Source organism: Haemophilus parainfluenzae ATCC 33392 (assembly GCF_031191205.1).
GTDB lineage: Bacteria > Pseudomonadota > Gammaproteobacteria > Enterobacterales > Pasteurellaceae > Haemophilus_D > Haemophilus_D parainfluenzae.
This window is the reverse complement of record NZ_CP133470.1, coordinates 1,995,001-2,052,671: the sequence shown is the minus strand read 5'-3', so window position 1 is coordinate 2,052,671 and position 57,671 is coordinate 1,995,001. Positions and strand designations below refer to the sequence as shown.

55 protein-coding genes (2 of these 55 only partly in view) are annotated in these 57,671 nt (G+C 40.0%); 32 read left to right on the top strand and 23 right to left on the bottom strand.

Features of this window, described 5'->3' with window-relative positions; genetic code table 11:
- Positions 1-890 carry the 3' portion of a LysO family transporter gene (locus RDV53_RS09890; protein ID WP_172461370.1) on the top strand. Its footprint begins 28 nt before the window's first position, so only the last 890 of its 918 coding nucleotides appear in the window; the start codon falls outside the window, past its left edge; its stop codon occupies positions 888-890.
- A 77-nt stretch (positions 891-967) separates the two neighbouring features.
- Here RDV53_RS09890 and hypF read toward each other — a convergent pair whose 3' ends face one another.
- Positions 968-3,235, bottom strand: a complete 2,268-nt coding sequence (hypF, locus tag RDV53_RS09885) for a carbamoyltransferase HypF (RefSeq protein WP_005696276.1) — start codon at positions 3,233-3,235, stop codon at positions 968-970.
- A 13-nt stretch (positions 3,236-3,248) separates the two neighbouring features.
- Entirely contained in the window at positions 3,249-3,524 is a 276-nt protein-coding gene (hybG, locus tag RDV53_RS09880) for a hydrogenase maturation factor HybG (protein ID WP_005696275.1), read from the bottom strand.
- Between the two features lie 346 nt (positions 3,525-3,870).
- On the opposite strand from hybG, the gene RDV53_RS09875 reads away from it, so the two are divergent.
- The 12 genes from RDV53_RS09875 (at position 3,871) to fdhF (ending at position 17,576) form a co-directional block, all read left to right on the top strand.
- Complete coding sequence (locus RDV53_RS09875) at positions 3,871-4,470, top strand: 4Fe-4S dicluster domain-containing protein (protein ID WP_014065505.1); 600 nt, start codon at positions 3,871-3,873, stop codon at positions 4,468-4,470.
- A gap of 37 nt (positions 4,471-4,507) precedes the next feature.
- The gene (gene hyfB / locus RDV53_RS09870) at positions 4,508-6,529 is read left to right on the top strand and encodes a hydrogenase 4 subunit B (RefSeq protein WP_005696273.1); all 2,022 of its coding nucleotides are present in this window, start codon (positions 4,508-4,510) and stop codon (positions 6,527-6,529) included.
- A gap of 10 nt (positions 6,530-6,539) precedes the next feature.
- Positions 6,540-7,502: a respiratory chain complex I subunit 1 family protein gene (locus tag RDV53_RS09865; RefSeq protein WP_005696272.1), complete on the top strand. Its 963-nt coding sequence runs from the start codon at positions 6,540-6,542 to the stop codon at positions 7,500-7,502.
- Positions 7,503-7,513: 11 nt separating this feature from the next.
- Positions 7,514-8,959: a hydrogenase 4 subunit D gene (locus RDV53_RS09860; RefSeq protein WP_005696271.1), complete on the top strand. Its 1,446-nt coding sequence runs from the start codon at positions 7,514-7,516 to the stop codon at positions 8,957-8,959.
- Between the two features lie 15 nt (positions 8,960-8,974).
- Entirely contained in the window at positions 8,975-9,613 is a 639-nt protein-coding gene (hyfE, locus tag RDV53_RS09855; protein WP_005696270.1) for a hydrogenase 4 membrane subunit, read from the top strand.
- A gap of 4 nt (positions 9,614-9,617) precedes the next feature.
- Positions 9,618-11,156 carry a hydrogenase 4 subunit F gene (locus tag RDV53_RS09850; RefSeq protein ID WP_005696269.1) on the top strand — a complete coding sequence of 513 codons (1,539 nt, stop codon included), beginning with the start codon at positions 9,618-9,620 and terminating at the stop codon, positions 11,154-11,156.
- A 19-nt stretch (positions 11,157-11,175) separates the two neighbouring features.
- Positions 11,176-12,906: a hydrogenase large subunit gene (locus RDV53_RS09845; protein WP_005696268.1), complete on the top strand. Its 1,731-nt coding sequence runs from the start codon at positions 11,176-11,178 to the stop codon at positions 12,904-12,906.
- A gap of 12 nt (positions 12,907-12,918) precedes the next feature.
- On the top strand, positions 12,919-13,566 hold the full coding sequence (locus tag RDV53_RS09840) for a formate hydrogenlyase complex iron-sulfur subunit (protein ID WP_005696267.1): 648 nt from the start codon (positions 12,919-12,921) through the stop codon (positions 13,564-13,566).
- Entirely contained in the window at positions 13,563-14,339 is a 777-nt protein-coding gene (locus RDV53_RS09835; RefSeq protein WP_005696266.1) for an NADH-quinone oxidoreductase subunit B family protein, read from the top strand. Before RDV53_RS09840 ends, RDV53_RS09835 begins: the two co-directional genes overlap by 4 nt.
- 44 nt (positions 14,340-14,383) lie before the next feature.
- A complete protein-coding gene (hycH, locus tag RDV53_RS09830) occupies positions 14,384-14,791 on the top strand; it encodes a formate hydrogenlyase maturation HycH family protein (protein WP_005696265.1) in 408 nt (135 codons plus the stop codon).
- Positions 14,781-15,239, top strand: a complete 459-nt coding sequence (gene hycI / locus RDV53_RS09825; RefSeq protein ID WP_005696264.1) for a hydrogenase maturation peptidase HycI — start codon at positions 14,781-14,783, stop codon at positions 15,237-15,239. Before hycH ends, hycI begins: the two co-directional genes overlap by 11 nt.
- Before the next feature lie 177 nt (positions 15,240-15,416).
- Entirely contained in the window at positions 15,417-17,576 is a 2,160-nt protein-coding gene (gene fdhF / locus RDV53_RS09820; protein WP_232620862.1) for a formate dehydrogenase subunit alpha, read from the top strand.
- 84 nt (positions 17,577-17,660) lie between these two features.
- Here fdhF and RDV53_RS09815 read toward each other — a convergent pair whose 3' ends face one another.
- The 5 genes from RDV53_RS09815 to RDV53_RS09795 are packed head-to-tail and all read right to left on the bottom strand — an operon-like array spanning position 17,661 to position 20,742.
- The gene (locus tag RDV53_RS09815; protein ID WP_005696260.1) at positions 17,661-18,302 is read right to left on the bottom strand and encodes an energy-coupling factor ABC transporter ATP-binding protein; all 642 of its coding nucleotides are present in this window, start codon (positions 18,300-18,302) and stop codon (positions 17,661-17,663) included.
- Entirely contained in the window at positions 18,302-18,946 is a 645-nt protein-coding gene (locus RDV53_RS09810; protein WP_005696259.1) for an energy-coupling factor transporter transmembrane component T family protein, read from the bottom strand. The genes RDV53_RS09815 and RDV53_RS09810 overlap by 1 nt, the downstream gene beginning before the upstream one ends.
- Positions 18,943-19,554 (bottom strand): cobalt transporter CbiM, encoded by a 612-nt coding sequence (gene cbiM / locus RDV53_RS09805; RefSeq protein WP_005696258.1) that lies wholly within the window; start codon positions 19,552-19,554, stop codon positions 18,943-18,945. The genes RDV53_RS09810 and cbiM overlap by 4 nt, the downstream gene beginning before the upstream one ends.
- Position 19,555: 1 nt before the next feature.
- A complete protein-coding gene (locus RDV53_RS09800) occupies positions 19,556-20,059 on the bottom strand; it encodes an HI_1622 family ECF transport-associated protein (RefSeq protein WP_005696257.1) in 504 nt (167 codons plus the stop codon).
- On the bottom strand, positions 20,059-20,742 hold the full coding sequence (locus tag RDV53_RS09795) for a DUF4198 domain-containing protein (protein ID WP_005696256.1): 684 nt from the start codon (positions 20,740-20,742) through the stop codon (positions 20,059-20,061). The genes RDV53_RS09800 and RDV53_RS09795 overlap by 1 nt, the downstream gene beginning before the upstream one ends.
- An 86-nt stretch (positions 20,743-20,828) precedes the next feature.
- On the opposite strand from RDV53_RS09795, the gene RDV53_RS09790 reads away from it, so the two are divergent.
- From RDV53_RS09790 to hypE, 5 genes are all read left to right on the top strand, one after another.
- Entirely contained in the window at positions 20,829-21,242 is a 414-nt protein-coding gene (locus RDV53_RS09790) for a MerR family transcriptional regulator (RefSeq protein WP_005696254.1), read from the top strand.
- Between the two features lie 136 nt (positions 21,243-21,378).
- Complete coding sequence (gene hypA / locus RDV53_RS09785) at positions 21,379-21,720, top strand: hydrogenase maturation nickel metallochaperone HypA (RefSeq protein WP_005696253.1); 342 nt, start codon at positions 21,379-21,381, stop codon at positions 21,718-21,720.
- Between the two features lie 186 nt (positions 21,721-21,906).
- Positions 21,907-22,713, top strand: a complete 807-nt coding sequence (hypB, locus tag RDV53_RS09780; protein ID WP_005696252.1) for a hydrogenase nickel incorporation protein HypB — start codon at positions 21,907-21,909, stop codon at positions 22,711-22,713.
- A gap of 9 nt (positions 22,714-22,722) precedes the next feature.
- A complete protein-coding gene (hypD, locus tag RDV53_RS09775) occupies positions 22,723-23,835 on the top strand; it encodes a hydrogenase formation protein HypD (RefSeq protein ID WP_005696251.1) in 1,113 nt (370 codons plus the stop codon).
- Positions 23,836-23,839: 4 nt separating this feature from the next.
- A complete protein-coding gene (gene hypE, locus RDV53_RS09770; RefSeq protein ID WP_005696250.1) occupies positions 23,840-24,853 on the top strand; it encodes a hydrogenase expression/formation protein HypE in 1,014 nt (337 codons plus the stop codon).
- Between the two features lie 68 nt (positions 24,854-24,921).
- Here the strand turns inward: hypE and RDV53_RS09765 are convergent, their stop codons facing one another.
- The 3 genes from RDV53_RS09765 to purR all read right to left on the bottom strand — a co-directional run bounded on the left by RDV53_RS09765 (position 24,922) and on the right by purR (position 29,181).
- Entirely contained in the window at positions 24,922-25,245 is a 324-nt protein-coding gene (locus RDV53_RS09765) for an HI1450 family dsDNA-mimic protein (RefSeq protein WP_005697650.1), read from the bottom strand.
- A 113-nt stretch (positions 25,246-25,358) separates the two neighbouring features.
- On the bottom strand, positions 25,359-27,998 hold the full coding sequence (ppc, locus tag RDV53_RS09760; RefSeq protein WP_005696248.1) for a phosphoenolpyruvate carboxylase: 2,640 nt from the start codon (positions 27,996-27,998) through the stop codon (positions 25,359-25,361).
- Between the two features lie 172 nt (positions 27,999-28,170).
- Positions 28,171-29,181 carry an HTH-type transcriptional repressor PurR gene (purR, locus tag RDV53_RS09755; RefSeq protein WP_005696247.1) on the bottom strand — a complete coding sequence of 337 codons (1,011 nt, stop codon included), beginning with the start codon at positions 29,179-29,181 and terminating at the stop codon, positions 28,171-28,173.
- 402 nt (positions 29,182-29,583) lie between these two features.
- Here purR and RDV53_RS09750 point away from each other — a divergent pair, with 402 nt between their 5' ends.
- The 11 genes from RDV53_RS09750 (at position 29,584) to RDV53_RS09700 (ending at position 40,023) form a co-directional block, all read left to right on the top strand.
- The gene (locus RDV53_RS09750) at positions 29,584-30,354 is read left to right on the top strand and encodes a glycosyltransferase family 25 protein (RefSeq protein ID WP_005696245.1); all 771 of its coding nucleotides are present in this window, start codon (positions 29,584-29,586) and stop codon (positions 30,352-30,354) included.
- 7 nt (positions 30,355-30,361) lie between these two features.
- The gene (locus RDV53_RS09745; protein WP_005696243.1) at positions 30,362-31,561 is read left to right on the top strand and encodes a hypothetical protein; all 1,200 of its coding nucleotides are present in this window, start codon (positions 30,362-30,364) and stop codon (positions 31,559-31,561) included.
- Positions 31,554-32,435 carry a glycosyltransferase family 2 protein gene (locus RDV53_RS09740; protein WP_005696242.1) on the top strand — a complete coding sequence of 294 codons (882 nt, stop codon included), beginning with the start codon at positions 31,554-31,556 and terminating at the stop codon, positions 32,433-32,435. Before RDV53_RS09745 ends, RDV53_RS09740 begins: the two co-directional genes overlap by 8 nt.
- A gap of 22 nt (positions 32,436-32,457) precedes the next feature.
- A complete protein-coding gene (locus RDV53_RS09735; protein ID WP_005696241.1) occupies positions 32,458-33,261 on the top strand; it encodes a glycosyltransferase family 2 protein in 804 nt (267 codons plus the stop codon).
- Between the two features lie 33 nt (positions 33,262-33,294).
- On the top strand, positions 33,295-34,410 hold the full coding sequence (locus RDV53_RS09730) for a lytic murein transglycosylase (protein ID WP_032822413.1): 1,116 nt from the start codon (positions 33,295-33,297) through the stop codon (positions 34,408-34,410).
- A gap of 79 nt (positions 34,411-34,489) precedes the next feature.
- Complete coding sequence (locus tag RDV53_RS09725; protein ID WP_032822415.1) at positions 34,490-35,629, top strand: cytochrome-c peroxidase; 1,140 nt, start codon at positions 34,490-34,492, stop codon at positions 35,627-35,629.
- Positions 35,630-35,728: 99 nt separating this feature from the next.
- Entirely contained in the window at positions 35,729-36,844 is a 1,116-nt protein-coding gene (locus tag RDV53_RS09720; RefSeq protein ID WP_005696238.1) for an ABC transporter substrate-binding protein, read from the top strand.
- A 15-nt stretch (positions 36,845-36,859) separates the two neighbouring features.
- Positions 36,860-37,909 carry a FecCD family ABC transporter permease gene (locus RDV53_RS09715; protein WP_005696237.1) on the top strand — a complete coding sequence of 350 codons (1,050 nt, stop codon included), beginning with the start codon at positions 36,860-36,862 and terminating at the stop codon, positions 37,907-37,909.
- A complete protein-coding gene (locus RDV53_RS09710) occupies positions 37,909-38,682 on the top strand; it encodes an ABC transporter ATP-binding protein (RefSeq protein ID WP_005696236.1) in 774 nt (257 codons plus the stop codon). Before RDV53_RS09715 ends, RDV53_RS09710 begins: the two co-directional genes overlap by 1 nt.
- Before the next feature lie 13 nt (positions 38,683-38,695).
- Entirely contained in the window at positions 38,696-39,130 is a 435-nt protein-coding gene (locus RDV53_RS09705) for a pseudoazurin (protein ID WP_032822418.1), read from the top strand.
- Between the two features lie 71 nt (positions 39,131-39,201).
- Complete coding sequence (locus tag RDV53_RS09700; protein ID WP_005696234.1) at positions 39,202-40,023, top strand: ATP-grasp domain-containing protein; 822 nt, start codon at positions 39,202-39,204, stop codon at positions 40,021-40,023.
- A gap of 54 nt (positions 40,024-40,077) precedes the next feature.
- On the opposite strand, the gene RDV53_RS09695 is transcribed toward RDV53_RS09700, so the two are convergent.
- From RDV53_RS09695 to erpA, 12 genes are all read right to left on the bottom strand, one after another.
- Positions 40,078-40,692 (bottom strand): PM1805 family lipoprotein, encoded by a 615-nt coding sequence (locus tag RDV53_RS09695; RefSeq protein WP_005696232.1) that lies wholly within the window; start codon positions 40,690-40,692, stop codon positions 40,078-40,080.
- A gap of 100 nt (positions 40,693-40,792) precedes the next feature.
- Entirely contained in the window at positions 40,793-41,116 is a 324-nt protein-coding gene (locus RDV53_RS09690; protein ID WP_005696230.1) for a c-type cytochrome, read from the bottom strand.
- A 5-nt stretch (positions 41,117-41,121) separates the two neighbouring features.
- A complete protein-coding gene (locus tag RDV53_RS09685) occupies positions 41,122-41,601 on the bottom strand; it encodes a TlpA family protein disulfide reductase (protein ID WP_005696229.1) in 480 nt (159 codons plus the stop codon).
- Complete coding sequence (locus tag RDV53_RS09680; protein ID WP_005696228.1) at positions 41,591-42,262, bottom strand: ABC transporter ATP-binding protein; 672 nt, start codon at positions 42,260-42,262, stop codon at positions 41,591-41,593. Before RDV53_RS09680 ends, RDV53_RS09685 begins: the two co-directional genes overlap by 11 nt.
- 1 nt (position 42,263) lies before the next feature.
- Positions 42,264-43,397, bottom strand: a complete 1,134-nt coding sequence (locus RDV53_RS09675) for an ABC transporter permease (RefSeq protein WP_005696227.1) — start codon at positions 43,395-43,397, stop codon at positions 42,264-42,266.
- The gene (locus tag RDV53_RS09670; RefSeq protein ID WP_005696226.1) at positions 43,384-44,724 is read right to left on the bottom strand and encodes an ABC transporter permease; all 1,341 of its coding nucleotides are present in this window, start codon (positions 44,722-44,724) and stop codon (positions 43,384-43,386) included. The genes RDV53_RS09675 and RDV53_RS09670 overlap by 14 nt, the downstream gene beginning before the upstream one ends.
- Positions 44,724-46,118, bottom strand: coding sequence for a Fe-S-containing protein (locus RDV53_RS09665; RefSeq protein ID WP_005696225.1), 1,395 nt, complete (start codon positions 46,116-46,118; stop codon positions 44,724-44,726). The genes RDV53_RS09670 and RDV53_RS09665 overlap by 1 nt, the downstream gene beginning before the upstream one ends.
- A gap of 115 nt (positions 46,119-46,233) precedes the next feature.
- The gene (locus RDV53_RS09660; RefSeq protein ID WP_005696223.1) at positions 46,234-46,755 is read right to left on the bottom strand and encodes an iron transporter; all 522 of its coding nucleotides are present in this window, start codon (positions 46,753-46,755) and stop codon (positions 46,234-46,236) included.
- Between the two features lie 28 nt (positions 46,756-46,783).
- Entirely contained in the window at positions 46,784-48,688 is a 1,905-nt protein-coding gene (locus tag RDV53_RS09655; RefSeq protein ID WP_005696222.1) for an FTR1 family protein, read from the bottom strand.
- Positions 48,689-48,905: 217 nt separating this feature from the next.
- Positions 48,906-51,305, bottom strand: a complete 2,400-nt coding sequence (gene mrcB, locus RDV53_RS09650; protein WP_005696221.1) for a penicillin-binding protein 1B — start codon at positions 51,303-51,305, stop codon at positions 48,906-48,908.
- A 24-nt stretch (positions 51,306-51,329) separates the two neighbouring features.
- Positions 51,330-51,683: a YacL family protein gene (locus RDV53_RS09645; RefSeq protein ID WP_032822421.1), complete on the bottom strand. Its 354-nt coding sequence runs from the start codon at positions 51,681-51,683 to the stop codon at positions 51,330-51,332.
- 1 nt (position 51,684) lies between these two features.
- Complete coding sequence (gene erpA / locus RDV53_RS09640) at positions 51,685-52,032, bottom strand: iron-sulfur cluster insertion protein ErpA (RefSeq protein WP_005696219.1); 348 nt, start codon at positions 52,030-52,032, stop codon at positions 51,685-51,687.
- A 125-nt stretch (positions 52,033-52,157) separates the two neighbouring features.
- On the opposite strand from erpA, the gene map reads away from it, so the two are divergent.
- Both map and glnD read left to right on the top strand, forming a co-directional pair.
- Positions 52,158-52,961, top strand: a complete 804-nt coding sequence (gene map, locus RDV53_RS09635; protein WP_005696218.1) for a type I methionyl aminopeptidase — start codon at positions 52,158-52,160, stop codon at positions 52,959-52,961.
- A gap of 61 nt (positions 52,962-53,022) precedes the next feature.
- Positions 53,023-55,608: a bifunctional uridylyltransferase/uridylyl-removing protein GlnD gene (glnD, locus tag RDV53_RS09630; RefSeq protein WP_005696216.1), complete on the top strand. Its 2,586-nt coding sequence runs from the start codon at positions 53,023-53,025 to the stop codon at positions 55,606-55,608.
- A 45-nt stretch (positions 55,609-55,653) separates the two neighbouring features.
- Here glnD and hemL read toward each other — a convergent pair whose 3' ends face one another.
- Positions 55,654-56,937: a glutamate-1-semialdehyde 2,1-aminomutase gene (gene hemL / locus RDV53_RS09625; RefSeq protein WP_032822423.1), complete on the bottom strand. Its 1,284-nt coding sequence runs from the start codon at positions 56,935-56,937 to the stop codon at positions 55,654-55,656.
- Between the two features lie 119 nt (positions 56,938-57,056).
- Here hemL and wecA point away from each other — a divergent pair, with 119 nt between their 5' ends.
- Positions 57,057-57,671: the 5' portion of a UDP-N-acetylglucosamine--undecaprenyl-phosphate N-acetylglucosaminephosphotransferase gene (wecA, locus tag RDV53_RS09620; RefSeq protein WP_005696214.1), read on the top strand. 450 nt of this gene lie beyond the right edge of the window; the window shows 615 of its 1,065 coding nt (coding positions 1-615); the start codon lies at positions 57,057-57,059; its stop codon lies off the right edge, out of view.

Below are 57,671 nucleotides of genomic sequence, written 5' to 3'. Positions count from 1 at the left end.
TTGTCTTAATACCAATGGTGTTAGGTTATTTATTAAAGGTCAATAATAAATCCTATATTGCAAAAATAAATCATATCGTGATGTTTTTGCTTTATATTATTCTTTTCTTAATGGGCTATTTACTTGGTCAGTTAGATGATTTAGAGCATAAACTGCCGATTATTGGCACAACTGCGGTGACACTGTCTGCGATCATTTTGGGATCTAATATGGTTGGTTTGATGCTTTATGACCGCTTTAACCCCGCTGAGCCACTTAAATCACAAGGTAAAATTGATTCTCGTTGGCACTCCTTAATTGACTCACTCAAACTTTCCGGCACGGTAGTGATCGGCACCCTTTGTGGTTTCTTATTCAAATCCTATCTCATGTTACCTACCGGAATTAATCTGTATGTATTGATCGTACTGATTTTCTTTGTGGGGATTCAGCTAAGAAATAACGGTATTTCCTTAAAAGAGGCCCTTTTCAATAAACGAGGTTTCCAAACAGGGATGGTGTTTACTTTTACTTCATTATTAGGTGGTATCATTGCTGCTTTCGTTTTGGCTATGCCAATTACACAAGGGCTGGCATTTGCCTCTGGAATGGGTTGGTATTCGTTATCTAGTGTAGTATTGACCAATGCATGGGGACCGGTGCAGGGCAGTATTGCCTTTTTTAATGACTTATCCCGTGAAATTGTCAGCTTATTTGTGATCCCATTATTTATGCGTCATTTCCGTTCGACTGCAATTGGGATTACGGGTGCGACAGCAATAGATTGTACCTTGCCAATTATTCAAAAAGCAGGAGGTATTGAAGTCACGCCAATTGCGATTTCATTCGGCTTTGTTACGAATATTCTGCCACCGTTACTATTGGTTTTCTTTTCCAGTATTCCGTTATAAAAAAGAAATACAAAAATAAAAGAGTTAATCGTCACTTTTCGATTAACTCTTTTTCTTATATTTAACATTAAGGATGATCAGTTTCTATGCATGGCAATAACCGCCTGACCTAAACTGAGTCCGCCATCACCCATCGGTAGTTTATGCGCACTCAGTACATGGAATTCGCTCAGATTTTCTTTTAATAAGCGACGTAGCAGTTGGTTATGCATCACGCCGCCAGACAGCACGATAGTACGGCATTGGTATTTTCGTGCTTGGTTCGCAGCAAGTTCAGCAAAACCTTGGGCGAGAGCATAATGAAAGGCAAAGGCTTTATCTGCGACAGGCGCCTGGTAATTCAACCAACTTTGCCAGAAATAAGCCAAATCCAGTTTATTACCGATAAGCGGCATTTTTACTGGAATATTGACCGCACTTTGTGCTTGTGTTGCCAAAGATGAGGTATTTGCCAGTGCTTCTAAATGACAGGCAGCTTCGCCCTCCCAAGAAACAATGGTTGGTGCAATACCGAGAGCATAAGCTACGGCATCAAATAAACGACCCGCAGATGATATAGGTGGGCAATTGAGTCCACGTTCAATGGCGTTGACTAATATTTGCCAATTCGGTTCGGTACAGGTTTTGGTGAGAATTTCTTGCCATTGTGGTACAAATTGATGCAGGTGAGCCAACCAGTTGCGCCAAGGTTGTTTAGCTGCAAGATCGCCTCCCGGCAGAGCCACAGCAGGCAGACCACCTAAATATTGATTATGTTGATAGTCAACGAGTAGACATTCGCCCCCCCAAAGCTGTCCATTTTCCCCCATGCCAATACCGTCTAGTGCAAGACCGATTACAGGTTCATTGCAATGATGTTCGGCCATCACGCTGACAATATGAGCATGATGATGGAGTACTTCGATGGGGGGGATTTGTTGCTGCTCAGCAAGTTGTTTTCCGATAGAAGATGAAAAATAGTCAGGGTGAGTATCCACCGCGATGATGTCTGGTTTAAATTGGTAAATCTGCTGAAATAATGCAAGGTTTTCACTTAATTGTGACCGCACTTGTTCATTTGCTGTATCGCCAATATGTTGACTCAGTATGGCTTTGTTGTGACGTAGTAAGCAGAAGGTATTTTTCAGATCAGAACCCAATGCTAATACATTTTTTGTGCTTTGTGTTTCAAGCGGTATTTCATCAGGTACATAGCCACGAGCACGGCGTAATGTTTCTAATCCATCGAAGGCAACGCGAACAAGGCTATCATCGGCACGTTGTAGAATATCGCGATTGTGACAAAGATAAAAATCCGCTAAATCAGCTAATTGTTCCACTGCATATTCATTTTTCAATACAGGAGGTTGCCCACTGGCATTCGCAGAGGTCATCACGAGCGGACGATTAATCGCGCGTAATAACAAATGTTGTAGTGGATTACTTGGAAGCATGACGCCGATTTCTTGCAAGTTAGGTGCGATGTTATCAGCAATATTGGGTACTTTATGTTTTGCTAGTAGTACAATCGGTGCTGCACTGCTGGTTAGCAATTCTGTTTCTTGAGAACTCAAATTCTGTAAAAACTGCAGATCTGGCACCATAATGGCTAATGGTTTTGTGGGACGATGTTTCCGTTGACGTAATAAATCAACCGTCTTTTGATTATTCGAATCACAGGCTAGATGGAAACCGCCTAAGCCTTTTACCGCGACGATGTAACCTTGTTGCAATAAAAGTGCGGTCTGTTTTAGCGCGGTTTCATGAGTAGCGAGTGTCTCTTCTCGATCCTGCAACCAGATATGGGGTCCACAGACTGAACAAGCATTGGGTTGAGCATGAAAACGACGATCAGCGGGATCTTTATATTCTTTTTCACATTGTGGACAAAGTGGAAAAACAGACATCGCCGTGTTTTTTCGATCGTAAGGAATTGCCTTAATGATAGTAAAACGTGGGCCGCAATGGGTACAATTGGTAAAAGGGTAGTGATAACGTCGATTGTTGGGATCGAATAAATCAGCTAAACAATGTGGACAGGTTGCTGCATCGGGAATAATTTGCGTGTCCATTTGATTGTTTTCGCTTTCCCGGATAGTAAAGCTTGTTACTGTGGCTGCGTCAGGCCAATCTATGGCGCGCTGAGTAATGTCAGTAATTTGCGCTAGAGGTGGGAGTTTATTTTGTAGGTCGGATAAAAATTGCTCAATTGCATTTGCTGGTGGAGAGACAAAACGAATTAACACGCCTTGTCCATCATTATTGACATCTCCATTTAATCCATATTGATTTGCCAGAAGCCAGACAAAAGGGCGAAACCCCACGCCCTGAACTTTTCCTTTTATGCGTAATTCGATCCCTTGCATAACGCAATCCTGTTTATTTTTGATTGAGACCAAGAAAATCGCCGACTTCGTGTTCTAGCTGGCTCATCGCAATTAAGGCTTCTTGAGTCTGTTTTGCTTCTTCTTCATCAATAATTGTCATGGCAAAACCAACGTGTACGAGCACCCATTTGCCAACCAGAGGTTTTGGGTCATCCTGACAAATTAATGAAATATTAACTTCTCTTTTTACTCCGCAGACATCGACTACAGCAAGCTGTAATGCGCTGTCAGCTACTTGAATGATCTGTCCCGGAATACCTAAACACATAATCTGTCCTTAGTTAGAATGTTTATGAGATGAATCGTTTATTGTGTTTCAATAAACGTACTGTGCGTGTGAAATTTTATCATGTAACCACCTAAATTTGTATAGCCATATCTTAAATAAGGCTACTGCATTTTTGTTTAAAATCTGTTCACATTTTTAACATAAAATTATTATGTTTCACTGTTATTTAACAGGTGTATCACAGTAATAGAAAAACAATGAAAATCTTTTGATCTTAATCACAAATTTTCGAATTAGTTCTTGAGCTTTACTTTTTTACAGGAGTATCCTTACTTCTAGAGTGGTTATTGTAAAAAACGTTATTTACATACAAGGAGGGGAGTGTATGAATCGTTTTGTAATCGGTGATCCGAAGGATTGCATTGGATGCAACACCTGTATGGCCGCTTGTAGCGAAGTGCATAAAGCTTTCGGATTACAATCTTTTCCACGCTTACAAGTCATGCGTAATGATGATGTAACCGTGCCAATTCTCTGTCGTCATTGTGATGATTCACCATGTGCTACCGTGTGCCCGGTGCACGCAATCACACACATTAATGACACCATTCAACTTAACGAAAGTCTCTGTATCGGTTGTAAACTTTGTGGTATTGCTTGCCCATTCGGTGCAATTACTCAACATGGTTCTGCACCGATTGACGCACCAACCTATTATGAAGGATTCTCCTTCACTGATGCGGTAAAACGAGATATTCGTACTGCACCAGATAATACGGATTTACACAATATGCTGGCATGGCAACCTGGCGTGAAAGCTATTGCGGTGAAATGCGATCTTTGCTATTTCCGTGAAGATGGTCCGGCTTGTGTACAAACCTGTCCGACCAAAACATTATTTATTATTAGTGATGAGAGTATCAAGCAGGCTAACGAAAGAAAACGTGAAATGGCAATGGTTTCTTCGCCTGCTATTCCAAGATAATTAGTGTGTTTTAACTTGTAATCAATGGAGTGATATTATGAGTTTACCTATCAATTTACTCATCACGACCCTGTTGATTTATGTCGTAGGTGCGTTTATTTCGCTCGCAGTGAGACGAAACGAACAACTTTCAATCAATATATCCGGCGTGACCGGTGTACTTGCTGGAGTGTTAGGTATTGTTGCCTGCATCCCCGTTCTGATCAGCAGCGACACAGTCGTTGATGTTTTTAAAACCCCATTTGAATTTGCCTCATTTTCCATCCGTATTGATGGATTGGCGGCGTTTATGGTGTGTGTAATTTCTTTATTAGTTATTGTGACCGCACTTTATTCTTTCTCTTATGTGAAAGAATACAAAGGTAAAGGCGCAGGTTCTATGGGTTTCTTTATGAATTTATTTATCGCTTCCATGGTTGCGTTAGTTACCAGCGATAATGCGTTCTACTTCCTTGTATTCTTTGAAATGATGTCATTGGCATCTTATTTCTTAGTCCTTACCGAACAAGATGATAATGCCGTAAATGCAGGCTTGCTTTATTTCTTTATTGCGCATGCCGGTTCGGTATTAATTATGATCGCCTTCTTCATTTTCTACTGCTATGCCGGTAGTTTTGAATTTAGCGCATTCCGTCAAACAACTTTGCCAGCACCGCTTGCCTTTACTGCCTTTATTTTGGCATTTTTAGGTTTTGGCGCAAAAGCAGGTATGATTCCATTACACAGCTGGTTACCGAAAGCTCACCCGGCTGCACCTTCTCATGCATCAGCGATGATGTCTGGTGTGATGGTTAAAATCGGTATCTTCGGGATCATTAAAGTGGGTGTTGATCTTCTCGGTTCTACCAATGTTTGGTATGGCGTTATCGTACTCGGTGTCGGTGCGGTATCTTCCGTACTCGGTGTACTTTATGCCTTGGCAGAACATGATATCAAAAAACTCTTGGCTTATCACACGGTAGAAAATATCGGCATCATTATGATGGGTGTGGGCGTTGGTATGATTGGTATCGCGACACATCATCCAGTATTAGCAACCGTGGGCTTACTTGGTGGGTTATACCACTTACTTAACCATGCTGTGTTCAAAGGCTTGTTATTCTTAGGTGCAGGTTCAGTAATGTATCGCTTGCATACTAAAGATATGGACTTAATGGGCGGCTTAGGCAAACTTATGCCTTACACTGCGTTTTGTTTCTTAATCGGTACCATGGCGATTTCTGCATTGCCACCGTTTAATGGTTTCGTCAGTGAATGGTTTACTTATCAATCTTTATTCACCTTAAGCCAAAGTGATGATTTCGTATTAAAACTTGCCGGCCCGATTGCCATCATTATGTTGGCATTAACGGGGGCGTTAGCAGCACTTTGTTTCGTGAAAGTGTACGGTATCAGCTTCGGTGGTGCACCGCGTAGCGAAAAAGCAGCCAATGCACGTGAAGTACCAAAACCAATGGTGATTGCCATGGCAGTGTTGGCGTTATGTTGTGTGTTGTTAGGTGTGGGTGCATCTGTTGTAACGCCAATAATTGCGAAAATTTCGACCGCACTTACTCATAGCGAACCGCTAATGTTGGCTCAAAATGGAGTAGTAGTCGCACAAGCTGAACCGCATACCGCACTTTCAACACCGATGGTGACTATCATGCTATTGGCATTCTTCTTCTTGCCATTTAGTTTTTACGCCTTCACCAAAAATCAACGTTTATCCGATCGTGCGAAAGGCAATCCATGGGCTTGTGGTTATGCTTATGAACAAGATATGGCGGCTTCTGCAGGTAGTTTTACTCGTCCATTACGTACGATTTTCAAACCGCTTTATACCTTGCGCGAAGTATTGGATCCCGCCCCTTTAGGTGATAAAGGTATCCAAGCGGTAATTAAAGGCGCAACAAAAACAGAACCTTTCTGGGAAGAAAAAGTGACGATGCCAATCGCTCGTTTGATTCCTTGGTTAGGAACAAAACTTCAATGGTTGCAACAAGGCGACTTCCGTGTGTACTGCGTGTACTTCGTGATTGCTTTGATGGCATTACTACTTTCCATTGGGTTGATGTAGGAGGTTGAAAATGATTACGTTACCTTCAGAAATTGCAACATCTGCCGGAATGTTTGTATTTGCCATTGTGCAAGCCTTGATTTTGCTTGTCCTTGCACCGTTATTTTCCGGTATTTCACGTATGATCCGTGCGCGTATTCAATCTCGTCGCGGTCCTGGCGTGTTACAAGATTATCGCGATATTGCGAAATTAATGAAACGTCAAAACATTTGGCCTGACAATGCGGGTTGGGTTTCTAAAGTGATGCCTTATGTGCTAATTAGTACCGTGATGGTAGTCGCCATGAGTTTGCCTTTATTTACTCGTGTTGCACCATTTGGCGCTGGCAGTGATTTAATCACCGTGATTTACTTATTCGCCTTGTTCCGTTTCTTCTTTTCAATTGCGGGTTTGGATTCAAACAGCACATTCTCAAGTTTAGGAGCAAGTCGTGAAGTCACATTAGGTGTCTTGGTAGAGCCAATTCTCATGTTGGCATTCCTTGTCATTGCGTTAATTGCCGGTTCAACCAATTTTGCAGTTATTGGTAATGCACTTTCCGAAAACACTTGGCAATATCCAATTGCGACAGTGATTGCTATCGCTGCAGCATTCTTCGCCGTATTTATTGAAATGGGTAAAATTCCATTTGATTTGGCAGAAGCAGAACAAGAATTACAAGAAGGTCCATTGACTGAATACTCTGGTCCGGCACTTGCCTTATTAAAAGCCGGCTTAAGCTTAAAATCAATGGTTGTAGCATCTATCTTTGTGAGCGTGTTGCTTCCGTTTGGTATCCCGACAGAGATGAGCTTAAGTGCGGTCATTTTAGGCGGCGTTTTATTCTTCGTGAAATTATTAGTGGTGTTCGTATTGGCTTGTGTTTTTGAAAACACACTTTCTCGTACCCGCTTTATGTTAACAGGACGTTTAACCGTGGTCGGCTTCGGCATTTCTGTGTTAGCGTTTGTATTTTACTTCACTGGGTTGTAAGGAGGACAAATATGGAACGTTTAGCTCTGATTACAATCATTTTACCTTTCGTAGGGGCGTTTATTGTCGGTTTGAACAAAAAACACTTTGCTCAAATTGCTACAGTATTTGCTGCGCTTGCTACGTTGGGAACCTTGTTAGTTGCAGGACAATGGTTTGCCGATGGCCATCAAAGTGTTACTTATGACATCGTTGCTTTTGATAAAACCGCGATCTTTGGTGTAACGCTTGATGCAGTCAGTACATTAATTGCTTTTGCTGTTGTAGCCTTAGGTTTCTTAATCTGCTTATATTCTTGCGGCTATTTAACCGATAAAAACCGTGAACATCCACATAATGGGTTACCACGTTTTTATGCATTCTTGCTCATTTTTATCGGTGCCATGGCAGGCTTGGTCTATTCCTCAACTTTAGCAGGACAATTATTGTTCTTCGAAATTACTGGGGGATGTTCTTGGGCATTAATCAGTTATTACCAAACACCAAAAGCTCAAGCAGCCGCAATGAAAGCCTTGATTATCACCCACATGGGGGCAATTGGGTTATATATTGCCGCAGCTTATTTATTCAGCCAATCAGGTACTTTCTCTATCACTGCGTTAGAACATTTAGACCCGAGTGCGAAAACCATCGTGTTATTCGGTGTGATGTTTGCTGCGTGGGGGAAATCAGCACAATTACCAATGCAAATTTGGTTGCCGAATGCGATGGAAGCTCCAACACCGGTGAGTGCGTATTTGCACGCTGCATCAATGGTAAAAGTTGGGGTGTATATCTTCGCTCGTTCAGTTATGTCTGCTGGTGAGATTCCACATATTGTGGGCGAAGTCGGCATCATCATGGCGATGATTACCTTAATTTATGGCTTCTTGATGTACTTGCCGCAAACTGACTTAAAACGTTTATTGGCGTATTCAACAATTACCCAACTTTCTTATATTTTCATTGGGATTTCTCTTGCTGCATTAGGCTCTAAATTGGCCTTTGTGGCAGCGATTAGCTACATCTTCAACCATGCTTTCGCGAAAAGCTTATTCTTCTTGGTCGCAGGTTCATTAAGTTATGCGACAGGAACTCGTTCTATGCCATTACTACAAGGTATTATGCGTACAATGCCAGTGGTAGGGGCAGGATTTGGCGTAGCCGCGTTAGCGATTGCCGGGGTGCCACCGTTTAACGGATTCTTCAGTAAATATCCATTATTTGCGGCCGGATTTGAATTAGGGCATGAATATGGCTGGATTACTTGGTTAATGGTGCTTGCTTTAGTTGAATCTACCGCGACATTCGTATGGTTGTTGTATAAATTCGGACAATGTGTCATCGGTAAACCATCAGAAGCGGTTGCCAATGCACAACCTATACCATTCTCTATGCGTTTCGTGTTAGTTGTATTAATGGTGATGTCCGTGGTGTCCAGTTTTATCGCCGCATATTGGTTAGGTTTGGCTGGTTAGGTTAAGGAGGAATCTATGTTAATGATAAATGGACTTGCGTGTTTACTCATTATTACCTCTCTTTGCGTAATTATGGTTCGAACCGCCAAAAAAGCTGCGTTATTTTACAGTTTGCAATCGTTGGTATTGGTATTGTTGTTTGTCTATCTTGCCAATGAAATGCAAGCCCATGAACTTTATATGTGGTCAATTAGCGCATTTATTACCAAAGTGCTTTTGGTACCAGCGATTTTAATCTATGCGATGAAAAAAGTTGATGAAAGTCAAACTCCGGCCGGAATAAATGTCGCTTGGTTGATCCCGATCACAGCAGTGATAGTTACATTGTGCTACTTTGTTGTTGTCCCAATCGATTTACCGTTGGTTGCACATCTTAAACCAGCATTATCAGTGTCATTAAGTCACTTCTTATTAGGTTTAGTGTGCATTGTTAGCCAACGCAATATCGTAAAACAAGTGTTCGGTTATTGTTTGATGGAAAACGGTTCTCATCTCACATTAGCCTTACTGGCAAACAAAGCACCTGAGTTAGTGGAAATCGGAATTGCCACAGATGCTATCTTTGCCGTCATCATAATGGTGGTATTGGTAAACAAAATTTACCGTACATTCCATTCATTAGATGCAAAACAACTTATGAGTTTGAAGGGGTAACGCTATGTATGAACAATGGATAATCGCGTTATTAATCGCACCTTTAGCAATATCACTTGCCAGTTTCGCTTGTGGCGTGACAAAAGCACGGACAATTTGTACCGCACTTCATGTTACAGGTTTGATTTTGATGTTAGCATTTGCCTTACAAATTATTAATGGCGTGCTAACTCAGGGGGAAATCAGTGCATTAAATAACTGGGTTTACATCGACAGTCTATCTGCTATTTTCTTAGGTCTTATCGCTATTGTCGGAACGTTAGCCGGTATTTATTCTATCGGTTACATTAGTACTGAATATCGCGAAGGGCATCTTGATTTGAAAACATACTGCAATTATTACGGCTTTTTGCATTTGTTTTTCTTCACCATGATCATTTCTGTGATCACCAATAATGTGATTTTGATGTGGGCAGCCATTGAAGCAACCACATTAAGTTCAGCATTCTTGGTCGGTACATACAAACAAAAAACCTCTCTTGAGGCTGCATGGAAATACATCATTATTTGTTCAGTTGGGGTGGCGTTTGGATTGTATGGCACAATTTTAACGTTCTCTAATGGAACAAATCTTTTAGCTGATCCAAGCCAAGCTATTTTCTGGACAGAAATCAATCAACAGGCAGCAGGTTTAAATCCAATGCTCATGTATCTTGCTTTTGCCTTTATTTTGGTCGGGTTTGGTACTAAATGTGGTTTATTTCCAATGCATACTTGGTTATCTGATGCACACAGTGAGGCTCCAAGTCCTGTGAGTGCGATTTTATCAGCGGTATTATTGAACTGTGCCATGTCGGTGGTATTGCGTTATTACATATTAGTTTCTAAAGCAGTTGGTTCTACATACCCTCAAACCTTGTTGTTAGTATTTGGTTTACTTTCTGTATTAGTCGCGGCGTTGTTTATTATCGTTCAATTCGACATCAAACGTTTATTGGCATACTCCAGTATTGAAAACATGGGTTTAATCAGCTTTGCTTTTGGTTTAGGTGGTCCAATAGGCGTATTTGCTGGGTTATTACATACCATTAACCATAGCTTAGCGAAAACCTTGCTGTTCTGTGCTTCTGGTAACATTTTATTGAAATACAAAACCCGTGATATGAACCAAGTACGTGGTTTATGGCGTGTGGCACCCATGACAGCGGTATTATTTGCCGGTGGTGCATTAGCACTAGGTGGTATTCCACCATTTAACGTATTCGTCAGTGAATTCAGTATTGCTGTTGCGGGTATTTACGCAGGTAAAACTTGGTTAATGGTATTCTGTTTAATTTTACTTACTATCGTGTTAGCTGGATTGTCTTTAATGGTATTAAAAACTGTATTAGGTAAACAACCTGATAATGTTGAAGTGGGGGATGTGAACAAAGTTTCACTCGTGGCGATGGCAATTTTATTGTTATTCATGTTTATTATGGGTATTCATATTGCCGAACCAATTTTGCAGTTATTAAAAAGTGCGGTCGGAATTGTACTCGGATCTGAACAAGTGTCCTTTGGTGAAATGTTAGTTTTACCTTGGCAAAGTTTAGCGCAATGATCGACAGGAGGATAAATATATGGAATTAACTAAAAATACATCAGTCGATCCAGCCAAAATGATTGGCAAAAATTACATTGAAGCAGTCAATGCAAAATTTCCAAATACCATTTTGGATGAGGAGTGGTCAACACAAAATCAGGTTACCCTTACTATTAAAACCAATATGTTACCTGATGTTGTTGAATACCTTTATTATCAACATGAAGGTTGGTTACCTTTGGTTTTTGGGAATGATGAGCGTTCAATTCATGGCAACTATGCAGTGTACTACGTGCTTTCCATGGAAGGGGAAGTGAAAACTTTTATCACTATTAAAGCCTTAGTTGATCCTGTGAGCTTAGAATTTCCGTCTGTGACACCAAAAGTCAAAGCGGCGGTTTGGGGCGAACGTGAATTATTTGACATGTATGGTTTGAAAGTGGTCGGTTTGCCTGACCAACGCCGCTTAGTGTTGCCAGATGATTGGCCGGATGATCTTTATCCGTTACGTAAAGACTCTATGGATTATCGTTTACGTCCTGATCCGACAACCGCGACAGAAACATACGAATTTATTAACGAAAAAGGCGAGGCTCGTATCGTTCCACTTGGCCCGTTACATATCACTTCGGATGAACCAGGACATTTCCGTTTGTTCGTAGATGGGGAAGATATCATTGATGCGGACTATCGTTTGTTCTATGTGCACCGTGGTATGGAAAAATTGGCGGAAACCCGTATGGATTACGACCAAGTTAACTTCCTTGCTGACCGTGTATGTGGGATTTGTGGTTTCACACATAGTGTAGCCTACGCCAACTCTGTAGAAAGTGCTTTAGGGATTAAAATTCCAAAACGAGCTGAATGGATCCGTGCGATTTTATTAGAAGTAGAACGTTTACACAGCCACTTATTAAACTTAGGTCTATCTAGCCACTTTACCGGCTTTGATACTGGCTTTATGCAATTCTTCCGCGTTCGTGAAAAATCCATGACCTTGGCAGAAGTGTTAACCGGTGCACGTAAAACCTATGGTATTAACCTTATCGGTGGTGTGCGTCGTGATATGTTGAAACATCAACGTGAGCAATGTATCAAACTTATCGGTGAAATGCGTGAAGAACTCAAAACCTTAACCGATATTTTATTGAATACACCGAATATGGAACAACGTACGGTGGGTGTCGGTGTCTTGGCAAAAGATATCGCTCGTGACTTCAGCCCGGTTGGTCCAATGATTCGTGGTTCTGGCTTTGCGCGTGATGTACGTAAAGTACATCCATTCTCTGGTTATGGCGATATACCTTTCAATCTCTTCACTGAAGCAAATGGTGACGTATTATCCCGTGTGAAAGTGCGTATTAATGAAGTGTTTGAATCCATGAATATTATTGATTACATGGTGGATAATTTGCCAAGTGGCGAAATCTTAAAAGAAGGTTTCAATTATACGCCTGGACGTTTTGCTTTAGGGATTACTGAGGCACCACGTGGCGAAGATATTCACTGGTCAATGCTAGGTGACAACCAAAAACTTTTCCGTTGGCGTTGTCGTGCTGCCACTTATGCTAACTGGCCAACCTTACGCTATATGTTGCGTGGCAATACAGTGTCTGATGCACCACTTATTATTGGTAGTCTTGACCCTTGCTATTCTTGTACCGACCGTGTAACCGTGGTGGATGTGCGTAAACGCAAAGCGAAAACCGTAGATTATAAAGAGATTGAACGCTACGGTATTGAACGTAAAAATTCACCATTGAAATAGGGGAGGCGGAATATGTTTAAATTACTAAAAACGGTATTTAAAGCAGGTGATGTCACCACCAAATATCCGTTCAAACCTTATGAAGTCGATGAGGATTTTAGAGGAAAACCGGAACTTAATTCTGATCAATGTATTGTCTGTGCGGCTTGTACTATTGCCTGTCCAGCTAATGCGTTGACCATGAGAACGGATCCAGTGACAGGCGACCGTACATGGTCATTATTTCTTGGTCGTTGTATTTTCTGTGGTCGTTGTGAAGAGGTTTGCCCAACTAAAGCCATTCGCTTATCACAAGATTTTGAACTATCAGTGACCAATAAACAGGATCTTTTCCAAGAAACAACCTTTGCAACAGTAACTTGTCAGGAATGTGGTAAACCTTTTATTTCTTATAAAGAATTGAATTACACCATCGATTTATTCAAACAAACTTTGGATAATCCAGAGTTAGTGAAACGAAAATTGGCGGAATTACATACCTGTCCGGTTTGCAAACGTCAACATAGTTTAGAAAAAACCGCAAATATGGAATCCAATATGCGGATGAAATTGATCGACTTTAAGGAGCCAGTTCGCTTGAATTTCAAAAAAGCAATCGAACAACGTGAAGAAAGTGCGGTTGATTTACCTAACGTTTTAGCAGGAGGCGAAAGACGATGAACACTCAAATTCCAATGCCGGTTAATGGTATATCAACACCGTTTAGTATTGATGAAAATATTGCCAAAATGAAACAAACGTTGCTGAAAGATATTCAACGTTCAGCTTACGTTTACCGTGTGGACTGTGGCGGTTGTAATGGGTGTGAAATCGAGATTTTCAGTACTATTACGCCAACATTTGATGCGGAACGTTTTGGTATTAAAGTGGTAGCGTCACCTCGCCATGCGGACATTCTCTTGTTCACTGGTGCGGTTACCCGTGCGATGCGTACGCCAGCCATGCGTGCTTATCAAGCCGCGCCAGATCCAAAAATTTGTATCGCTTACGGGGCTTGCGGTTGCGGCGGTGGTATTTTCCACGATCTCTATTGTGTATGGGGTGGTTCTGACCAAATCGTACCGGTTGATGTCTATATCCCTGGCTGTCCACCAACACCTGCCGCCACCATTTATGGTTTTGCTGTCGCGCTTGGTTTACTTGATCAAAAACTTAAAGGCAAACAAGAAAAAGCCGATCCTAACGCAGAAGCTAAATTACGTTTCCCAACTATTCCGTTGGATTTGCGTATTAGCCTTGAACGTGAAGCACGTCGTCTTGCCGGTTATCGTCAAGGCGGTAACATCGCTAACCAATTTATGGCAATGATGGCAGAAAATGACAAGGTGCCATTTGGTGTACGTTTAGGTGAATACCTAGAACGCGAAGCCGATCCGCGTTTAAGCGAAATCGTCAATCGTTTGCATGCGATTAGTATGCCGTTTTCGGGATAATTAATAATGGGGCAAGTGATTGCCCCTATAAAAATGGGAATGTTATGACAACGAAAGTCTTTTTCTATTTATTAAACGAACGTTTCGTCGAAAACGATGAACAAGTGCCAGAGCAAGCAAAACAGGTGATGTATTACTCTTTGGCGATTGGTCACCATGTTGGCGTAATTGATTGTTTTAAAAAATTACTGGTTTGTGACTACGATGCTTATCAACGTTTTGTAGATAGCTTTCCAGAAGGGGATGCTAAACGTAAATTTGCTGGCTTAATGCGATTTGGTGAAATTGTGATTGATTCCAGCCATGTCAATTTATTGGCGAAAGCAATGGATGAAAATAAAGCCAATTTCACCCCAGAACATCAAGAGTGGGTCGAAATTCTGATGGATACATTAGCATCGATTCAGCGTGAACCTGTGATGTATATTATGGTGAAACGTCGTGACGAATAATGTGATCTTAACCGTTGGCAACAGCATGATGGGGGATGACGGTGCAGGCCCTTATCTCTATCAGCTATTGAGTGAAAATCCATTGCCAAATTGGACCGCACTTGACGGCGGATCAGCACCGGAAAATGTTGCACATATTGTGCGAGACATGAAACCTGATTTGCTTTTAATTTTTGATGCGGCTGATATGGAATTAGCACCAGGCAAAATCCGAATCATTGAGAAAGAAAGCATTGCGGAAATGTTTTTCATGAGTACGCATAATATGCCGCTCAATTACCTCATCGAACAACTGGAACAGGATATTAAGCAAATTGTTTTTGTTGGGCTCCAACCCGATCTGGTTTCCTTTGGTTTTCCAATGACAGAAAGCGTAAAAGAGTCTGTGCAATTTATGTATGATTTTTTAAAAGAGGGAAGATCGCTTGAAGAGATTCCTGTTTTGTAGAAAAAGTGGGGGGATTTTCTAAACATAGTTTAAAAATATTACGAAAACCTGTTTTATATCAATAAATCCATGTTTTTTGTAAGACTATAAGCTGATTTTGGGTGTAATATATACCCAGAATTAATTATTCTAATTCTATCTCTAACCTCGTGTTGTATCTAAAATAAGGACGTTACTATGGCTATTAAAAAAGTAATTACCGTATGTCCGTATTGTGCCTCAGGTTGTAAAATCCATCTTTTGGTGGAAAACAACAAAATTGTGGGAGCTGAAGGTGCAAACGGCAAGACAAACGAAGGGGAGTTATGCCTAAAAGGATATTATGGCTGGGATTTTGTGCATGACACAAAAATCCTGACTCCTCGCCTAACTCAACCGATGATCCGCTACAAACGTGGCGAACCATTCACACCAGTGAGCTGGGAAGAAGCGATTTCTTACACAGCAAAACGTCTCAGTGAAATCAAAGAAAAGTACGGTAACGAATCAATTATGGTAACGGGCTCTTCCCGTGGACCAGGTAACGAAGTGAACTTCGTTATGCAAAAATTCGCCCGTGCGGTATTAGGAAATAACAACATTGACTGTTGTGCGCGCGTGTGACACGGCCCTTCTGTAACAGGTCTGCTCAAATCGGTCGGTAACGGCGCAATGTCCAACTCAATTGTTGAGATTGAAGATACTAAATGCGTATTCATTTTTGGCTATAATGCCTCCACTTCACACCCTATTGTGGCGCGTCGAATTAATCACGCCAAAGCAAAAGGGGCGAAAGTTATTGTTTGTGACCCTCGTAAAATCGAAACAGCCCGTATTGCGGATATTTATGCACCGCTTGCTAACGGGTCTAACGTCGCATTCTTGAATGCGATGATGAATGTGATTTTAGAAGAAGGATTACAAGATCAAAAATTTATTGATGAACACACCGAAAACTTCGATGCGTTCTATGAAACCGTGAAAGCTTATACACCGGAATCCACTCAACACATCACAGGTATTGAACCTGAGATGTTGCGTGAAATTGCCCGCACTTATGCGAAAGCGGAAACTGCTACTATCTTATGGGGTATGGGCGTTTGCCAATTCCGTCAAGGTGTAGAAACCGTACGTGCGTTAGCAAGCTTGGCAATGCTTACCGGTAACTTAGGTAAACCAAATGTTGGTGTAAACCCAGTGCGTGGTCAAAACAACGTACAGGGTGCGTGCGATATGGGTGCGTTATTCAACACATTACCGGGCTATCAAAGTTTTGCTGACCCGGAAATTAATGCAAAATTTGCGAAAGCTTGGGGCGTACCGTCTATTCCAAGCAAACCAGGTGTACCGTTGAGTGAAGTACCTGAAGCGATCATGGAAGATAAAATTAAAGCATTCTATATCATGGGTGAAGATACATTACAAACTGAGCCTGATATTAATGCTGTTAAAAAAGCCTTCGAGAAAGTTGAACTTCTTATCGTTCAAGATATTTTCATGACTCAAACAGCCGCAGAAGCAGATATTTTATTACCTGCGACTTCTTGTGCTGAACATGAAGGTGTATATAGTGCTGCTGACCGTGGTTTCCAACGTTTCTATAAAGCCGTTGAACCAACCGGCGACGTCAAGGATGACTGGGTAATCATTAGCGAACTTGCTACAGCAATGGGCTACCCAATGCACTATAACAATACCAAAGAAATTTGGGATGAACTTCGTTCGCTTTGTCCAATTTACAAAGGGGCAACTTACGAAAAAATGGAAGGCTTGGGTTATATCCAATGGCCATGTACTGACGAAGGTCCTGAAGATCAAGGTACGCAATATTTGTATAAAGGCCAAATCTTCGACCGTCCGAACGGCAAAGCTGAATTCTTTGCTTGCGACTGGGAACCACCGATGGAAGATCTTTCAGAAGAATTTCCATTGGTACTTTCTACCGTACGTGAAGTTGGTCACTATTCCTGCCGTTCTATGACTGGTAACTGCCGTGCACTTGCGGCACTTGCGGATGAACCAGGATTCGTACAAATGAACGATCAAGACGCCAAAGAATTAGGCATTAAAAACAACGACTTGGTTTGGATTGCATCATCACGCGGTAAAGTGATTTCTCGCGCGGATGTGAGCACTCGTACCAACAAAGGCGCTTGTTATATGACCTATCAATGGTGGATCGGTAAATGTAACGAATTAACCGCTGAACATTTGAATCCAGGTTCTAGAACGCCGGAATACAAATATAGCGCGGTTCGTATTGATAAAATCGAAGACCAAGCCTGGGCTGAACGCTATGTGGTAACTGAATACGCGAAATTAAAAAATCGCTTAAAAGAAACCGCACTTGTGGCTTGATTAGCGTCATAAATGAATGACGGGCGAACTTAAATGGTTCGCCCGTTTTTTATTGAATTATTTCCTTACGCATTATGAACGCATTCAGCCATCGTTATCTGTAGCTAAAGATAAGCAGGAATCGGCGAGTGTTTCACTAAAGCGTAAATCATGTGAGGCAATAAGCATTGGTAACTGTAGTTCACGTAAAAGTGCGGTCAGTTTTGCGATATTTTTTACATCCAGTCCATTGGTTGGCTCATCCAATAATAATACTTTTGGCTGCATCGCTAGCACGCCAGCCAGTGCAGTAAAATTCTGTTCACCACCAGATAAGGTATTCACAGAGCGATCTTTTAATCCAACAATATTTAGACGCTCCAACTGTTGTAATGCAATTTGATAGGCTTCATCTCTGTTCAATCCTTGATTGAGAGGACCAAAGGCCACATCATCAAGTACAGTTGGGCCGAAAAGTTGATCGCCAGCATATTGGAAACAGATGCCTACCTTTCCACGTAGTGGTACAAAATCTTTTTCTTGTCTACATACATTACCGAACCAGCGAATTTCTCCTTGTTGGTAAGGTATAAAACCTAATAAGCAATGTAGTAATGTCGATTTCCCACAACCAATATCACCTTGTAAAAAAAGGCGATGGCCTTCAGGGAGTTCAAAAGAAAGGTTATCAATAATCACGCGTTGCTCGCGCATGATCTGTAATTGTTTGACTTCGAGGACGTTCATCAAGATTTATCCTGTGTTTTTTTCACATCATGCAGCTGAAAGCCACGAGCTTTTAGCGCCATTTCTGTTTTTTCTGCTTTAACGAGTGCATGAATTAATAATAGGGCGACACTCTGCGCCGCGATAAATAAGGTTCTGCCATTAAGTTTTGGCTGGTAGCCACGTGCTCGCATTGCCATATCCATCTTTTTATGTACTTCACTGAACACTGAAATATAGCGCACAGTGAGAACAAATAGGTGAAGTAGTTTTTCAGGTAATGGCAAACGGCACAATGCTTGCAATAAAAGGCTCTCGTTCATATCAATTAACAAGAGTCGAGTTAGACTTAAAATCAAATTGAAACGTAGTGTGATGAGCAGTGCAAGCTGAATCCCTATTAGATTTAATGCTAAACCTTGTTCGGTGATTTTCCAGCTTAAGGTTAACCAAACAAGCAAAGTGAAGAAATTTAGTTTTAGCCAATATTTAAAATAACCGGCAAGGGATTTTCGATAGCGTATTAGCGCAATAAATAATCCACTGAGTACCACAAGATTGAGGATAACAAGCGTTGAAATATGTGTCATTGTGCTGACGATAAGTCCACACAAAAACACATAAATTAATCGTAAGTGCGGTTGGAAAATAGCAAGAAAATTCATTTCACCACACTGAGCGCTGTTGGATACATTTTGTTTAACAATAAGACCACACCAACACTGACGATACTGTCGATAATAAATACAGGGATATGTGATATCACCAGTAACATGATCAGATCGCTGTAGGCTTTACCACCATCTAATGCTAAGACAAGAGAGGCAAGCAAGGCTGAACCGCCAACGCCGATCACGCCAGCACCAATACCGGCAGTAATTTGAGTGCGACGGGAATTGTCATTTTCAAGTCTTTTTGCAAATAGCCAATGTACAAGAAGGGCAGGCAATGCCATCACACATAAATTGACACCAAGCACGGCAAATCCACCGAAGGAAAAGAGCAAGACTTGTAATACCAATGCGATTAAAAAGGCAGGGAATACCGCCCAACCAAGAAATAGACCGGCCATGCCGTTTAAGATGAGATGCACGCTGCCAATGCCAACTGGTACATGAATGGTACCGGCAACAAAAAAGGCAGCGGCAAACAATGCCGTTAGCGGCAATTGCTGCGAATTGAGGCGTTTCAGGCCAATCATTACGCAGACTAATGCGACAGCTGCACCTCCAAGCAATACGGGGGTATGCAACACACCTTCCGATAAATGCATATTATCTTTCCTTAGATTGCGACGCACGCGTCATTTTTGAGGCTCTAATCAATGCCCATAAGCCAAAAATACCAACAATATAACCGATACCACCAATAATATCGTGCAGGTAAATTTTGTCTTTTAATTTAGAAATATCTTCGCGGACCAACATCAATGCATTGTCACTATTATTAGTAGCTTGTGCAGATACTCTGTTGGCAACAATTGAGGCTCGATGTCCTTCTTCACCTTCTATCACTACTTTAATGGCACCTTCGGCAGTGGTATTGATCGGATAGGCAAATTGCCCATCGCGATCCGTTTTGCCTTCCAATAGAGGGGAGTCCTGACCAGCTTGCAAAATTTCCATATAGGTTTCTGCCGCTGGGGTCATATCGGAATAATAGGCTTTGCCAGAGACTGTGTGTCCATCATATTGTGCAAAAACATGCAAACTATGAGCCAATGCTGATGGTGCACACAGCCAGGTGAAAAGTGCGGTTAAAAATACAACTTTTTTCATTATTTCGCATCAAAAGTGAGCATATATTCAACACTACGTTTGTTATAGTCAGGATTGTCTTTAACCGGCTCATCAAATTCAGCCCAGACTTTGTTATAGCCCGCTTTAGGGGTGAATTGTGCAATACCTTTTTCATTGGTTAAGTTGAATGGGTGATCTTCGCCTAAACCCACTTTGATGCCTTGCACAGGTTTACCTTTGACTAACACAAGAATGTCCACAGGTTGTCCCGCTTTCGGTTCACTTTGTGGGATCAATTCATAATCCATGTTGTGTGATTTATTTGCTTGAGCATCCCAGTGTAAAATTGCTTTGCCGAATTTGACTGGATTAACACTAAGTACAGCATCAGGTGCTTGTTGTTTGGTTTTTTCTACGTATTTACCGCTTGGCAATTTTGACCAAACACCATTATCAAAGCGAATAAATGCGATGGCTGCATCTGGTGCAGCAAAGTGTGCTTCGCCTTCTTTAAAGTTTACTGTGGCATTTTGCAATTGGCCTTTAGCATCAAGTAGGCGTACCGCTTTTAATTTGCTTTGAGGATAGGTTTCAGTTTCCTCATGACCAAATTTAACCACATATTGCCCTTTTGCATCCTTAACAGGCTCCAACCAAACATTATGCGCATTAGCGAGTGATGCACCGAATAGTGCAGTGATAAGTAATGCTGTTTTTTTCATGGAAGTTCTCCTTTTCTAACATGTGAACACTGTGGTAAAGTATAAAATATGAAGTAACTTCAGAGTCAAGGATAATTTAATTAAAAATGAAAATTGGTCAGCTAGCCAATATTGTTGGCTGTACGGTGGAAGCCGTACGTTTCTATGAAAAACAAGGATTGATCGAACCCGCCAAGCGAACAATTGGTAATTTTCGCGTTTATACGGAAGAGCATTTGAAACAACTTTCTTTTATTTGCTATTGCCGCAGTTTGGATATTTCACTGAAAGAAATCAAAATGTTGCTCAATCCTCAATGTGCCACTCAAGAGCAAGAAAGAGAAATTAATGAGCTGCTAGATCGACATATTCGAGAAGTATCAAAACGGATCCATGAATTGGCTCACTTGAGAATTCGCTTAATTCAGCTCAAAGGCAAATGTAGCCAATTTGAACAAAACAATGATTTAATGAATACTTTATTGCAACATAGCGGCATTAATTTTGTGCCGCTAAAATGATTTCTTGTACGGGTACCAGTAAAAATTTTTCAAACAACGTTTAAATATCGAACAACGAAACACAGAAACGCTGAAAATAAATATCAAAAAAGAGTAGAATTGGAACAGACTGCTTTTTTATTTTAAGGAGAAAATCATGCATGAGATGTCTCTCTGTCAGAATATTATGGAAATTATTGATCAACAAAAGAAAAAGCATGAAATCCATGAAGTGACAGATATTTGGCTAGAAATTGGGGCGCTGTCTTGTGTCGAGCAAAGTGCGGTAGAATTTTGCTTTGAAATTATGCGAAAAGATACCGTTGCTGAAAACTGTCAGTTACATTTTATTCATTTACCTGCGATTGCATGGTGCTGGCAATGTCAAAAGGAAGTTGAGATTGAAGCCTATCAAGATTGCTGTCCACATTGTCTCAGTGCATGTTTACAACGTCGAAGTGGCACCGAATTTAGAGTGAAAGAAATTGCCGTAAAATAGCAAGACGTCTAAATTGGCAAATTTAACCTGATCTTTTGAATATAAAATACGCTAACTACTTGATAGTATGTATTTATCTCTCTTCAAAGAATATATTTAAGATAGAGAATATGGTATTCTAACGCATGTGAATTACCATAGATTCTAAGTATTTACAGAATAAACGAAAAATTATTGAGGTGACTTATGTGTACAACCTGTGGCTGTGGCCATCCAGACCAAGTCAGAATCGGAGAATTACCGCATGTTCATAATGATTCCAATGCGCAACATGCAACAAAACTACCTAATTTTTCTCACTCCTCCTTCCGCATGCCAGACTCTCCACAACAAGAAGAAACCCAGCAACGATTACTGAAAGTAGAACAAGATATTCTTGGCGCAAACAATCAATTAGCCGATATGAATCGTCGCTTTTTTGCCAATCAACACATTTTGGCACTTAATCTTGTTTCAAGTCCTGGTTCAGGCAAAACAACCTTATTGACGACCACACTAAACGCATTAAAAAATGACTATCCTTGTTATGTGATCGAAGGGGATCAACAAACAGAAAATGATGCAGATCGTATTCGTCAAACGGGTGTGCCGGCGATTCAAGTTAATACGGGCAAAGGTTGTCACTTAGATGCACAAATGATTGGTAATGCATTGGTGAAATTGCAGCCACAGGAAAATAGTCTGATGTTTATTGAAAATGTCGGAAACCTAGTCTGCCCATCAGAGTTTGATTTAGGCGAGCATGCTAAAGTGGTGATCTTATCCGTGACAGAAGGCGAAGATAAACCGCTGAAATATCCACATATGTTTGCGGCTTCGAAATTAATGATTTTAAACAAAGTAGATTTACTGCCGTACTTAAATTTCGATGTGGAAAAATGTATTGCTTATGCGAAACAAGTGAATCCAACAATTGAGGTTATCCAGTTGTCTTCTCAAAGTGGAGAAGGGTTACAGCAATGGCTAGACTGGTTAAAAGCGCAAGAACGATAGGAGCATCAAATGCAGTTTGTTGATGAATTTCGTGATCCTGAACTGGCTAAAAGTTTGTTACAGCGACTACAAAAAGTAATGGAAAACCAACCGCACTTTACGCCAGAAAATCCGTTATATCTGATGGAGGTCTGTGGCGGACATACTCATACCATTTTTAAATTTGGGCTGGATCGTTTATTACCCAAAAGTATTGAATTTATTCACGGTCCAGGCTGCCCTGTGTGTGTATTACCGATGGGGCGAATTGATGTATGTATTGAGATTGCTCGTCGCCCCGAAGTAATTTTCTGTACTTTCGGTGATGCCATGCGAGTACGTGGACGTTTAGGTTCATTATTAGAAGCCAAAGCACAGGGCGCGGATGTTCGTATTGTTTATTCACCACTTGATGCGTTGAATATCGCATTGAATAATCCAGACAAAAAAGTGGTGTTCTTTTCACTCGGTTTTGAAACAACTATGCCGAGTGCCGCAATTACCTTGCAACAAGCTAAAAAACAGCAGGTAAAAAACTTTTTTGTGGTATGCCAAAATATTACCATCATTCCGACATTACACAGCTTATTGTCACAAGGACAAGTCAAAATTGACGGCTTCCTTGCACCAGGTCATGTTAGCATGGTGATTGGTTCTGAACCTTATCAGGAATTGTGTGACACCTATCATAAGCCTTTTGTGATCACCGGTTTTGAGCCTTTAGATATCCTACAAGCAATTTTAATGTTGGTGACACAGATTGTTGAAAAACGCAGTGAAGTGGAAAATCAGTATAAACGCATTGTGCACCAGCATGGTAATGTGTTGGCGCAACAGGCAATCAGCGAAGTGTTCCGCTTGAAAGCCAGCAGCGAATGGCGTGGATTAGGCGAAATTGCAGAATCAGGCGTAGAACTGACAGATGATTATCAATGCTTTGATGCAGAAGCGCATTTTGCTTGTCAGCCACATCAAGTTGCCGATGATCCTGATTCTCGCTGCGGCGATGTATTAATCGGAAAATGTAAGCCAGCGGATTGCCCATTATTTGCTAAAAAATGTAATCCTGACAATGCCTATGGTGCATTGATGGTATCTTCCGAAGGGGCATGTGCGGCCTATTATCAATATAGACGGGAATAAAACAATGACTGATTTTATTACAATGGCACACGGAAATGGTGGTGCCACAATGCAAGAGTTGATCCGCGATTATTTTATCGAGGCATTTGATAACCCGATACTTTCACAGGGCGAAGATCAGGCTCGTATTGCTTTACAAGAGTTAAATGCTTTAGGTGGAACATTGTCATTTTCTACCGATAGCTTTGTGATTGATCCGATTTTTTTCCCTGGTGGCGACATTGGTAAACTCGCTGTATGTGGTACCGCTAACGATGTAGCGGTATGCGGTGCCGTCCCAAAATATTTATCCTGTGGGTTTATTTTGGAGGAAGGCTTACCACTAGAAACTTTAAAAAAATTGATCCAGTCTATGGCAAAAGCCTGCCAGTCAGCCGGTATTCAAGTGGTAACCGGTGATACCAAAGTAGTACAAAAAGGCGCGATAGATAAAGTGTTTATCAATACAGCCGGTATTGGTGTGATACCAAATGGACTCGACTGGGGCGTGCATCGTATTCAACCAGGTGATCAGATTATTGTCAGTGGTACTTTAGGTGATCATGGTGCAACCATTTTGAATTTACGGGAAAATCTTGGTATTCAAACGGATTTACGCAGTGATAGTGCTGTGCTTGCACCGCTCATTGATTGCATTCGTCCAATTGAAGGGGTGAAAGCTGTACGCGATGCGACCCGTGGTGGTGTGAATGCAGTACTTCATGAATTTGCACAGGCACAGAAAGTAGGGATTCAAATTGATGAAACGGTATTACCAATTCGTCAGGAAGTACGTGGTATTTGCGAATTACTCGGTTTGGATGCATTAAATTTTGCTAATGAAGGCAAATTGGTAATTGTGGCAGATAAAGAAAAAACAGCTGAAATTCTAACCGCACTTCGTCGCCATCCATTAGGTGAAAACGCAGCCGTAATTGGTGAAGTGACCACTGATGGCAAAGTTCGAGCAGTTGGTCTTTTCGGTCAAAGTCGTTTATTAGACTTACCACGCAACGAACCTTTACCGCGAATCTGTTAAGCAAAAACCGGTTTAATGTTAAATTAAACCGGTTTTAGTTTGTAAATTGATATAAGGGAGAAGCGTCGCTATTTTTTCCAAATAACGTGAAATTCACGATCTTCTTCTCGGTGTGAAATTAAGAATTTCGCAAACACATCATCCATTTCATCTTTCTCATTCACTAATCCTACCCACACTTCAGCAAAAGCCTCAGGATCGATTAATACCCCAATTTCTTGTTCCCAATCATCGGCAGTTTCGACAAACTCGACCGCACCACGATCTTCAAATTGTAGATTGAATAGCATAATATCAGCCGGATCGAGATTTTCGCCCGCCATTTCTAAGAAAATATCATAAGCAAGATCAATCGCTGCATCGGGATCAAGTTTTTGAATATCAGTTGTCATTGGGTTTTCCTTCATTAAGTCAATTGCGCGTATGATACCGCAAGAAACACAAAACAAAAAGTGCGGTCAAATTCATCGTTGTTTTTGACCGCACTTATTTATATTTGTTGTAACTAGCCCGTATTTCGCATACCTGCTGCAATACCAGTGATGGTAATCATCAAGGCTTGTTCGACATCAGGGCTTGGGTTTTCAGGTGATTCACGGAAACGACGGAGCAATTCCACTTGAAGGAGATTGAGCGGATCCGTATAAACATTACGTAATGCAATAGAATCCGCGATCCACGGTAAGTCCGCCATTAATTCATCTTTGTGAGAAAGCGAAAGCACAGTTTTAATATCTGCATTGAGTTGATTACGCAGATTTTCACCTAAGTACCAAAGCTCTTTTTTCACCAAGTTATGATCATATTGCTCAGAAAGCCAAGTATCGGTTTTACTGAACACCATTTCTAACATCCCCACACGAGTAGAGAAGAATGGCCAAGCTTTACACATTTCTTCAATAATATGACCTTTGCCTTCATCTACAATTTTTTGAATTGCCGCACCCGCACCAAGCCATGCTGGTAGCATTAAGCGGTTTTGCATCCAAGCAAAAATCCATGGAATGGCACGCAAGCTTTCCACGCCACCATTTGGATTACGTTTTGCAGGGCGAGAGCCAAGTGGTAGTTTAGACAGTTCTTGTTCCGGTGTGGCACTGCGGAAATAAGGCACGAAGTCTTTATCACCACGAACAACACTACGGTAAATGTCGCATGAAGTAGCGGAAAGCTCATCCATGACGGTACGCCATTCTGCTTTTGGTTCTGGCGGTGGAAGTAAGTTTGCTTCCAAAATTGCACTCGCGTAAAGGTCAAAGGTTTCAACTGCAACTTCGGGTAAACCGAGTTTAAAGCGAATCATTTCCCCTTGTTCGGTGACGCGTAAACCATTTTTGAGTGAGCGTGGAGGTTGAGAAAGTAATGCTGCATGTGCAGGAGCACCACCACGACCGATTGTACCACCACGACCATGGAATAAAGTGAGTTCAATACCCAGTTCTTCGGTTAAATTAACTAACGCTTCTTGTGCACGATATTGTGCCCATGAAGCTGCCATCATGCCTGCATCTTTAGCTGAGTCAGAATAGCCAATCATCACCATTTGATGATTATTAATCACACCACGATACCAACCAATATTAAACAATTGACGCGTGACGCCTTCAGAGGCATCTAAGTCATCTAAGGTTTCAAAGAGTGGCACGACAGGAATATGATAAGGCACCCCCGCTTCTTTTAATAATAAATGTACGGCAAGCACATCAGAGGCACTTCTTGCCATAGAAATAATATAGCAAGCAATCACGCCTTGTTTTTGTTGGGCAATGACTTTGCAAGTATCTAAAATTTCTTGGGTTTCAGCAGAGGGTTCCCAATGGGTTGGAATTAATGGGCGACGAGAATTTAACTCGCGTACTAAGAAAGATTGTTTTTCTGCTTCGCTCCATTGTGCATAATCGCCAATGCCAAGATAACGGGTAATTTCAGCAATGGCATCTGTATGACGGGTACTTTCTTGACGGATATCCATTTGTGAAAGAGTGACACCAAAACAACGAATACGATGCAAAATATCTAATAATGAACCATTAGCGATAATCCGCATGCCACACGCCATTAATGATTGATAGCAATCATAGAGCGGTTCCCAAAGTTGATTATCTTCCATGATGATATCCGCTTGGCTTACGCGTGGCGGACGATTTGCCAGGCAATCATCAAAGTAATCAAGAGTGGCGATAAGTTTTGTACGAAGCGTTTTGACTACAAAACGATAAGGCTCTAAATGTTCACCATATTTTTCGGTAAATTCTGGTGTGCATTTCACCATGGATAATTCATCAGCAAGAGATTTAATGTCATTTAAGAATAAATCTGCAGCTTTCCAACGAGCAAAATAGAGTACTTGTTGCGTAATTTTTGAAGTAACAAATGGATTGCCATCACGGTCACCACCCATCCAAGAAGAAATTCGGACAGGACGTAAGCCCACTGGTAAATCGTACCCCAAAAATTCACGAGCATGTTCATTTAATTGACGTAAGAATTCCGGCACCCCTTGCCATAGGCTGTTTTCAATCATGGCGTAACCCCATTTTGCTTCATCGAATGGCGTAGGGCGAACGGTACGGATTTCATTGGTATGCCATGCTTCAGCAATTAAACGAAGTAGCAAGCGTTCAATAATGCCGCGTTCTTTAGGCGTTAAATCATCGTGCTCTAATTTGCTTAAGCATTTATTGATCTCAACGTGTTTATGGATTAAAGAACGACGTGTGGTTTCGGTTGGGTGTGCCGTTAATACCAGTTCAATAAGTAAGTTTTCAACGGTTTTGTAAACTTCTTCTTTTGAAGTATTTAATGCTTTTAAGCGTTGGAATAAAGCACTTAATGAACGATTAGAAGATTGTAAATCTTTATGTTGACGAGAGACCGTTTGGTATTGTTCAGCGATATTCGTTAAGTTAAGGAAATGGCTGAATGCTCGTGCAACAGGAATAATATTTTCATTTGAAATGGTGGAAAGGGTATCCAACAATGTTTTACGTGCTTGGCTATCGCCAGCTCGAGATTGTTTGGATAATTGGCGAACATTTTCAATTAAGGTGAGAATGTCTTCGCCTTGTGCATCATTAATGGTTTCTCCAAGAAAACGCCCTAACATATTAATGTTATGGCGGAGAGTGCGATACTCATCAGTCATATGAACTCCGATAAAGAAAAAAATAAAACTAGGGGAGATATAACCAAAAATATGTATCGGGATCAAATGCTATACGTCAAAAACTTGCATTAAATCAAAAAAGGCTAAAATAAGTAAAAAATGACCGCACTTTTTTAGATAAAATTTAAAGTGCGGTCAAAAAGTTTAATGTTTATTTAAGGTTGCGAACTGATTTTCGAATGACGAGTTCAGGATGGATAGCAATGCGGTGTTTTTCGTGATTATCGTTATCTTTATTGGCAATACGCTCAAATAAAAGATTAACCGCTTGTGCACCTAAACGAGACTTCGATTGGTGAATCGTTGTGAGTGGTGGTGCATAGAAACGCGATGAGTGAATATTATCATAGCCGATAATCGAGATATCATCAGGCACACGCAAGCCTTTTTCCGTAATCGCAGAAATTGCGCCTAATGCCATCACATCATTACAACAGAATACGGCAGTAGGTAGGCTGTCTTGTGCAAGAATTTTATTCATACACTCATAACCGTCCTCAGGTTCGAAGAAACCTTCCATAATCCAATTTTCATGGATCGGTAGATTGGCTTCATTCATGGCTTTTACAAAGCCTTCGTAACGGGTTCTTGCCGTCGTTTTATCTAATTCACCCGCAATAAGACCGATCTCTTTATGACCACAATCAATTAAATGCTTAGTAGCAATATAACCGCCCGTAAAGCTGTTATCTTCAATGATATCGGTATCAGCATTTGGGCCCCAATCCATTACCACCATCGGCACAGACGAGAAACTAGAAAGCACATCAAGTGAATGTTGTGTGTATTCAGAACACATGACCAATAAACCATCTACGCGTTTTTTGGCAAGCATTTCGACGTGGTTTTTAATTTTTTCAGGATCATTTTGTGTATTACACAAAAAAAGTGAATAGCCTTGACGATAACAATGATCTTCAACGGCATGAATGATTTCAGCAAAATAAGGGGATTCACTGGTGGTAACAATCATCCCAATGGATTTTGTCGTATTGACTTTTAAACTCCGAGCAACAGCACTTGGTGAGTATTTCAAGCTTTTAATGGCTTGCATCACCGCCTCTTCGGTTTCTTTTGCTACAAAACGGGTTTTATTAATTACATGGGAAACAGTGGTGGTGGAAACACCGGCCATTTTTGCGACATCTTTAATTGTTGCCATAATTTTGCCTCTAGAGAATTTTTCCTATTATAAAGACTGTCACCAAATAGGTTAAGTAAATTATAAAAAATTTTTGAAAAAACGCGCTTTATTGTTAGAATGGGATATCTTTAACTAAATAAGTGAGAAATTAAAATGAGTGATTTTGGTTACGCAATGTTAGCTGTAGTGCTTTCTTTAAGTGTTGTTGTGGGTTTAGCGACTGCAATTTTCTAATTGAAAGAAATAACATATTAATCCATTTAAAATAGACCGCGCTTTAAGCATTTAAAGTGCGGTTATTTTTTAGGTCTTTTAAAGTTGTACTAAAAGCCATGCTATTGGATTATTTCTTTAGTATAATTTGCAACTATTTCCGTTTGTTGTAATCAAAATACTGCAAAAACCAAATTTGAGATAATTATGAATAAATATTTGATTTCACTAGATAAAGATGTTCAGCGTCGTGAGCTGTTTTTTGCTCAACCGGATACAGCAGATTTCGTTGTATTTTCAGCGATTAATACCATGCAAAAAGAGTGGGATGAATTGGCAGAAGTATTCAATCCAACGAAGTTTGAGCAACATTATGGACGCAACGTCACAAAAGGCGAAATTGGTTGCACATTAAGTCATTTAGCGGTTTATCGTCAGATCGTAGAAGATCAAAATGTGACGGAAAATGATTATGCATTAGTCTGTGAAGATGATGCGTTATTTAATGCTAATTTATCACCAAAAACAATCGCACTCTTAACCGAAAAATGTGATGCGGATATTGTATTAATCGGGCAGTCAAAAATTGCTGAATTTAATAATGTGGAATTAGAGATCAATTATCCAACCACTTTTTCATTCTTGCGCCAAACTATTGGTGATGTCACCGTGGCTTATCCATATAAAAGTTATTTTGCAGGTACGGTGGCATACTTAATCAAAAAATCAGCGGCACGTGCATTTTTGAAACAACTCGAACAAGAAAAACCGTTTTGGCTTGCTGATGATTTCTTATTATTTGAAACCCAATTCCAGATTAATAACAATGTGGTTCGTCCGCTTGTGGCCATTGAAAATCCACAATTAGTGAGTAATTTGGAAGCGATTCGTGGTTCAAAATCTAATAATTTAGTGAAGAAATTAATTAAATATCCACTCAAAAAAATCTTAGCAGTGAAAAAGAATTTAGGAAAATAACGTAAAAATGACCGCACTTTTTAATCTTTTTTATCTTTACGATCCTTGGCTGTTTCATGTTGTACGAATGTCATTCGTCGCAGGTTTAGCGGCATTGGTTGTATTGGCTTATCAATATTTTAAAAAGCAGAAACCACAAGGTATCACTGTACCAGTAGATAGTTTAGCCGTCATCATTGGGCTGATTGCATTTAGCGTGATTCCGCTTTTAGTTAACGGTACGCGAGATTTTTCTGTCATCACCATGTATGTAAAAGAGCTGATTTTATTTATCTTTGGTGTGGGGCTTTATAATGCCTTCTATGCCAATGTAAATGGTCAACAGAAAGTGGTGCGTGATTTACAACTCGGTGTAGTAGTGCAGTTTGTAGTGGGCGTGATTGGCTTGCTTGGTGCATCATTTATGATTGATTTCTTGCTTTCAACTAATGCGGTGTTGCCTGCACGTTTTTATGGTTCAGAGCAGGAGTATCGCTTATATAACATCACTGCAACCGCCTTTTTCCAATTGAGTTTGTTCTATTTAATGCTGTTGCATTTTTTATTGGCTTACAACGCTAAACATAATACGCTTCCAAATGTTTTAGTGTTTTTTATGCTATGTATTGGGTTGATTTCAGGACGTACATTCCTCCTATTATCCGTCGTGAGCATTTTAGTGTATTTCAAATGGCGTTATGTGCCATCCCTAATAGCATTCGCCGTTTTAGTATTATTATTGGCCTATTTCTTACCAGAAAATCCTTATGTGGCACATGCTTTAGAGCCTGTGATTAATTTATTACACGGTGCAGGATTTGTCAGTTCGTCAACGGATACGTTGATGAAAAACCACCTCTTTATGCCAACACTTAAGCAGTTCATTTATGGCGATGGCATGTATATGACCGGTGAGTTAGAGGTTGGCCGTTATTATGGGCATACGGACTCTGGTTTCTTACGCCAGATTCTTTATGGTGGCCTGTCTTACGCTTTGGTGTGTTTTGCTGTGACCTTCTATTTTGTGCGCAAAGTCGCCTTAAATTGGTTTGATGGCAGTTGGAAATTTATCCTTTCTGCTTTCGTGATTTTAGCGTTCTGTAACATCAAAGCGGATACCTTTGCTTTCCCGGGCATTATGTTTGTCATGTTGATGTTCTTATCGCTTTTTGGCACTCAAGGTAAACAACTTATTTTATTTAAACAAAAGGAGCCGAAAGATGTTTAGTATCATCGTGCCTTCTTATAATCGGAAAGAAGAAATTCCTGCGTTATTGGAAAGTTTAACCAAGCAAACCACCTATAATTTTGATGTGGTGATTGTGGATGATTGCTCAAAAGAAGCCGTTGAAGTAACACAATCATATCCATTTGCAGTTAAAGTGATTCGTAACGAAACCAATCAAGGGGCGGCAGAAAGCCGTAATATTGGGGCACGAAATGCGGATAATGAATGGTTGTTATTTCTTGATGACGATGATCGTTTTGCAAATGATAAATGTCAGAAATTAGCCGATGTGATTGTCGAGCATCCCGATGTTAACTTTGTTTATCATCAAGCTAAATGTGAAATGGTCAATGAAGGTTTTAGCTATGTGACTAACCCAATTGAGCCACAAGAGATTAGCGTAGAGCGAATTTTACTGGCGAATAAAATCGGTGGTATGCCGATGGTTGGAGTGAAAAAAGATCTGTTTTTAAAAATCGGTGGATTATCGACCGCACTTCGTTCATTGGAAGACTATGATTTCTTGCTGAAGCTTGTACAAGATCCAACGTTTAAAGCGTACAAAGTGGCAGAACCATTAACTTATTGTACCTTCCATACCAAGCGTTCTAGCGTATCAACAGATACCACTAATACGCAAAAAGCGATTGATTATATCCGTGAACATTATGTGAAAACGGCAGAACAAGAAAAGAATTTTGCCATCAACGCACAATATATGTTGGCTTACCCACATATTATGAATTTATCCCGTAAAGCGGCTTTTTACTATTTTGAAATTTTTAAATTAACGAAAAGTATTAAGCAGCTAGTCATTGCCTTTGTGGTTTTAATTTCACCTAAATTGGCAATTAATTTGAAGCGATTTATGTAGATAACTTATTAGATAGAGAAGTATGAAATTTTCAGTTTTAATGTCCTTATATATTAAGGAAAACCCACAATATTTAAGAGAATGTTTTGAAAGTTTAGTGGCTCAAACCCATCCGGCAGATGAGATTGTGTTGGTGTTTGATGGTGCTGTCACACCTGAATTGGAAGCCGTGGTTTCTGAATTCGAAACAAAATTACCCTTAAACTTAGTGAAATTGCCAAAAAATTTAGGTTTAGGTAAAGCACTCAATGAAGGATTGAAACATTGTTCACCCGATTGGGTATTCCGTATGGATACCGATGATATTTGTGTGCCAGAACGTTTTGCGAAACAAGTGGCGTTTATTGAGCAGCACCCGGATACGATTATTTTCGGTGGGCAGATTGCTGAGTTTGGCGAAAATATTCAAGACATTGTGGCATATCGTAACGTGCCGACTGATGCACAAGATATCGTTAAATTTACCCAAAAACGTTGTCCGTTCAACCACATGACGGTGGCATATCAAAAAAGTGCGGTCATTAATTGTGGTGGATATGAAGATTTACAGGAAGATTATTACCTGTGGATTAAGCTCATAGCACAAGGACAAAAAGTGGCAAACTTGCCAGATATTTTAGTTTATGCCCGCGTGGGCAATGGCATGGTAGGGCGTCGTCGAGGTTTAAACCAAGCGAAAGCAGAATGGCGTTTATTTAAATTGAAACATCGCTTAGGTATTCAAGGTTTATTTTCTGGCCTATTCACCTTTGCCTTGCGTTCAGGTTCTCGCTTATTACCAACCTCATTATTGAAAGCTGTTTATAACCAATTTTTACGCAAATAATGCGATATTTTGATAATTAAAAAAGGAAAAGAAATGAATTTAATCTCAACGTTAAAAATGACGGCATTATCGACCGCACTTTTATTAGTGGGTTGTTCAAGCAATACGACAACAACCACGTCATCCACAAAAAGTATTCCGTCAGTAAGCAGTAATGCTGTTTATAGCAAACCGAGAACTTTAGATAACTTTAATGATTATGTACAGTTCTTAAAAGGCAAAGCGGCTGCTGAAGGCGTATCGTTGTCAATATTGAATGCACAAAATAATATTCAATATATGCAAAAAGCTGTGGATTTGGATCGTGCTCAAGCGGGGAGAAGTCAGCGTAATGCGGATCAACCACAGTTACCGAATCCAAACGGTACAACGAATTATTTGAATAAAGTACTGACCCAAAACAAAGTAGACATTGCCGAAGAGCGTTATTGGGAAGTCCAGGCACCATTACAACAAGCCAGCCAACGCTATGGCGTTCAACAAGAATATATCCTTGCTTTATGGGGTATGGAAAGTAGTTTTGGCTATTATCAAGGTAGCTATGATGTACTATCAGCTTTAGCCACATTAGCCTTTGATGGCAGACGTGAAGCCTTATTTAGCAAAGAATTTGTGAATGCGATGAAGATGTTAGAACGTGATCATATTCAACGCCACAGAATGTTAGGTTCTTGGGCGGGTGCAATGGGGCAAACCCAATTCATGCCAAGTGCATTCTTAAATTATGCAGCAGATGGCAATAATGATGGTGTGAAGGACATTTGGACGAACCAATTTGATGCGTTTGCTTCAATTGCAAATTATCTCCACACTGTAGGTTGGGATAACAAATTGCCTTGGGGTGTAGAAGTAACATTAAATCAACCATTAGATTTATCGCTTTCTGGTATTGAGAAGAATAAAGCACGTTCACTCAGCGACTGGCAGTCTAAAGGTGTCACTTTAGCGAGCTTTAGCCAACAAGAACAAGATAAACTTGCCGCGCTTTCGCAAGCCGATCTTTGGCTAGTTCGCCCAGATAAAGAAGTTGGGCGTGCATTCTTAGTCTCCAATAACTACCGCACGATTTTAGATTGGAACAAATCAAATTACTTCGGCGTGAGCATCGGTATGTTTGCTGATCGCATTAAGATGGCCACCGGCTTGTAGAAAATTATTTTCCTTTTATAATCCAACAAAGCTTTGTTGGATTATTTTTTATCTATAATTTGAATATTTGGAGAACATGATGCAAAAAAAATGGCTTTCTATTTTACTGTTTGCACCTTTGATGCAGAGTAATTATGCATTGGCTGATCAAGCAGCAAAAAAAGAATTGGACTATAAAGCACTGGGTGAAGTGCTGTTTTTTGATAAGTCTATTTCTTTTAATAAAACACAAAGTTGTTCGACTTGCCATAGCCCAGATACCGCCTTTGTGGATCAACGTAAGAATTCTGCAAATCAAATGGTCTCAGAAGGGGATAATCCTCATCTTCATGGTAATCGCAATGCCAATACTGCGCTTTATGCGATGTTCTCTCCGGATTTTCATTTTGATAAAAAAATTAAAGATTATGTAGGCGGACAGTTCTGGGATGGTCGAGCGAAAGATTTAGCTGAGCAAGCAGGTGGGCCACCAGTAAACCCTGTGGAAATGGGCATGCCGGACAAAAAAGCCATTGTTGAACGTTTAAAAGCAGATCCGACCTATTACAAACCTATTACGGATCTTTATGGTGAAAGCATTTGGGCAGATACCGACAAGATTTATGCCATCATGGAAAAAGCCATTGGCGAGTTCGAAAAACAGGAATTATTTGCGCCATTCTCTTCAAAATATGATCGAGCTTTAAAAGGTGAAGCAAAATTGACCGCACTTGAAGCCGAAGGTAAGGCATTATTTTTTGATAAAACACGCACAAATTGTAGTAACTGCCACCAATCAAGTGAAGCGAATTCAGTAAAAGAAACCTTTACGAATTATCGTTATTACAATATTGGCGTACCAAGTAACCAAGAATTAATTAAGCACAATAAATTAGCTGCAGATTTTGTAGATAATGGACTATTGGATAATCCGATGGTGAAAGGTGATAAAAAGCAAAAAGGTAAATTTAAAGTACCAACTTTGCGTAACATTGGTGTCACTGCGCCTTATATGCATAACGGTGTTTTCCGAGATTTAAAAACCGTTTTACTATTTAAAGACAGTTTCAATAATCCTAATCGTAAAGTGAATCCTGAAACAGGGAAAGCGTGGGATAAAGCCGAATATGCTCAAACCATTAATCCTGATGTTTTAAAAGCAAAACCGCTAACAGATGAAGAGATTAATGCGTTAGAAGCATTCTTAAAAACGTTAACTGACGAAGCTTACGAAGAATAATTAAACGCCTGAGTTGAATTTAGCAATCGTTTTCGCTATTATTCGTATTAATAATTATTATCATTTAAATTATTTGATTTTACTCAGGAGATTTTTCTTATGAAAAGACGTTTTTCAACTTTAGCGATTGCCACTATTCTTGGTTTAACTGCAGGTTTTGCCAATGCTGATCCCGTGAAAGTAAAAGATATACTTGATCGTGAAGTCACCGTTGATTTACCAGCAAAACGTGTGGTGCTTGGTTTCTACTATCAAGATTATATGGCAGTTGGTGGTGACAAAGCGTTAGATAACGTTGTCGGTTTTTCTAAGAAAGTATGGTCTTCTTGGGCACCTGTAAGCTGGGAGTTATTCAGCAAAGCGGTGCCAAAATTGAATCAATTAGATGATGTAGGTGAAGTAGAAGAAGGCACGTTCTCTGTGGAAAAAGTGCTTTCATTAAAACCTGATCTTTTAGTCTTAGCAGATTGGCAGTACGAAATGCTAGGATCTGATTTAGATGCTATCAATGAAGCGGGTATTCCAATTGTTGTATTAGATTACAACGCTCAAACCTTAGATAAACACATCAAATCAACAGAAATTATTGGTCAATTGACAGGGCAGAAAGATCGTGCCGCGAAAATGGCTAAAGAATACAAAGACATCGTAGAACATATTCAAACGACGGTTAAAAATGCGAAAGTAGCAAAACAACCGAAAGTGTATGTAGAGTTTGGTCGTGGTGGTCCAGCTGAACAAGGGATGACGTTCTTCTCTAGCATGTGGGGCTCTATGATTAACCTTGTAGGCGCAGAAAACGTAGCGCCTGCAGAAATCGGTAAATGGGGTACATTAGCCGCTGAAAAAGTGTTAGCCGCGAAACCGGATGCAATTATTATTACAGGCCGTGAAACTGAATTGAAGAAAAATCAAGACGGTATGGTAATGGGCTTTGGTATTGAAAAAGCGGAAGCGGAACGTCGTTTAAATGCATTCAAACATCGTGCCGGATGGGCTGAATTACCGGCAGTGAAAAATAATCGTGTTTATGCAGCCTATCATGCGAACTCTCGTACTTTATCAGACAGTGCTTCTGTTCAGTTTGTAGCTAAAGCGGCTTATCCTGATCTGTTTAAAGATTTAGATCCTCAACAAACTTACTTAAACTTCTATAAAAACTACTTACCAGTTACCCCGGAAGGTACGATTTATCTTTTCCCTGAAAGCAAATAAGGGAAACGTTAATTTATGAAAAGCAATTCTGTTGTAGCAGATATTGTGGCTAACCAGCGTAAGCTTGAACGCAAACGCTGGTTTGTTATTTTATCTTTTCTTGCTATTGGCGTGGTCAGTCTTATCCTTGATGTGATGACAGGCCCCGCGATGCTATCCGTGTCGGAAGTCGTGAATGCGTTATTCGGTATCGGTGAAGTCGATAAAATGACAAACAATATTGTGCATAATTTACGTTTACCCATGGCATTGATGGCGCTTGTAGTGGGGGCAACATTGGCTGTTGGTGGGGCCGAGATCCAAACCTTATTAAATAACCCGATGGCGAGTCCTTATACTTTAGGATTGGCTGCTGCGGCTGGTTTTGGTGCTTCTATTGTGATTGCTTTCGGAAGTTTTGGTTTACCGGTACAAGTTGCAGTACCCATTGGTGCGTTTGTCATGACTATGCTCGCCTCTGGAATTCTTTTCTTGTTCGCGTCTAAACGTCGTTTTAATTCTGAAATGCTCGTGTTGGTAGGGATTGCATTACTCTTTATTTTCCAATCCTTACTTTCATTGGTGCAATTTATTTCGGCTCCTGAAGTCTCGCAACAAATTCTGTTTTGGCTATTTGGTAGCTTAAATAAAGCGACATGGCAAAGTTTAATCATCATTATTGTCGTAACCACAATTTGTGTCGCATTACTTTCAAAAGAGCTTTGGAAATTGACCGCACTTCGTTTAGGCGAAGATCGTGCGGCGAGTCTTGGCATCAATTTGCAAGTATTACGCATTAAGGTTTTAGTTCTTGTCGCCATGATGACGGCGACAGCAATCAGTTTCGTGGGCGTGATTGGCTTTATCGGCTTAGTTGCTCCACATGTTGCTCGAATGTTACTTGGTGAAGATCAACGTTTCTTCTTACCGGGCGCAATGTTAGTTGGTGCAGCATTCTTATCCCTTTCTTCGGTATTGTCCAAAGTTATTATCCCTGGAGCATTGTTCCCAGTGGGGATTGTTACCTCGTTTATTGGGGTGCCTTTCTTCTTTTGGATTATTTTAAATAACAAGAGGGGACAATAATGTTAGAATTAAAGAATCTTACGGTAAAACGAGGTGATCTCACCGTTGCTGATCACATTAATGTCCGTTTTGAAGAAGGTAAAGTTTACACGGTGCTTGGACCAAATGGCACGGGAAAATCCTCCATGCTGAAAACCATTTTTGGTGAATTACCACATGAAGGAATGATTACCTATCAAGGCAAACAGCTAGAACGGACGAAGTTAGCAGATTGGCGTAAACCAATTGGCTATATGCCTCAAGATAGCCGAGTAGATGCAAGCTTGACCGCACTTGAAGTGGTCCTTTTGGGACGAATGGATAGTCTAACGATGCGAGTAAGCGATGAGCTTCTTACTGAAGCGGCAAGTATTATGGCACAATTAGGCATTGGTCATTTAGCGCATCGTGATATTCTGAATCTCAGTGGTGGACAACGCCAAATGGTGATGTTTGCTCAGGTTTTATTACGTGAGCCACAGATTTTAATGTTGGACGAGCCGGTGAGTGCGTTAGATATGCATCATCAGCTTAATCTCTTAGAAGAAGTTTATACCTATACGAAACAGAAAAATCTGATTACTATAATGGTATTACATGATTTAAGTCTTGCCGCTCAATTTTCAGATGAGTTGATTTTACTTGGTGAAGGTAAAGTGCAAGGCGTGGGCGATGCTCATCATGTTTTACAAGTAGAAACCATTAATCGTTTATATCGTGTAAACGTTGAATTATTACAATGTAGCGCAGGTTTGCCGGTGGTTCGTCCACAACGTAAATCAGCACATTCTTAAGAAGGAAATGAAAATGAAGAAAATCGCACTTGCAGTATTATTAGGTTTAAGTTTTGCTGCTCAAGCCGCTCATCATGACATCAAAATGCTGAATTCTAACAGTGAAGGCTCAATGGTTTTTGAACCGGGTTATTTAAAAGTACAACCAGGTGATACCGTGACATTCCGTGCAGAAAATAAAAGTCACTTTGTGCACAGCAAAGCAATTCCTGAAGGCGCACAAAAATTCCAATCTGAAGAAGATCAAGAACTCACTATCACTTTAGATAAAGAAGGTGTTTATGTTTATACTTGCCCAGTGCACCGCTCAATGAATATGAATGGTGTGATTCAAGTGGGTGATAATCTACCAAACAAAGAACAAGCAGAGAAAGTGGTGAAAGATCTTGAGAAGAAATCCATGACGAACAAAGGTCGTCTTGAAAAATATTTTGCTCAAGTAAAATAATCATTGAAATCGATGCGCCAGTTTAATGATTGGCGCATCTTCTTTATGCTTCAAACTTGTTATTATTTACCATGCTTACGATTACCACTTGCAAAACGTATCCTTCAGCCCCTCAAAATCTTATCCCTGTACAAACACAACTTTCTAATCAAGGTATTCCGACTCAATTTTTGCCTTGGCAAGAAACATTACAAAGTCATTTTATTCTGCCTTTAGCGGCATGGGATTATGCGAATTTCTACAATGAATTTACTCAATGGATTAAACTTCATAAGAGTGCATTCATCAATCCTGCGGAATTAATGTTATGGAATAGCCATAAAGGCTATCTATGTGATTTGCAGAATTGGGGCATCAATGTTATTCCAACTATTATTTGCTCAACAAAAACATCTGAAATTTTGACCGCACTTGAACGCCAAGATTGGCCTGAATTTGTCATTAAACCTGCTGTAGGGCAGAGTGGTAATTTAGTGACAAAACTAAAACAAGGTGAAACATTACCTGATCTTTCTGCGTATGGTGAGCAAGTTGTATTACAGCCCTTTATTCCTGAAGTGGCGACAAATGGTGAAACCAGTTTGATCTTTTTCAATGGTGTATTTAGTCATGCTATTCGCCGACAGCCACCTCAAAATGAATGGCGAGCGAATTCACAATATAAAGTTGAAATTATCCCTGTTGAGGTTGATAGTCATATTATTGAAACCGCTCGTCATGTTCTGCATAAATTGCCAGAAATGCCTATCTATGCACGAGTAGATGGAACGATTATTAACAATCAATTTCTATTGAATGAATTAGAGTTGATTGAACCTGCGTTATATTTAGATCGTTGGGAAGGGGCAACAGAACGATTTGTAGATGTGTTGAAAAGCAGAATACTCAAATAAGAAAATAAAAAAACCTTACTTGTTGCAGTAAGGTTTTTCATCTTCAACGATTAATTATTTTGCAGCTGGAGCAGCTGGTGCTGCAGGTGCAAATTTTTGTGCTAAATCAGCACCGTCTTTTTGTAATTTAGCTACTGCTGCTTGTAGTTTTTCAACTTTAGCTTGGTAAGCTTTAGTTTGTTCTTCAGTTGGTGCTTTAGTTGCTAAGTTTAATTGATCAACTAATAATTCACTTGATAATGCAAGCACTTCTTTATTTTGATCTTTGATGTTTTTCACTGAAGGTGAAGCAACTTCTAATTTATCTAAGCTTGCAATAGTATCTTCAACAGTTTTGTTGAAAGTTTTGATTGCTTCTTCAATTTTCTTCTCATCTTTTGCTTGAACCGCAGCAGTTAAATCAGATTGAAGTTTTTGTTGTGCAGCCATTTGAGCTTGAGCTTGGCTTGCATTCCATTCAAGTAATTTGTTGTAGTCAGCTTGTTCTTGAGCAGGCGTTGCTTCAGCTGGTTTAGCCGCTTCAGCCGGTTTTGCTGCTTCTTGTTTGGCTTCCGGCGCAGGCTGAGTTGTTTCAGGTTTTGCTGGAGCCGGTTTATCTGCTGGTTTATCACAAGCAGTTAAGAATAATGCAAATAATGCAGTTGCGCTGATTTTAGTGAATTTGTTCATAAAAAATCCTTTATTGATATAATAAAAATTTCTTAGCTTGTAAAACTAAGCCCCTTCTAAGACCGCACATTTTAGAATTAGTTTAAAAAAAATTCAAAAACTATTTTAGTGTTTGAATATATTCACTTAAATTATGAATATCTTGCTCACTTAAACGTTGTTTTGCAGGGCTTCCTGCACTAGGAATATTTCCTGCTTTTCGTTCTGAAAGTGCAGTTGAAATTTCTTCTGGTTGTAGCTGATTAATAATTTTTGATTCACCCATTGCTGGTTTTTCGCCTTGTTTCCCATGACAAGTAGCACAAGAGCGTTTATATACCTTTTCTGCTTTAGCTAAATCAGCTTCAGCAGAAAGCGCGGGTGTGGCAAATAAAAAGTCTAAAGTTGGTAGAAGTGTAGAGAGTAAGTAAATTCGTTTTTGCATTTTGGCTAGCCTTTAAATAATTTATCTAAATCCGCTGCAGGAATCGCCCCTTCATATTTAGCCTGAATATTGCCTTCAGGTGTGATCACAAAACTTGTTGGCGTGCCAATAAGCTGATAGCGTTCCGCTGTGATTTTTAATTGGTCTTTGATAACCGGCAACGTAAGCTGACGTTTGGCGACTACAGCCTTGGTATCTACTTTATCACCATCTACGTTAATAGCGATAAGTTGAACCTTATTTGGATTAGCTTCAGCCAATTTTTCAAATTCTTTTAACTCAGCGACACATCGCCCACAGGTTTCAGACCAGAATGTCAGTAAGCGAGTGCCTTTCCAATCATCAAGTTTCACTTCTTTACCTTGTAAATCATAGGCTGCGATGTCAGGTGCTTTTTGACCAATTGCAGCAACTTCATCTTTACAAGAAACGATGCCAAAAATGACCGCACTTATTGCGAGTAGTTTTACGAGTTTATTTTTCATTAATGTCCTCTTTTACAAATTTTCCGTGATGGAGATAAATAACACGATCGGTTAACTCACCCAATTCTGGATTGTGTGTCACCATCACAATGGTTCTCCCTTGGCGATTTAATTCTTGTAGTAAATCCAGTACAAGGGCTTCATTTTTTTCGTCGAGGTTACCTGTAGGCTCATCGGCAAAAATAACAGGAGGTTGGTTCACCAATGCACGAGCAATACATACCCGTTGTTGTTCCCCTCCAGAAAGTTGGCTTGGACGGTGATCTATACGATGACCCAATCCCACTTGTTCGAGTACCGCTTTAGCCGCGGCTTCATCAATCACACTGTGATAGTGCTGAGCCAGCATCACATTTTCAAGTGCGGTCAAATAAGGAATTAAATGGAATTGCTGGAAGACTAGACCAATTTTTTCTGCACGGAAACGCTGACGACCGATTTCATCCAATTGTGCCGCATCGACACCATCTAGAATGACTTTACCTTCACTAGCCGTATCTAAGCCGGTCAGAATATTCATCAGCGTGGTTTTACCGGAACCTGATGCACCCATTATCGCAATAAATTCACCTTGGCGAATTTTAATATTAATATCTTCTAAAGCGGTGACTTGCCCGAATCGTTTATATAAATGTTGCGTTTCAATTACAAATTCACTCATTTTATTCCCCTTTTAATACATTTGCGGTTTGGATATTTAAAGCTCGTTTGGTTGGTACAATCACCGCAATAAAGGCAACCAATAACGATAAGACGATAGTAATTGGAATAACCGGTAGACGCATATCAATGTAAGATTTAAATACGGTTAATCCAAGTAATTGTGCCAAGATGTAGCCGAGAATCAGTCCCGCGACAATTGCACAAAGTGCTATGATGAGAATCTCGGTACTAATCTGTTTAATGATGTCACTTTGTTTGGCACCTAAAGCTTTTTGTAGCGCAAATTCTTTTGCTCGCTCACCAACAATCGCAATCAACGTGGTATTCACACAAAGGGTGGCGAGAATCAAAATGACTAATGAGATTAAGCCCATCAATCCTTTGATTTTATCTAAAATTTGCCCTTCAGAAGCGGAAACTTTTCGAATTGGGCGAGCGGTTAGATCGGGTTGGCGTTGCATAATGTCTTGCGCAAATTGTGCAACGTTACCTTGTTCATTTTTCACATTGAGCAAGGCATTGTTTGCCAATCCTTCTTTATCTAACCAACTTTGTGCAAATTCTAAGCTGACGATTAACATGTTGTCTGTGGCATCACCTGCCTCAACTATCGCTTTAATTGTGAATTCATGTTTTTCAACGGCATTTTTGGAAAGCTTTAATTTACTTCCAACACCTAAATTAAGGCGTTCCGCTAAGGTTTTACCAATCATGGCATTGCGGTCATCAAAATTCACATTAATAGCTGAGCCGATAATTTGCCAATAAGGTGCAAGCACATGCATATCTTCAAACCAGACGCCCATAATCACGATTTTTTCTAAATCACTTCGCGCAACACCATATAAATAAGGGCTGGCAGCGGTGATGAAATTATCCGGTGCATTGTGCAGAATTTGCTTTAATTGGCGTTCTTTCATCAATCCACCATTGGCTGCACCGATGTAAAAGTTTGCCCCAAAGGTACGAAGCTCTTGGCTCATTTTTGTATTAATATCGAAATAGACTGCCGCCATTGCGGTTACAATAGATGCACCGACAGTCAGCGCAGAGAAGATAATAAATACCCGTTGTAAACGTAGGCGTAATGCTTGGAAGATTAAACGCCAAAACATACTTTTATTGGCGGCCATACAGCACCTCCACAGGGTAAAGTTTGGCAATACGATGGGCTGGGAACCAAGTGCCCACCACAGCAATTAAAATAGACAGCATCAATACGCAAGGGATTACAATCCAAGCAAAACTCAGTGGTACGCCAAATAGCGCAGCGCCAATAAATCTTGCTAAGCCCCAACCTGCAATACAACCAAGCGAACCACCAATTAAGGCACTGATAATGGCTTCACAATAAAATAATAAGGCAATTTGCCATTGATAGGCGCCTAAGGCTTTCATCAAACCAATTTCTTTTGAGCGTTCAATGATCCCTGTACTCATTAATGAGGCGATCCCCATGGCTGCGGCGATTAAGGCGGCAAGAGTAACGACTGCCAACAATAACTGGATTTTACCAATGACCACACCTTCTGAAGCTGCAACCTGCCAAATAGGGCGAACAATGGCACCAGAAATAGCTTCTTCTAACTGATGTGAAATAGATGAGACATAAGCCGTACAATACCAGCGATCGTACTCTTCAGCATCCAATGCATCGGTATTGGCACGTGCTTTACGAGAAAGATCATTTTCAGGTACGGTAAGCGCGGAGACTTTAACTGATTGAATTTTTCCTTCCAAACTCAGTAATTTTTGTACAGCATTGAGCGGCATAACTAATTGATTATCTTCAGCACCACCCGTAGATAAAATACCGGTAATTTCGACCGCACTTTGATTATCTAGCTCATTATTTTGATAGCGAAGCTGGATTTTATCACCTTGCTTTAAGCCAGTTCGTTGAGCTAACTGCTCACCAATCAATGCAGGAATAAATTCTCCTTCAGGTGTTTCAAGATCGTTGACCCATTCACCTTGCACATGCCAATACGGACTAATAATTTTTTGTCCTGTATGGTAATCATCTTCATCTGGTACAGGGATGTTATGATCAAAAAACGTACCCAGCACATTAATTTGTCCAAGTGCGGTTAATTTTTCATGAGTATTTGCGGAAAGCGTTTCCGCTTTTACATCTGCACTTAATAACGGTGCAAAACCCACGATATTATTTCGCCAGAAAATATCTTTAATATTCGGTAGTTCTTTTTCATCGAGAAAATCTTGACTACTCAAATCTGCGTTATGACTAAGTTCATCAGGCAGGGCGGCATTACTTGCAGGCTCAACTAAAATATTGGCTCCGTAAGATTTGAGCTCTTTTGCCATTTTATCGCCAATATCAATGGATACAGCCAAGAGTGCAGAGACTAAGCCCGCCGCTAAGAAAATAGTAATAACGGCCAACAGTTTACGTTTAATGCTGAAACGCCAAGATTGAAATAACATTCTTGCTAGCATTATTCCCCCTTACCTAAATACTTTTCAGGGTTATCACGGAATAAATCAAGATTTTTCTCACTTTCAAAGAAGTAAGTTTTACCTTCGTAATTATATTTGTGCTCCGTTTTAGTGTTTTTCATTTGGGCGCCACTAATCGGATCTTTTACATCGATTTCAACAATCGTGCTAAATAAATTTAACCCTTCTTCTAAGCTGGTTCGATTAATGAGAATTTCAGTCTCAGTTTGTTGCCAATCTTCAATTGGTACAGGATTACAGCCACCCGGTTTACCAATAGATGGAATAAACATATGTACACCGCAACCAACACAAACCACTTGGTTACCTTCCATCACATAACCTTGGTCACCACAAAGCAAGCAGGCATCAAATACCGCGGCTAGACTTAATTTATCTGGTTGACGATTAATGACAAAGAAACGCACAGCTTTACCGTCATCAGCAATCCAAACAAAACGATGTAATTTTCCATCTTTTACTTGCTCAATTGGAATATGGACTTGTTGCTTTTCATCTAAGGTCAAAGAAATCGCTTCTGAAAGTTGTGGTGGACGAGAAGCAATTTGCTCCCAATAAAGCTGTGTAGCAAAAATAATCGCTAAGGCCAAATAGCCCCAACCAAGTAAGCGAGAGTAGGTACGCAATGCGGCTAATTTTTGGCGTTTTTCAATGGGTTCTTGTGTCGCATTAACTTGTTGCTTGCGTGATAAATGAATTTTGCTGTAGAAGATGGCAAGTACAACGAAGAGTAAGGCAGCACAGATGTAATTCAACCAGCGAGTAATTTCGCCTGATTTTGCAACAAAGCTTAAACGTAGTTTGGTGAGTTCAAGCACTTGAAGTTTCATTAAAATTAATAAGAGTTCGCCAATAAGTGGAACCAGTAAGCAAATTAAGAGAAGGCTCATCACACCTTTTAAAAGTGCGGTCGATTTTTGTTGTGTTTTTCCCGCTTGTTTTAAAAGTAAATCGATCCAACCTTGTAAGCATAAACAAAAAACAAAGGCAAAAATGACCGCACTTATGTGCAAGATAGAGTCCGTGTTGATGACATCTGTGGAGACGAGAGCGGTAATGTTAGGATCTTTTGCCCAGAAGTTGCCCGCGATAAGCATTAATACCGTTTGCCAGAAGGCCGGTAAGCGACCTTTACCGAAAATTAAACATAAGGCAAAGATAAACAATAGTGCCAATATTACGCCATTGAGCACTAAATTGGTCATTTGTCCCGTAGGTAAACTAAGGCGCAGTACGATACCTGCAATAAAGCCAAATAAGCTAAGCCAAATTATTTTTTTTGCACTCACAGTGGATTGTTTGCTGTGATAAACACCGAGCAGTAATGAAAAAGGTAAAAGTGCTTGAAGGAAAAAAGTAAAAAAATAATTCATAGTTTGATCATTTAATGGGATAAAACAGACGATATTTTAAGGTTAAATTAAATGCTATTGCCTTCCCCTGAAATACAAGGGAAGGCAAGTCGGTAAAATCGATGTTTACCTGAGATTATTTGATGCCAGTGAATTTGAATTCATAGCTAACATCAAATGGTTTCCACCAACGGCCTACACCCGTTTCAGAGTCAGTATGGCGGTGCATACCTGCTTTTGATGGTGGGTCAATGTGGTAAGTTAATTTATAGTTACCCACGCCCATCATTTTCACGTTAGCACCGTAGTGAGGACCATCACCCGCTACCATTGGCATGAAGGTACCTTCTTGTTTTTCACCAGTATCGGTATTCACTAAAGTGTAGTTGATGGTTAAGTAAGGCATCCATTCACCATCACCAAAGCCATTTTTGTTACCTTTTACTGCGTGGATATCCGCTTCTAAGTGGATATCTGATTTCGCAGCAGGTAAACCCATGCCACGTGGTTCCATATCGATTGGTTTGAGATAAACCGCTGCAATTTCCATTTCATTCATGGTTACCGCTTCACCGATTGGGTACTCTTGGAATGCGTTTGCAGTAGACGCGGTGAAAATACCCGCAAATAATGCTGTTGCTAAAAGTGCTTTTTTCATTGTTTTTCTCCTAAAGGATTGTTGGGTATTACGCGGCTTTTTTGCTTTGATATTTCATAATAAACAGAGCAAATACGGCTGCGACGAGTAAGATTGCTTGTGGAATTAAGGTTTCCATATAAGGATAAATACCTAACCACGAAATTTCAGGCACACCGCTAATCAGCGTAGGCTCGAAAAGTTTGCCTTCAATGAGTTCTAAAACAGATTTACCGGCGAATACAAAGGCCATTAAGTACATAAATGAGCCTGTAAACATAAAGAATGGTTTAAGCGGTAATTTCACCACGGTATAACGCATCACGAAGTAGCAAATGGTGAGAATAATTGCGCCGACAATGATACCTGCGAAAAGGTAGATAAAACTGACCGCACTTTTCGCATCACCCACAAGGGCATAGTAGAACAATACCGTTTCCGCCCCTTCACGATATACCGCTAAGAAGCTAGTAAGCCATAGACCGATGAGTGAGCCTGTTGTGAGGGCAGTAGAGAGTTTACCTTCTAAATAACGTTTCCAGTTTTGTGCTTCGACTTTGGATAATAACCAGTAACTCATCATAAATAGCATGACGACGGCAAAAATCATCGTAAAGCCTTCGAGCAATTCACGGTTTTGACCTGAATTTTCAAAGATAAGTTGGAAAATAAATGCGGTAACCACACTGGCAATTAACGCCACATAAACAGACTGACGAATAACCGGCAATTTATCTTGGTGGTTATTTTTAATTAAGTAAGTCACGATAGCTGCAACAATCAATAACGCTTCTAAACCTTCACGAAGAATGATTAAAAGGCTATATAAGAACATCGACCAATCACTTTGCTCTTCGCCCTGTAACATTTCAACCGCTTTAGTTAAATTCTGGTTTAAACCATCAGCTTGAGCTTGTAACTTATCACCTTGTTCAGCTTTCATTAAACTGACTAGACGAGTAAAGTAGCCTTCAAGTTCTGCTTTAAAGTTACTATCACGGGAACCCACTTTGTTTTCCATTCCTGTACTTTCAAACACGTCGAAATAGGTGTCTTGTACGGAAAGAATCGCTTTTTTGCTTTCACCTTGTTGATAGAGCGCAATAGCCTGTTGAATACGTTGGTTGATCTCTTGTTTAATCTTATTCCAATCTTGTTCTTGTTGATTATCTGTTGCTTGCTGTGCTGCATTAGATTGAACATTTTGTTCTTCACGTGTCGTTGGCAGGTTAGGCAAGTTTTCTTCAATATCTTGTAATAATTGCGTGCTTTGGTAGCCAAGCTCCGTAATTTGATCGGCTTGTTCACTTAAACGAATGATGTTGTAAAACTGTTGGTTAATTGCGGCTGAGATTTCTGCAGAGCGATTTTGGCGAATGGACATTTCCATTTCTGAGTTTTTATAGCCATCATATTGTGCTTGTTGGAACAATTTTTTGGCATTAGCAAGATCACCATTTTGATAAGCATCGATCCCTTGAGCGATTAAGTCATCAATGGTTTTAAAACTTTGTTGCCAATAAGGGGCAATCGCTTGATTATCATAAACACCATGTTGTCCATCGGCATTGAGTTGATGACCTTCAACCAATGATGGTAATACTTCTTGTAATTCTTTTTTGAGTTGATCGATTTTAGCTTGAACCTCTTTTTGTGAAGCACCTTCGCCGATCATTTTACGGATTTCGCCAAAAGTCGCTTCCATTTGGTAGCTTTTTTGTGCGGAGAAATTGATACGAATTGGGCCTTCTAGATTTTCAAAGACTTCAAAATAAGCCATTTGCACTTCAGTTCGGGCATCATCGGTATTGCCTTGTTGGATAAGTTGAGACGTTTTATCTAAGCGAGCCGTAATATCATCAACCCATTGTTGATAGTTATCTTGTGCAAAGAGTGAAGAAGAAAAGGCGAGTGAAAAAATTAAAAAGAAAAATCGAATAGAACGGAATAGCATTGCTATTTACCTCATTACCTCAAATGAAATTAATTCCTATTAATAATTATCCTTTGATATCAGTGAAATGACAATAAATAATTCTAATTTTTGTGATGGAGATCAAAAAATTCGTTAGAGCTGTAAATCTCGAGAGGGTTATTTGATGCTAAAAAGAATAAAGCGCCTTGCTAGGCGCTTTATGGAGATATAAAAGTGCGGTCAAAAATAAGCGAGTTTATTGAGCCGGCGTGGCTTCTTCAACAGGCACTTTATTATCTAACACATCCCATACACTTTCTTGTTTTGGTGATTCAGGTTGTTCAGGTTGTGGCGATTGAGTGGTTTGCGCCGCGGTAGCAGTCGCAGTACTCGTCGTTTGTGCGGAAGCGCAGAAATTTTGATCTTTATTTGCCCAAACCGGGATTGTTCGGCTGCTACCACAACTCCAACTACCGTAAGCATTGATGCCAACCCATTTAATGGTAGAAGGTTGCCCAAGTTTCAGTTTTTCAATGACAACACGGTTTAAGTAATCTTTATAGATTTGTAATGCACCTGAGGCACCGGTTAATTTGGTTTCGCCGTTATCATCACGACCTAACCAAATGGTGCTGACATTCTTACCATCAATACCCACGAACCACGTATCTCGAGCATCATTGGTTGTCCCTGTTTTACCTGCAAGACGAAGATCCGCATAATCATTTTGTAAGCTACGCGCGGTACCACGTTCGACTGTTTGTTGCATCGCATATAAGGTTTGATAAGCCGCTTCTCTCGGCACCACTTGATCCGGCACCGTATTATGTTCATAAATAATATTGCCTTGACGATCGGTAATGCTTTGAATGGTGCTTAACTCGATTTTACCACCTTGATTGGCAATGGTTTGATAGAGTTTTGTCACATCATAAGGTGAAATACTGTAAGAACCAAGCAAAGTTGCTGGGACTTTTGGAATTGTCACATTGTCCCATCCCATGGCTTTTTGCGTATCAATGACCTTGCTTAAGCCAACTTTCATCCCAATATTTACCGTTGGAATATTCAATGAGCGGGCAAGGGCATCCATCAACATAACCGAACCGCTATATTTACGATCGTAGTTACGAGGTTGCCAAGGTTGGCTGCCTTTAATATGAATCGTGATCGGCTGATTCTGAATTGGTGTATTTAAGCGGAATTGTTCCGGATTCATCAGTGCGGTCAAATAAATAGATGGTTTTACTAATGAGCCAATTTGACGTTTTGACATTAACGCACGGTTAAAGCCCGCATATTCTGTTTGTAATCCACCTACGACAGCACGTATTTCACCCAGATGATAATCTGCCACAATCATGGCACCTTCAAGGTGTGGGTTTTTGGTTTGTAGTTGTAATTGATTAACCGTATTCACCACAGCATTTTCAGCTTGTTCCTGTTGTTTTAAATCCATGGTGGAGAAAATACGTGCACCAAGTAGTGCAGAGGTTTTATTTTCCCCTAATTGACGGCGAAGATCCGCTTGTAAGGTTTGAATGAAAGCAGGATATTTACGTGAAATTTGACCTTTAGCTTGCACGCCTAATGGACGTTTACTCAACAGCTCATAAAGCTCATCCCCAATCATTTGGTGATCAAGCATCAGTTTTAACACCACATTTCGACGATCGAGTGCATATTGTGGATTTCGCCATGGATTATAAAGGGATGGCCCTTTCACCATGCCAACTAAAAGGGCAATCTGATCTAGGCTAATTTCACGGATAGAACGACCAAAATAGAATTGGCTCGCCAATGCAAAACCGTGAATTTGGATATCACCATTTTGACCAAGGTAAATCTCGTTCAGATAGGTTTCTAAAATACGGTTTTTATCATATCGCCAATCTAATACTAATGACATCAACGCTTCATTGGCTTTACGGGTAATAGAACGTTCACTGGATAAGAACAAGTTTTTAACTAATTGCTGAGTGAGTGTACTGCCGCCTTGAACTGTTTGACCGGCTTTAATATTGGCGATCATTGCTCGCACAATACCCACAGGATTAATCCCGTTATGCTCATAAAAACGGCGATCCTCTGTCAGTAATAAGGCATCAATGAGTAATCGAGGGTAGTGCTGTAATGGAATCGCTAAACGATCTTCATTATCCGATTCCAACATGGCAATTAATTTAGGCGCAAGACGGAATTCATCAACCGCTTTTACGTTGACTAAGTCTTCAATACGAGAAAGTTTGTTATCGGTAAAACGCAGACGTAACACGCGTTGTGGTTCAGGCTTATCAGGATAAGGGAACGCACGACGAAGTAACACGATAGTATCGTCTTCGAGTTTAAAATCGCCCGGTGCTGCAATCATAGTAGTTTGACGGTATTCGTTATCCAATAAGATTTGAATCACTTCGTCAAAAGAAAGATTATCAGACAGTTTTACGCTTTCTAAACGGCTATACACTTCAGCCGGTAAACGCCAAATTTGACCATCCATTTTTGAGCGAATTTGCCAGTCTAAATAGCCACCATAAAATACGGCGAGCGTCCCTAAAGTAAAGGCTGCTTTAGCTAAAAAGATTTTACAAGAACGACGCTTATTTGGCACTTGTGTTTCTTGTTGTTCTGATGAGGTGTTTTCCGTTTCCGACATAATAGTTAGCTTCAGAGAATGAGGTTAAGCAATAAATTCAAAATAGGCATTAAGAAAGTGGATGAAGTCTGTTGTTCCGCAGAAGGCGATACTTTCTTCATCATAATAATGAAAGTCGTCTTCTAAAATTTCATCTGTTTCAATTGCAAGGTTATTGGCGCGAATCATGACTTCATCGGTATTGATAAAAAGCGTGTATTCGGAACCAATCAGCGTGACTTCATCATTATTTTTAATCTGCTCACAGGCAGAAAGTGCGGTCAAAAACGCTTGAGGATTTGACCGCACTTCTGAATTAAACCAATTAGCTAGTGCAATGTGTTCCATCGAACATTTAGCATGTACATTGCCGAGATAATGGGTAAATTGAAAATCCATGTTAGATGCTGAATGACGAACCGCAACCACAGGTACTGGTTGCATTTGGATTGTTCACCACAAAACGCGAACCTTCCAAGCCTTCAGTGTAATCCACGGTGCCGCCAATTAAGTATTGTAAACTCATTGGGTCAATCACTAATTGCACACCTGCTTTTTCAATGGTTAGGTCACCTTCATTGACTTTATCGTCAAAGGTGAAACCGTATTGGAAACCGCTGCAACCGCCACCAGTAATATAAACGCGTAATTTTAGTTCGTTGTTTTCTTCTTCGCTAATTAAACTTTTTACTTTATTGGCTGCCGCATCAGTAAAAGTTAGCGGTACGGCCATATCTAAATCTGACATATCTCTATCCCCACTTTCCTAAAAATAATCCTTGTATTATCTAATAACCTGTTAATTCATTCAAGATTTTTCACGGAATTAGTGCTATTATATGCGAATAAATCAGAATTAAATAAGGAGAAATAATGGGCATTCCATTAAGAACTGAAGAAGAAATTGTTAAGTTACGTGAAGCGTGTAAATTAGCGTCCGATGTTTTGGTCATGATCGAACCTTATGTCAAAGAAGGGGTGACCACTGGTGAATTGGATCGCATTTGTCATGATTACATGGTGAATGTACAAAAAGTGATTCCTGCGTGCTTAAATTATCATGGTTTTCCTAAAGCAACCTGTATTTCTATAAATGAAGTGGTTTGCCATGGTATTCCAAGCGACGATAAAAAATTAAAACGTGGTGATATTGTCAATATTGATGTGACTGTAATAAAAGACGGTTATTTCGGTGATAATTCGAAGATGTATGTCGTGGGTGAAACCAATATTCGTAGCCAAAAATTAGTTGAAGCGGCACAAGAAGCGCTTTATGTGGGATTACGCACGGTTAAGCCGGGTATTCGTTTAAATGAAATTGGTAAAGCGGTACAAAAATATACTGAAAGCCAAGGGTTTAGCGTAGTGCGTGAGTACTGTGGCCACGGCGTGGGAACTGAATTCCACTGTGAACCACAAGTATTACACTATTATGCGGATGATGGTGGCGTGATTTTAAAACCGGGGATGGTCTTCACCATTGAACCAATGATTAATGCGGGTAAAAAAGAAGTGCGCATTATGGGTGATGGTTGGACGGTAAAAACCAAAGACCGTAGCCATTCTGCACAATATGAACACCAAATTGTCGTGACAGAAACCGGTTGTGAAGTGATGACTATCCGCGATGAAGAAATTGCGGAAGGTCGAATTCAACGTATGATGAATAATCTTTAAGTTCAGCTAAAAGCCTACGATAGTGGGCTTTTTTTATAATTGTTTTGTTTGTGGAATACCTATGCTTTTTCCTTATCATTTCGACTCTCCACTCACGCTAAGTGCGGTCAAAATTCAGCGTGAAAATTTAAAGGAATTTGAACGTCAGCATTTCGATGATTATTCTGTTTTTGAGCTGATTGCTAACCGAACACAGTTTTGTGATGATTTGTTAAAACAGCTTTGGCAGCAATTTGGATTAGATAAAGCTAATCTCACCTTAATTGCAGTAGGCGGTTATGGCCGACAAGAAATCTTTCCTTTATCTGACCTAGATGTTCTTATTCTCTCAAAAGAAGAAAGAGAGTCTGAAACAGAAGAGAAAATTGGTCAACTCGTTCAGTTTCTATGGGATTGTGGATTTGATATAGGGCATAGTGTTCGCTCTTTAGAAGAATGTGAAAAGGAAGGTAAACAAGACATTACTATTGCCACCAATTTGCTTGAGTCTCGTTATTTATCAGGAGATGTATCCCTTTTCAATGCCTTAGATGAAATATTGAAAAAGCCAGATTTTTGGGCGGTAAAACTATTCTTTGATGCTAAAGTACAAGAACAAATTGAACGTTATCAGCGTTATCACAACACCAGTTACAATTTAGAGCCCGATTTAAAATACAGCCCCGGTGGCTTGCGGGATCTTCATCTTTTATATTGGATCGCATTACGACACACTGGGGAAATGACCCTTGATGGCATTTTGAAAAGTGGCTTTATTTATCCATCAGAACACCAACAATTATTAGAAAGCCAAGAATTTTTATTTAAAGTGCGGTTTGCTTTACACTTGATTTTAAAACGTTATGACAACCGTTTGTTGTTTGATCGTCAAATCAAAGTGAGTGAGATGCTTGGTTTTGAAGGTGAAGGAAACCGTGGTGTTGAAAAAATGATGAAACGTTTTTTCCAAGCTCTATGCACGATTTCACGTTTAAGCGATATTCTAATTAAGCATTATAAAGAGCATTTTTTATCTTCAAACGGAGAGGGATCAGTTCACCATTTGGATGACGATTTTGAAATAGTGAATCAAAGTTTGTGTTTACGTAAGGAAGACGTGTTTTTACGTTTGCCAGATCGTATTTTGGATCTTTTTTTCTATCTTACGCAGCATGAACAAGCCGAAATTCATTCCTCAACATTACGCCAACTTCAGATTGCATTGGAAAGCTTGACGCAGAAATTATGTGATATTCCTGAAGCAAGAGAGAAATTTATTCGGTTATTTAATCAACCGAAAGCCATTCAGCGAGCATTTCTCCCAATGCACCAATATGGTGTGTTAACAGCTTATTTGCCACAATGGCAGGGAATTGAAGGTTTGATGCAATTTGATCTCTTCCATATTTACACTGTGGATGAGCACACCTTACGAGTGATGTTGAAATTGGAAAGTTTCTTAGCTGAAGATGAAGCCGAATTCCATCCTATTTGCCATCAAATATTTAGCCAAATTTCTGACCGCACTTTGCTTTATGTTACCGCACTTTTCCATGATATTGCGAAAGGTCGAGGAGGGGATCATGCAGAGGTAGGGGCTGAAGATGTTGCTGAATTTGCCCGTTTGCATGGTTTTGATCGTCGAGAAATTGAAACGATGGCTTGGCTAGTGAGAGAGCATTTGCTCATGTCAATTACTGCACAGCGTCGAGATATTCATGATCCGGAAGTCGTGATGAACTTTGCAGAAAATGTGCAAAATCATGTGCGTTTAGATTATCTCACTTGTTTGACGGTCGCGGATATTTGTGCAACAAATGGTACCTTGTGGAATAGCTGGAAACGTTCTTTATTTGCCTCACTCTATGATTATACGTCGCAACAATTCCGACAAGGGATGAATTTATTATTAGATAATAACGAAAAGATCCTTGAAAATCGCCAATTGGCGCTGGCAATTTTATCCGAAGAGCAACCAGAATTATCGGAAGAAAAAATTTTAGCACTCTGGCAACGTTGTCCAGATGATTATTTTTTACGAAATAGCCCAAAACAAATTGCGTGGCATACAGAGTTATTGGCTGAATTTGATGGTGAAGTTCTCGTTAAAATCAGTAATCGTTTTTCTAGTGGTGGGACTGAGATCTTCGTTTATTGCCCAGACCAAGCCAACTTATTTAATAAAGTGGTCTCAACCATTGGCGCGAAAAAATTCAGTATTCATGATGCGCAAATTTTAACATCCGATGATGGCTACGTATTCGACAGCTTTATCATCACAGAATTAAATGGTGAATTGGTTCGTTCAGAACGTCGCCGAGAATTAGAGACGGTATTAACCTCTGTTTTATTAGGCGAAAAATTGCCATCCATGTCTTTTGCAAATAATCGACAGTTGCAACATTTCACCGTAAAAACAGATGTACGTTTTTTGAAAGAAACTAAAAAAGAACATACCGAATTAGAAGTGGTGGCTTTAGATAAACCCGGTTTATTGGCTCAAATCAGTCAAATTTTTACTGAATTAAAACTCAATATTTGTAATGCAAAAATCACAACAGTAGGAGAAAAAGCCGAAGACTTCTTCATTCTGACAAATGAAAAAGGAATTGCATTAACCGAAGAGGAAAGGGGATTATTAGAAAACGTGCTCTATGGGCGTTTATAGTATGAAATAAAAAAGTGCGGTTAAATGTAACCGCACTTTTATATTTTAAGCAACTGCTGCAAATGCAATATCAGCGGCAGCAAGCGTTTTTTCAATGTCTTCATTTGTATGAGCTAAAGACATAAAGCCAGCTTCAAAAGCAGAAGGCGCAAGGTAAACGCCTTGATCGAGCATTTTGTGGAAGAACACTTTGAATTTTTCGGTATCACATTTCATGACTTCTGCATAAGAGGTAACTTGTTTTTGGTCAGTGAAGAAAATACCAAACATTCCACCAACATGATTAATCAAAAATGGTACATTGTGTTTTTGAGCTAATGCTTTTAAGCCGTTACAAAGTTTTGTGGTTAATTCTGCAAGGTGTTGTTCGTTACCTGCTTTTTTCAATTCAGTTAGACATGCTAAACCCGCCGCCATTGCAATCGGGTTGCCTGAAAGGGTACCCGCTTGATAAACTGGGCCGGTCGGTGCAAGGTGTTGCATAATCACTTTTTTACCACCAACAGCACCCACAGGCATACCGCCGCCAATGACTTTACCTAATGTGGTGAGATCCGGTGTTACACCATAATAAGCTTGTGCGCCTGCAAGTGAAACACGGAAACCTGTCATGACTTCATCAATAATGAAAAGTGCACCATATTGATTACAAATTTCACGAATGCCTTGTAAGAATCCTTCTTTTGGTGGAACACAGTTCATATTACCTGCAACTGGTTCAATAATCACACAAGCGATATCGTTAGGGAATTCTTCAAATAGTTTTTTAACTGAATCAAGATTGTTATATTCTGCAGTTAAAGTGTGTTTCGCAAAATCTTCAGGTACACCTGGTGAGCTTGGTTGACCAAGTGTTAACGCACCAGATCCTGCTTTTACTAAAAGTGAATCAGAATGACCGTGGTAACAACCTTCAAATTTTAAAATTTTGCTTCTATTTGTATAACCACGCGCAAGACGAATGGCTGTCATGGTTGCTTCAGTACCTGAACTCACCATACGAACCATTTCAATAGATGGCACAATTTCACAGACTAATTCCGCTAAATCAATTTCAGAGGGAGTTGGCGCGCCAAAGCTTAAACCATTCTCCGCTGCTTTTAATACAGCATCTAAAATAGCAGTGTGGTTGTGACCTAAAATCATTGGCCCCCAAGAACCCACATAATCGATATATTGTTTGCCTTCAGTATCATAAATGTAGGCGCCTTTGGCTTTTTGAATAAATACAGGGGTGCCACCTACGCCTTTAAAGGCTCGAACAGGGGAGTTTACGCCACCAGGAATAACTTCTTGTGCACGAGAGAAAAGTGCGGTTGATTTTGTCATGATTTTAATCCTTATATTAAAAGTGGCCATATTGTACTAAAAAACTGAATTTGAGAAAAATCTTTGTGTGCTGATTTTTCTTTGTGTTATCCTTTGCAAAAAAATTTTAGGATGAAACTATGCTAAGTCTTCTCGTCACTTTTTTAGGGGCATTTTTAACCTTAATTGTCATGCGACCAATTGCGAATAAAATTGGCTTGGTTGATAAACCAAATTATCGTAAGCGTCACCAAGGTGCGATTCCACTTATTGGCGGTGTTTCTCTTTTTATGGGAAACCTTTGCTATTATTTAATGGAGTGGGATCAACTTCGTTTACCTTATCTTTATATATTCAGTATCTTTATTCTACTCGCAATCGGTATCTTAGATGATCGTTTTGATATAAGCCCTTTCTTGCGTGCAGGGATTCAAGCGGTACTTGCGATTTTGATGATCGATTTAGGTAATGTTTATTTAGATCATTTAGGCCAAATTCTAGGTCCATTCCAATTAACACTTGGTTCTATCGGATTGATTATTACCGTATTTGCCACAATCGCGATTATTAATGCCTTTAATATGATTGATGGTATTGATGGATTGTTAGGTGGGTTGTCTATTGTTTCATTTGCTGCCATTGGTATCTTGATGTTCCGTGATGGACAGATGGATATGGCATATTGGAGTTTTGGCTTAATTGTAGCGATTCTGCCTTATTTATTATTAAACTTAGGGATTCCGTTCGGACCAAAA

Bases quoted from the DNA above. Each gene is read 5' to 3' on its own strand.
- hypF (WP_005696276.1), bottom strand. From the start codon at position 3,235: ATGCAAGGGATCGAATTACGCATAAAAGGAAAAGTTCAGGGCGTGGGG.
- hybG (WP_005696275.1), bottom strand. From the start codon at position 3,524: ATGTGTTTAGGTATTCCGGGACAGATCATTCAAGTAGCTGACAGCGCA.
- RDV53_RS09875 (WP_014065505.1), top strand. From the start codon at position 3,871: ATGAATCGTTTTGTAATCGGTGATCCGAAGGATTGCATTGGATGCAAC.
- hyfB (WP_005696273.1), top strand. From the start codon at position 4,508: ATGAGTTTACCTATCAATTTACTCATCACGACCCTGTTGATTTATGTC.
- RDV53_RS09865 (WP_005696272.1), top strand. From the start codon at position 6,540: ATGATTACGTTACCTTCAGAAATTGCAACATCTGCCGGAATGTTTGTA.
- RDV53_RS09860 (WP_005696271.1), top strand. From the start codon at position 7,514: ATGGAACGTTTAGCTCTGATTACAATCATTTTACCTTTCGTAGGGGCG.
- hyfE (WP_005696270.1), top strand. From the start codon at position 8,975: ATGTTAATGATAAATGGACTTGCGTGTTTACTCATTATTACCTCTCTT.
- RDV53_RS09850 (WP_005696269.1), top strand. From the start codon at position 9,618: ATGTATGAACAATGGATAATCGCGTTATTAATCGCACCTTTAGCAATA.
- RDV53_RS09845 (WP_005696268.1), top strand. From the start codon at position 11,176: ATGGAATTAACTAAAAATACATCAGTCGATCCAGCCAAAATGATTGGC.
- RDV53_RS09840 (WP_005696267.1), top strand. From the start codon at position 12,919: ATGTTTAAATTACTAAAAACGGTATTTAAAGCAGGTGATGTCACCACC.
- RDV53_RS09835 (WP_005696266.1), top strand. From the start codon at position 13,563: ATGAACACTCAAATTCCAATGCCGGTTAATGGTATATCAACACCGTTT.
- hycH (WP_005696265.1), top strand. From the start codon at position 14,384: ATGACAACGAAAGTCTTTTTCTATTTATTAAACGAACGTTTCGTCGAA.
- RDV53_RS09815 (WP_005696260.1), bottom strand. From the start codon at position 18,302: ATGAACGTCCTCGAAGTCAAACAATTACAGATCATGCGCGAGCAACGC.
- RDV53_RS09810 (WP_005696259.1), bottom strand. From the start codon at position 18,946: ATGAATTTTCTTGCTATTTTCCAACCGCACTTACGATTAATTTATGTG.
- cbiM (WP_005696258.1), bottom strand. From the start codon at position 19,554: ATGCATTTATCGGAAGGTGTGTTGCATACCCCCGTATTGCTTGGAGGT.
- RDV53_RS09800 (WP_005696257.1), bottom strand. From the start codon at position 20,059: ATGAAAAAAGTTGTATTTTTAACCGCACTTTTCACCTGGCTGTGTGCA.
- RDV53_RS09795 (WP_005696256.1), bottom strand. From the start codon at position 20,742: ATGAAAAAAACAGCATTACTTATCACTGCACTATTCGGTGCATCACTC.
- RDV53_RS09790 (WP_005696254.1), top strand. From the start codon at position 20,829: ATGAAAATTGGTCAGCTAGCCAATATTGTTGGCTGTACGGTGGAAGCC.
- hypA (WP_005696253.1), top strand. From the start codon at position 21,379: ATGCATGAGATGTCTCTCTGTCAGAATATTATGGAAATTATTGATCAA.
- hypB (WP_005696252.1), top strand. From the start codon at position 21,907: ATGTGTACAACCTGTGGCTGTGGCCATCCAGACCAAGTCAGAATCGGA.
- hypD (WP_005696251.1), top strand. From the start codon at position 22,723: ATGCAGTTTGTTGATGAATTTCGTGATCCTGAACTGGCTAAAAGTTTG.
- hypE (WP_005696250.1), top strand. From the start codon at position 23,840: ATGACTGATTTTATTACAATGGCACACGGAAATGGTGGTGCCACAATG.
- RDV53_RS09765 (WP_005697650.1), bottom strand. From the start codon at position 25,245: ATGACAACTGATATTCAAAAACTTGATCCCGATGCAGCGATTGATCTT.
- ppc (WP_005696248.1), bottom strand. From the start codon at position 27,998: ATGACTGATGAGTATCGCACTCTCCGCCATAACATTAATATGTTAGGG.
- purR (WP_005696247.1), bottom strand. From the start codon at position 29,181: ATGGCAACAATTAAAGATGTCGCAAAAATGGCCGGTGTTTCCACCACC.
- RDV53_RS09750 (WP_005696245.1), top strand. From the start codon at position 29,584: ATGAATAAATATTTGATTTCACTAGATAAAGATGTTCAGCGTCGTGAG.
- RDV53_RS09745 (WP_005696243.1), top strand. From the start codon at position 30,362: ATGACCGCACTTTTTAATCTTTTTTATCTTTACGATCCTTGGCTGTTT.
- RDV53_RS09740 (WP_005696242.1), top strand. From the start codon at position 31,554: ATGTTTAGTATCATCGTGCCTTCTTATAATCGGAAAGAAGAAATTCCT.
- RDV53_RS09735 (WP_005696241.1), top strand. From the start codon at position 32,458: ATGAAATTTTCAGTTTTAATGTCCTTATATATTAAGGAAAACCCACAA.
- RDV53_RS09730 (WP_032822413.1), top strand. From the start codon at position 33,295: ATGAATTTAATCTCAACGTTAAAAATGACGGCATTATCGACCGCACTT.
- RDV53_RS09725 (WP_032822415.1), top strand. From the start codon at position 34,490: ATGCAAAAAAAATGGCTTTCTATTTTACTGTTTGCACCTTTGATGCAG.
- RDV53_RS09720 (WP_005696238.1), top strand. From the start codon at position 35,729: ATGAAAAGACGTTTTTCAACTTTAGCGATTGCCACTATTCTTGGTTTA.
- RDV53_RS09715 (WP_005696237.1), top strand. From the start codon at position 36,860: ATGAAAAGCAATTCTGTTGTAGCAGATATTGTGGCTAACCAGCGTAAG.
- RDV53_RS09710 (WP_005696236.1), top strand. From the start codon at position 37,909: ATGTTAGAATTAAAGAATCTTACGGTAAAACGAGGTGATCTCACCGTT.
- RDV53_RS09705 (WP_032822418.1), top strand. From the start codon at position 38,696: ATGAAGAAAATCGCACTTGCAGTATTATTAGGTTTAAGTTTTGCTGCT.
- RDV53_RS09700 (WP_005696234.1), top strand. From the start codon at position 39,202: ATGCTTACGATTACCACTTGCAAAACGTATCCTTCAGCCCCTCAAAAT.
- RDV53_RS09695 (WP_005696232.1), bottom strand. From the start codon at position 40,692: ATGAACAAATTCACTAAAATCAGCGCAACTGCATTATTTGCATTATTC.
- RDV53_RS09690 (WP_005696230.1), bottom strand. From the start codon at position 41,116: ATGCAAAAACGAATTTACTTACTCTCTACACTTCTACCAACTTTAGAC.
- RDV53_RS09685 (WP_005696229.1), bottom strand. From the start codon at position 41,601: ATGAAAAATAAACTCGTAAAACTACTCGCAATAAGTGCGGTCATTTTT.
- RDV53_RS09680 (WP_005696228.1), bottom strand. From the start codon at position 42,262: ATGAGTGAATTTGTAATTGAAACGCAACATTTATATAAACGATTCGGG.
- RDV53_RS09675 (WP_005696227.1), bottom strand. From the start codon at position 43,397: ATGGCCGCCAATAAAAGTATGTTTTGGCGTTTAATCTTCCAAGCATTA.
- RDV53_RS09670 (WP_005696226.1), bottom strand. From the start codon at position 44,724: ATGCTAGCAAGAATGTTATTTCAATCTTGGCGTTTCAGCATTAAACGT.
- RDV53_RS09665 (WP_005696225.1), bottom strand. From the start codon at position 46,118: ATGAATTATTTTTTTACTTTTTTCCTTCAAGCACTTTTACCTTTTTCA.
- RDV53_RS09660 (WP_005696223.1), bottom strand. From the start codon at position 46,755: ATGAAAAAAGCACTTTTAGCAACAGCATTATTTGCGGGTATTTTCACC.
- RDV53_RS09655 (WP_005696222.1), bottom strand. From the start codon at position 48,688: ATGCTATTCCGTTCTATTCGATTTTTCTTTTTAATTTTTTCACTCGCC.
- mrcB (WP_005696221.1), bottom strand. From the start codon at position 51,305: ATGTCGGAAACGGAAAACACCTCATCAGAACAACAAGAAACACAAGTG.
- RDV53_RS09645 (WP_032822421.1), bottom strand. From the start codon at position 51,683: ATGGATTTTCAATTTACCCATTATCTCGGCAATGTACATGCTAAATGT.
- erpA (WP_005696219.1), bottom strand. From the start codon at position 52,032: ATGTCAGATTTAGATATGGCCGTACCGCTAACTTTTACTGATGCGGCA.
- map (WP_005696218.1), top strand. From the start codon at position 52,158: ATGGGCATTCCATTAAGAACTGAAGAAGAAATTGTTAAGTTACGTGAA.
- glnD (WP_005696216.1), top strand. From the start codon at position 53,023: ATGCTTTTTCCTTATCATTTCGACTCTCCACTCACGCTAAGTGCGGTC.
- hemL (WP_032822423.1), bottom strand. From the start codon at position 56,937: ATGACAAAATCAACCGCACTTTTCTCTCGTGCACAAGAAGTTATTCCT.